54 protein-coding genes (1 of these 54 only partly in view) are annotated in these 56,040 nt (G+C 73.5%); 29 read left to right on the top strand and 25 right to left on the bottom strand.

What is annotated here, in order from left to right; all coding sequences use genetic code 11:
- From ACS04_RS04450 to ACS04_RS04435, 4 genes are all read left to right on the top strand, one after another.
- Positions 1-139, top strand: partial view of a class I SAM-dependent methyltransferase gene (locus ACS04_RS04450; RefSeq protein ID WP_048475233.1) — the 3' portion only. It extends 485 nt beyond the left edge of the window; 139 of the gene's 624 nt are visible here — the last part of the coding sequence; its start codon lies off the left edge, out of view; the stop codon is at positions 137-139.
- Positions 140-413: 274 nt separating this feature from the next.
- Entirely contained in the window at positions 414-1,907 is a 1,494-nt protein-coding gene (locus ACS04_RS04445; RefSeq protein WP_048475162.1) for an FUSC family protein, read from the top strand.
- Between the two features lie 228 nt (positions 1,908-2,135).
- Positions 2,136-3,272, top strand: coding sequence for a nitric oxide synthase oxygenase (locus ACS04_RS04440; protein ID WP_048475161.1), 1,137 nt, complete (start codon positions 2,136-2,138; stop codon positions 3,270-3,272).
- Positions 3,273-3,400: 128 nt separating this feature from the next.
- On the top strand, positions 3,401-4,432 hold the full coding sequence (locus ACS04_RS04435) for a lactonase family protein (RefSeq protein WP_245236278.1): 1,032 nt from the start codon (positions 3,401-3,403) through the stop codon (positions 4,430-4,432).
- A 96-nt stretch (positions 4,433-4,528) separates the two neighbouring features.
- On the opposite strand, the gene ACS04_RS04430 is transcribed toward ACS04_RS04435, so the two are convergent.
- The 3 genes from ACS04_RS04430 to ACS04_RS04420 form a co-directional block, all read right to left on the bottom strand.
- On the bottom strand, positions 4,529-5,449 hold the full coding sequence (locus tag ACS04_RS04430; protein ID WP_078864408.1) for a sirohydrochlorin chelatase: 921 nt from the start codon (positions 5,447-5,449) through the stop codon (positions 4,529-4,531).
- 109 nt (positions 5,450-5,558) lie between these two features.
- The gene (locus tag ACS04_RS04425) at positions 5,559-6,245 is read right to left on the bottom strand and encodes a uracil-DNA glycosylase (RefSeq protein WP_048475158.1); all 687 of its coding nucleotides are present in this window, start codon (positions 6,243-6,245) and stop codon (positions 5,559-5,561) included.
- Positions 6,246-6,268: 23 nt separating this feature from the next.
- A complete protein-coding gene (locus tag ACS04_RS04420) occupies positions 6,269-7,360 on the bottom strand; it encodes a WD40/YVTN/BNR-like repeat-containing protein (RefSeq protein WP_048475157.1) in 1,092 nt (363 codons plus the stop codon).
- A 215-nt stretch (positions 7,361-7,575) separates the two neighbouring features.
- On the opposite strand from ACS04_RS04420, the gene ACS04_RS04415 reads away from it, so the two are divergent.
- The 3 genes from ACS04_RS04415 to ACS04_RS04405 all read left to right on the top strand — a co-directional run bounded on the left by ACS04_RS04415 (position 7,576) and on the right by ACS04_RS04405 (position 10,665).
- Positions 7,576-8,949 (top strand): wax ester/triacylglycerol synthase family O-acyltransferase, encoded by a 1,374-nt coding sequence (locus ACS04_RS04415; RefSeq protein ID WP_048475156.1) that lies wholly within the window; start codon positions 7,576-7,578, stop codon positions 8,947-8,949.
- Positions 8,950-9,029: 80 nt separating this feature from the next.
- Positions 9,030-10,175: an NADH:flavin oxidoreductase/NADH oxidase gene (locus tag ACS04_RS04410; RefSeq protein ID WP_048475155.1), complete on the top strand. Its 1,146-nt coding sequence runs from the start codon at positions 9,030-9,032 to the stop codon at positions 10,173-10,175.
- A gap of 76 nt (positions 10,176-10,251) precedes the next feature.
- Positions 10,252-10,665 (top strand): ArsR/SmtB family transcription factor, encoded by a 414-nt coding sequence (locus ACS04_RS04405; protein ID WP_209441617.1) that lies wholly within the window; start codon positions 10,252-10,254, stop codon positions 10,663-10,665.
- Between the two features lie 79 nt (positions 10,666-10,744).
- Here the strand turns inward: ACS04_RS04405 and ACS04_RS04400 are convergent, their stop codons facing one another.
- Both ACS04_RS04400 and ACS04_RS04395 read right to left on the bottom strand, forming a co-directional pair.
- The gene (locus ACS04_RS04400) at positions 10,745-12,112 is read right to left on the bottom strand and encodes an FAD-dependent oxidoreductase (RefSeq protein WP_048475153.1); all 1,368 of its coding nucleotides are present in this window, start codon (positions 12,110-12,112) and stop codon (positions 10,745-10,747) included.
- Positions 12,113-12,164: 52 nt separating this feature from the next.
- A complete protein-coding gene (locus tag ACS04_RS04395; RefSeq protein ID WP_048475152.1) occupies positions 12,165-12,821 on the bottom strand; it encodes a DUF305 domain-containing protein in 657 nt (218 codons plus the stop codon).
- A gap of 64 nt (positions 12,822-12,885) precedes the next feature.
- On the opposite strand from ACS04_RS04395, the gene ACS04_RS04390 reads away from it, so the two are divergent.
- On the top strand, positions 12,886-14,382 hold the full coding sequence (locus ACS04_RS04390; protein WP_107438530.1) for an LVIVD repeat-containing protein: 1,497 nt from the start codon (positions 12,886-12,888) through the stop codon (positions 14,380-14,382).
- Between the two features lie 33 nt (positions 14,383-14,415).
- Here ACS04_RS04390 and ACS04_RS04385 read toward each other — a convergent pair whose 3' ends face one another.
- The 3 genes from ACS04_RS04385 to ACS04_RS04375 all read right to left on the bottom strand — a co-directional run bounded on the left by ACS04_RS04385 (position 14,416) and on the right by ACS04_RS04375 (position 16,777).
- A complete protein-coding gene (locus tag ACS04_RS04385; protein ID WP_048475150.1) occupies positions 14,416-15,030 on the bottom strand; it encodes a TetR/AcrR family transcriptional regulator in 615 nt (204 codons plus the stop codon).
- A 161-nt stretch (positions 15,031-15,191) separates the two neighbouring features.
- Positions 15,192-16,130, bottom strand: coding sequence for a M56 family metallopeptidase (locus ACS04_RS04380; protein WP_048475149.1), 939 nt, complete (start codon positions 16,128-16,130; stop codon positions 15,192-15,194).
- A gap of 113 nt (positions 16,131-16,243) precedes the next feature.
- Positions 16,244-16,777, bottom strand: a complete 534-nt coding sequence (locus ACS04_RS04375) for a DUF5134 domain-containing protein (RefSeq protein ID WP_048475232.1) — start codon at positions 16,775-16,777, stop codon at positions 16,244-16,246.
- Between the two features lie 146 nt (positions 16,778-16,923).
- On the opposite strand from ACS04_RS04375, the gene ACS04_RS04370 reads away from it, so the two are divergent.
- The gene (locus tag ACS04_RS04370) at positions 16,924-17,463 is read left to right on the top strand and encodes a GNAT family N-acetyltransferase (protein ID WP_048475148.1); all 540 of its coding nucleotides are present in this window, start codon (positions 16,924-16,926) and stop codon (positions 17,461-17,463) included.
- Positions 17,464-17,482: 19 nt separating this feature from the next.
- On the opposite strand, the gene ACS04_RS04365 is transcribed toward ACS04_RS04370, so the two are convergent.
- Together ACS04_RS04365 and ACS04_RS04360 are read right to left on the bottom strand one after the other, a co-directional pair.
- Complete coding sequence (locus ACS04_RS04365; protein ID WP_048475147.1) at positions 17,483-18,172, bottom strand: glycerophosphodiester phosphodiesterase; 690 nt, start codon at positions 18,170-18,172, stop codon at positions 17,483-17,485.
- 190 nt (positions 18,173-18,362) lie between these two features.
- On the bottom strand, positions 18,363-18,998 hold the full coding sequence (locus ACS04_RS04360; protein WP_048475146.1) for a PadR family transcriptional regulator: 636 nt from the start codon (positions 18,996-18,998) through the stop codon (positions 18,363-18,365).
- A gap of 49 nt (positions 18,999-19,047) precedes the next feature.
- On the opposite strand from ACS04_RS04360, the gene ACS04_RS04355 reads away from it, so the two are divergent.
- From ACS04_RS04355 to ACS04_RS04335, 5 genes are all read left to right on the top strand, one after another.
- Positions 19,048-20,169: an LLM class flavin-dependent oxidoreductase gene (locus tag ACS04_RS04355; RefSeq protein ID WP_048475145.1), complete on the top strand. Its 1,122-nt coding sequence runs from the start codon at positions 19,048-19,050 to the stop codon at positions 20,167-20,169.
- Positions 20,170-20,395: 226 nt separating this feature from the next.
- On the top strand, positions 20,396-21,802 hold the full coding sequence (locus tag ACS04_RS04350; RefSeq protein WP_048475144.1) for a DUF6421 family protein: 1,407 nt from the start codon (positions 20,396-20,398) through the stop codon (positions 21,800-21,802).
- A 26-nt stretch (positions 21,803-21,828) separates the two neighbouring features.
- The gene (locus ACS04_RS04345; RefSeq protein ID WP_048475143.1) at positions 21,829-22,593 is read left to right on the top strand and encodes an SDR family NAD(P)-dependent oxidoreductase; all 765 of its coding nucleotides are present in this window, start codon (positions 21,829-21,831) and stop codon (positions 22,591-22,593) included.
- Entirely contained in the window at positions 22,590-23,651 is a 1,062-nt protein-coding gene (locus ACS04_RS04340; protein ID WP_209441620.1) for a threonine aldolase family protein, read from the top strand. Before ACS04_RS04345 ends, ACS04_RS04340 begins: the two co-directional genes overlap by 4 nt.
- A gap of 72 nt (positions 23,652-23,723) precedes the next feature.
- The gene (locus ACS04_RS04335; protein WP_048475141.1) at positions 23,724-24,329 is read left to right on the top strand and encodes a transglutaminase-like domain-containing protein; all 606 of its coding nucleotides are present in this window, start codon (positions 23,724-23,726) and stop codon (positions 24,327-24,329) included.
- Between the two features lie 37 nt (positions 24,330-24,366).
- Here the strand turns inward: ACS04_RS04335 and ACS04_RS04330 are convergent, their stop codons facing one another.
- Positions 24,367-24,873 (bottom strand): suppressor of fused domain protein, encoded by a 507-nt coding sequence (locus ACS04_RS04330; RefSeq protein ID WP_245236274.1) that lies wholly within the window; start codon positions 24,871-24,873, stop codon positions 24,367-24,369.
- Positions 24,874-25,099: 226 nt separating this feature from the next.
- Between ACS04_RS04330 and ACS04_RS04325 the strand changes: the two genes are divergently transcribed.
- On the top strand, positions 25,100-26,320 hold the full coding sequence (locus tag ACS04_RS04325) for an alginate lyase family protein (RefSeq protein ID WP_048475140.1): 1,221 nt from the start codon (positions 25,100-25,102) through the stop codon (positions 26,318-26,320).
- Positions 26,321-26,395: 75 nt separating this feature from the next.
- On the opposite strand, the gene ACS04_RS04320 is transcribed toward ACS04_RS04325, so the two are convergent.
- Positions 26,396-27,118 carry a lysophospholipid acyltransferase family protein gene (locus tag ACS04_RS04320; RefSeq protein WP_048475139.1) on the bottom strand — a complete coding sequence of 241 codons (723 nt, stop codon included), beginning with the start codon at positions 27,116-27,118 and terminating at the stop codon, positions 26,396-26,398.
- Positions 27,119-27,354: 236 nt separating this feature from the next.
- On the opposite strand from ACS04_RS04320, the gene ACS04_RS04315 reads away from it, so the two are divergent.
- The 6 genes from ACS04_RS04315 (at position 27,355) to ACS04_RS04295 (ending at position 31,973) form a co-directional block, all read left to right on the top strand.
- The gene (locus ACS04_RS04315; RefSeq protein ID WP_048475138.1) at positions 27,355-27,696 is read left to right on the top strand and encodes a TlpA family protein disulfide reductase; all 342 of its coding nucleotides are present in this window, start codon (positions 27,355-27,357) and stop codon (positions 27,694-27,696) included.
- 134 nt (positions 27,697-27,830) lie between these two features.
- Positions 27,831-27,911, top strand: coding sequence for a putative leader peptide (locus ACS04_RS40365; RefSeq protein WP_359173546.1), 81 nt, complete (start codon positions 27,831-27,833; stop codon positions 27,909-27,911).
- A 71-nt stretch (positions 27,912-27,982) separates the two neighbouring features.
- On the top strand, positions 27,983-28,507 hold the full coding sequence (locus tag ACS04_RS04310; protein WP_048475137.1) for a flavin reductase family protein: 525 nt from the start codon (positions 27,983-27,985) through the stop codon (positions 28,505-28,507).
- Between the two features lie 203 nt (positions 28,508-28,710).
- A complete protein-coding gene (locus ACS04_RS04305) occupies positions 28,711-29,496 on the top strand; it encodes an electron transfer flavoprotein subunit beta/FixA family protein (protein WP_078864407.1) in 786 nt (261 codons plus the stop codon).
- Between the two features lie 62 nt (positions 29,497-29,558).
- Positions 29,559-30,521, top strand: coding sequence for an electron transfer flavoprotein subunit alpha/FixB family protein (locus ACS04_RS04300; protein WP_048475135.1), 963 nt, complete (start codon positions 29,559-29,561; stop codon positions 30,519-30,521).
- Positions 30,522-30,674: 153 nt separating this feature from the next.
- Positions 30,675-31,973, top strand: a complete 1,299-nt coding sequence (locus tag ACS04_RS04295; protein ID WP_048475134.1) for a DUF6986 family protein — start codon at positions 30,675-30,677, stop codon at positions 31,971-31,973.
- A 114-nt stretch (positions 31,974-32,087) separates the two neighbouring features.
- Here ACS04_RS04295 and ACS04_RS04290 read toward each other — a convergent pair whose 3' ends face one another.
- A complete protein-coding gene (locus ACS04_RS04290; RefSeq protein ID WP_048475133.1) occupies positions 32,088-33,137 on the bottom strand; it encodes a LacI family DNA-binding transcriptional regulator in 1,050 nt (349 codons plus the stop codon).
- 154 nt (positions 33,138-33,291) lie between these two features.
- On the opposite strand from ACS04_RS04290, the gene ACS04_RS39985 reads away from it, so the two are divergent.
- Entirely contained in the window at positions 33,292-34,332 is a 1,041-nt protein-coding gene (locus ACS04_RS39985) for an NUDIX hydrolase (protein WP_280920952.1), read from the top strand.
- Positions 34,333-34,391: 59 nt separating this feature from the next.
- Here the strand turns inward: ACS04_RS39985 and ACS04_RS04280 are convergent, their stop codons facing one another.
- Complete coding sequence (locus ACS04_RS04280) at positions 34,392-35,096, bottom strand: MBL fold metallo-hydrolase (protein ID WP_048475131.1); 705 nt, start codon at positions 35,094-35,096, stop codon at positions 34,392-34,394.
- Between the two features lie 110 nt (positions 35,097-35,206).
- Positions 35,207-36,571, bottom strand: a complete 1,365-nt coding sequence (locus tag ACS04_RS04275; protein ID WP_048475130.1) for a dipeptidase — start codon at positions 36,569-36,571, stop codon at positions 35,207-35,209.
- Positions 36,572-36,871: 300 nt separating this feature from the next.
- Here ACS04_RS04275 and ACS04_RS04270 point away from each other — a divergent pair, with 300 nt between their 5' ends.
- The gene (locus ACS04_RS04270) at positions 36,872-38,155 is read left to right on the top strand and encodes a geranylgeranyl reductase family protein (protein ID WP_048475129.1); all 1,284 of its coding nucleotides are present in this window, start codon (positions 36,872-36,874) and stop codon (positions 38,153-38,155) included.
- Between the two features lie 285 nt (positions 38,156-38,440).
- Here ACS04_RS04270 and ACS04_RS04265 read toward each other — a convergent pair whose 3' ends face one another.
- On the bottom strand, positions 38,441-38,899 hold the full coding sequence (locus ACS04_RS04265) for a nitroreductase/quinone reductase family protein (RefSeq protein ID WP_048475128.1): 459 nt from the start codon (positions 38,897-38,899) through the stop codon (positions 38,441-38,443).
- A gap of 145 nt (positions 38,900-39,044) precedes the next feature.
- On the opposite strand from ACS04_RS04265, the gene ACS04_RS04260 reads away from it, so the two are divergent.
- Both ACS04_RS04260 and ACS04_RS04255 read left to right on the top strand, forming a co-directional pair.
- Positions 39,045-39,743 carry a TetR/AcrR family transcriptional regulator gene (locus ACS04_RS04260; protein ID WP_048475127.1) on the top strand — a complete coding sequence of 233 codons (699 nt, stop codon included), beginning with the start codon at positions 39,045-39,047 and terminating at the stop codon, positions 39,741-39,743.
- Positions 39,744-40,002: 259 nt separating this feature from the next.
- Complete coding sequence (locus ACS04_RS04255; RefSeq protein ID WP_078864406.1) at positions 40,003-40,950, top strand: spherulation-specific family 4 protein; 948 nt, start codon at positions 40,003-40,005, stop codon at positions 40,948-40,950.
- Between the two features lie 115 nt (positions 40,951-41,065).
- Here the strand turns inward: ACS04_RS04255 and ACS04_RS04250 are convergent, their stop codons facing one another.
- Both ACS04_RS04250 and ACS04_RS04245 read right to left on the bottom strand, forming a co-directional pair.
- The gene (locus tag ACS04_RS04250; RefSeq protein ID WP_048475126.1) at positions 41,066-41,317 is read right to left on the bottom strand and encodes a DUF6332 family protein; all 252 of its coding nucleotides are present in this window, start codon (positions 41,315-41,317) and stop codon (positions 41,066-41,068) included.
- 150 nt (positions 41,318-41,467) lie between these two features.
- Entirely contained in the window at positions 41,468-42,214 is a 747-nt protein-coding gene (locus ACS04_RS04245) for a maleylpyruvate isomerase family mycothiol-dependent enzyme (RefSeq protein ID WP_048475125.1), read from the bottom strand.
- A 48-nt stretch (positions 42,215-42,262) separates the two neighbouring features.
- Here ACS04_RS04245 and ACS04_RS04240 point away from each other — a divergent pair, with 48 nt between their 5' ends.
- A complete protein-coding gene (locus tag ACS04_RS04240) occupies positions 42,263-42,970 on the top strand; it encodes an alpha-ketoglutarate-dependent dioxygenase AlkB family protein (protein WP_048475124.1) in 708 nt (235 codons plus the stop codon).
- A gap of 44 nt (positions 42,971-43,014) precedes the next feature.
- Positions 43,015-44,388, top strand: a complete 1,374-nt coding sequence (locus ACS04_RS04235; protein WP_245236273.1) for an ROK family protein — start codon at positions 43,015-43,017, stop codon at positions 44,386-44,388.
- A gap of 50 nt (positions 44,389-44,438) precedes the next feature.
- Here ACS04_RS04235 and ACS04_RS04230 read toward each other — a convergent pair whose 3' ends face one another.
- Positions 44,439-44,963 carry an ATP-binding protein gene (locus ACS04_RS04230; protein WP_048475123.1) on the bottom strand — a complete coding sequence of 175 codons (525 nt, stop codon included), beginning with the start codon at positions 44,961-44,963 and terminating at the stop codon, positions 44,439-44,441.
- A gap of 198 nt (positions 44,964-45,161) precedes the next feature.
- On the opposite strand from ACS04_RS04230, the gene cds1 reads away from it, so the two are divergent.
- On the top strand, positions 45,162-46,298 hold the full coding sequence (cds1, locus tag ACS04_RS04225) for an L-cysteine desulfhydrase Cds1 (protein WP_048475122.1): 1,137 nt from the start codon (positions 45,162-45,164) through the stop codon (positions 46,296-46,298).
- A 111-nt stretch (positions 46,299-46,409) separates the two neighbouring features.
- Here cds1 and ACS04_RS04220 read toward each other — a convergent pair whose 3' ends face one another.
- A complete protein-coding gene (locus tag ACS04_RS04220) occupies positions 46,410-46,904 on the bottom strand; it encodes an SRPBCC family protein (protein WP_048475121.1) in 495 nt (164 codons plus the stop codon).
- A 235-nt stretch (positions 46,905-47,139) separates the two neighbouring features.
- Here ACS04_RS04220 and ACS04_RS04215 point away from each other — a divergent pair, with 235 nt between their 5' ends.
- Positions 47,140-49,686 carry a hypothetical protein gene (locus tag ACS04_RS04215; protein ID WP_063839231.1) on the top strand — a complete coding sequence of 849 codons (2,547 nt, stop codon included), beginning with the start codon at positions 47,140-47,142 and terminating at the stop codon, positions 49,684-49,686.
- Here the strand turns inward: ACS04_RS04215 and ACS04_RS04210 are convergent.
- The 5 genes from ACS04_RS04210 to ACS04_RS04190 all read right to left on the bottom strand — a co-directional run bounded on the left by ACS04_RS04210 (position 49,628) and on the right by ACS04_RS04190 (position 55,983).
- Entirely contained in the window at positions 49,628-52,084 is a 2,457-nt protein-coding gene (locus tag ACS04_RS04210; RefSeq protein WP_048475120.1) for a right-handed parallel beta-helix repeat-containing protein, read from the bottom strand. The genes ACS04_RS04215 and ACS04_RS04210 overlap by 59 nt on opposite strands.
- A 132-nt stretch (positions 52,085-52,216) precedes the next feature.
- A complete protein-coding gene (locus tag ACS04_RS04205; RefSeq protein WP_425337807.1) occupies positions 52,217-52,822 on the bottom strand; it encodes an Rv1733c family protein in 606 nt (201 codons plus the stop codon).
- Positions 52,823-53,158: 336 nt separating this feature from the next.
- Positions 53,159-53,983, bottom strand: coding sequence for an MOSC domain-containing protein (locus tag ACS04_RS04200; RefSeq protein WP_048475118.1), 825 nt, complete (start codon positions 53,981-53,983; stop codon positions 53,159-53,161).
- 55 nt (positions 53,984-54,038) lie between these two features.
- Positions 54,039-54,554 carry a DUF6643 family protein gene (locus ACS04_RS04195; protein WP_048475117.1) on the bottom strand — a complete coding sequence of 172 codons (516 nt, stop codon included), beginning with the start codon at positions 54,552-54,554 and terminating at the stop codon, positions 54,039-54,041.
- A gap of 259 nt (positions 54,555-54,813) precedes the next feature.
- Positions 54,814-55,983, bottom strand: a complete 1,170-nt coding sequence (locus ACS04_RS04190; protein ID WP_048475116.1) for a glycosyltransferase — start codon at positions 55,981-55,983, stop codon at positions 54,814-54,816.
- Positions 55,984-56,040 lie beyond the last annotated feature (57 nt).

The raw sequence follows: 56,040 nt of genomic DNA, 5'->3' as shown, positions 1-56,040 counted from the left end.
CAGCCTCTCGCCGGCGGAGCACCTGCGGCTGCTCGGCGCGGCCGGCCTGGAGGTGCTGGAGCACCACACCGCGCTGTTCCACCCCGAGGGGGCCGAGCCCGAGGAGCACTTCTTCTGCCACGCCCGCCGGCCCGCCTGACCGCACGCTGGTCCGTTGGCCGCAGGTGGCCGACTTACGTCCATCGGGACTGGGCCAATGGTCCAGTGAACCGGAGGTGTGTTGAGCCAGTGGGCCTTCGGATGCTTATCTGTGTCGTATCCATGTACTTACGGCGCCGCGCAGCGCCGGGCGGCAACGAGGCCGGTCCGGAGCGCGGTGCCTTCGCCGTGCCCGCCTGCCTCCCACCACCCCCGGGCGGACGCCGGACCGGCGCGCACCACTGCAAGGGGGGCGGCACACCGCCGTGAAGAGGATGTTCGTGGCTCCGGATCCGGGGCGCCAGAGACTGAGGAACTCGCTGCGGGCCGTGGTCGGCATCGGGCTCGCCGTCGCCGTGTCCGAGCTCTGCGGCCTCTCTCTCACCGCCTCCATCACCGGGGGACTGGCGGCTCTGCTCACCCTCTTCACCGTGCTCGACCCGAGCGTGCGGGCCCAGCGCGTGACCAGTGCCCTGCTGCCCGTCGCCGGCTTTCCCGTCCTCGCGCTGGCCACGGCCCTGCACGGGACACCGCAGGCCCGGGACGCCGCCTTCCTCGCCGTCGTCTTCGCCGGGGTCTACGCCCGCCGCTGGGGGCCGCGCGGGCACGCCCTCGGGATCTTCGGCTTCATGATGTTCTTCGTCACGCAGTTCCTGCACGCCGTACCCGCCCAGCTGCCCGAGCTGTACGCCGCCGTCGGGCTGTCGCTGCTCGCCGCCGGAGCCGTGCGGTTCGTCCTGTGGCCCATCGAGCGCCGCACCCCGCCGCCCGCCGCGCCGCCCGGCCTGCCCGGTACCGGTCTGGCCCGGCCGACCACGCGCCAGGCCTTCCAGGCCACCGCCGCCTGCGCCTTCGCGCTCGGCATCGGCCAGGCGCTCTCCGAGGACCGCTGGTACTGGGCCGTCGGCACCGCCTGGTGGATCTTCGTCAACACCGCTTCCCGCGGCGAGACCCTCGTCCGCGGGTTCCGCCGGGTCCTCGGCACGGTCGTCGGCATCGCGGCCGGGCTGCTGATCGCCGTCCCGCTGCACGGCGCCCCCGCGCCCACGGCCGCCCTCGTCGCGGTATGCGTCTTCGGGATCTTCTACACCGCGGCGCCCTCGTACTCCTGGATGATGTTCTTCGTCACCGTCATGGCCGGACTGCTGTACGGGCTCCTCGGCGTCCTGCACCCCGGCCTGCTGCTCCTGCGCTTCGAGGAGACCGCAGTCGGCGCGCTCGGCGCGGCGCTCGCCGTCGCCCTCGTCCTCCCGGTGACCACGCACGCCGCCAACGACGCCTGGATCCAGCGCGCCCTGCACTGCGTACGGGCCTCCACGGCCGCCGCCCTCGACCGCCTCGCCGGGGACCCCGACGCCGATCCCGGCCCGCACGCCGCCGAACTCGAACTGCTGCTGGGCCGCGTACGGATGGCCCTCGCCCCCCTCGTCCACCCCCTGAGCCCGCTGCGCGCCCGCAAGGCCCGGGCCCGGCAGGTGCTCGGCTTGCTCGACGACTGCGCCCGCGAGGTGCGCGGACTGGTGGCCGTCGCCGCCGACCCGCAGGCCTCGCACGATGCCCGGCTGGCCGCCGCGTGCTGGCGGGTGGAGGCCGCGGTGGAGGCGCTGACCACCCCGCGGGCCATGGCCGGACATGCCGTCGCGGTCCACCCCGGGCCCACCGCCGCGGAACCGGCCCTCGTGCACCTGCACGGCCTGGAGCACGCGCTCGTGGCCCTCCACGGCCCCCTGCGCACCGACCCGCGCGCACCCCTGGCCATCACGGCCTGAGGCCGGGTCCGCGCCCCCGGTCCACCGGGCCGCAAGGACGACGTCGCGCATCGTACGCCGTGTCACGTCCGCTCCGCAGGGCAATGGCCCGAAGATCACTCGGTGGAGTTGTCGCGGGTGTGCATGCCCCTCGCCGCCGACCTGCGCCCGGTACAACGGGTGACCGTTGACCGCGCATCCATCCGGCACGCACGGGGTGGATCTGGCCGGACAGGGGAAACGCCCGGGATGGAAATACTTCAACAGCGCCCGACCACCGCCCAGGTGTGGGAAGCGGCCGAGGAGTTCATCCGGCTCTTCCACCGGGAGAATCCGCAGGCGGGTGATCCGCGGGCCCGGCTCGCCGCCGTGCGGGACGAGCTCGCGGACACCGGAAGCTACCGGCACACCCCGCAGGAGCTCGTCCACGGGGCCCGCGTCGCCTGGCGCAACAGCAACCGCTGCATCGGCAGGCTGTACTGGAACTCGCTGCGCGTGCGCGACCGCCGCGAGCTGACCGAAGCCGACGAGATAGCCGCCGAGTGCTTCGAGCACCTGCGCGACGCGACCAACGGCGGCCGGGTCAGGCCCACCATCACCGTCTTCGCCCCGGACACCCCGGACCGCCCCGGCCCGCTGATCTGGAGCGAGCAGCTCGTCCGGTACGCCGGCTACGGCGACCACCACTCCGTGACCGTGGGCGACGCCCGCAACGCCCCGCTCACCAGTGCGTTGCTCGGCCTCGGCTGGGCCGGGGGCCCAGGCACCCCCTTCGACCTCCTGCCGCTCGTGGTCCAGGGCGTGGACGACAAGCCCCGCTGGTTCGACACCCCCGCCGACGCCGTGCTGGAAGTCCCGATCGTGCACCCCGACGACCCGGGCTGGGCGCAGTGGGGGCTGCGCTGGCACGCCGTACCCGCCATCTCCAACATGTGCCTGGAGATCGGCGGCGTCCACTATCGCGCCGCGCCCTTCAACGGCTGGTACATGGGGACCGAGATCGGCGCCCGCAACCTCGCCGACACCGACCGGTACAACCTCCTCCCCGCCGTCGCCCGGCGTCTTGGCCTCGACACCGCCAGCGACCGCTCGCTGTGGAAGGACCGCGCCCTCGTCGAGCTCAACCGGGCCGTGCTGCACTCCTTCGACCGGGCCGGCGTCACCATCGCCGACCACCACACCGAGTCCCGGCGCTTCCTCAGCCACATGGAGCGCGAGGAGCGCAAGGGGCGTGCGGTGGGCGCCGACTGGTCCTGGATCGTGCCGCCGATCTCCGGCTCCGCCACCCCCGTCTTCCACCGCACGTACGACGACCGGCCGAGCTCGACGGCGTACGTGCACCACCCGGGCGCGCGGGAACGCGCCCAAGGGCGCAATCTGGTCTAGACCTCTGTTACCGTCGGCTCCCCACGGAACGATCCGGACGGTGGAGAGGGGACCTCGTGAACGGCACCGAAGGCACGGAGGGCACGCAGAGCGCCGAAGGCGCGGGCGGTACGGACCGGAGCGGCGGACTGCGGGCCCACATCGGCTCGTTCACCTCGGGAGGCGGCCGCGGCATCACCACCGCGGCCGTGGACCCGCAGACGGGTGCGCTGACCCTCCTTTCCGCCACCGACGCGGTCGCCGACCCCTCGTATCTCGCCCTGGCGCCGGGCGGCGGGGTGCTCTACGCCGTGAGCGAGACGGACCACGGCGCGGCCGCCGCCTTCCGCTCCACCCCCGAGGGCCTCACCCCGCTCGGCCCCGCCGTCCCCGTCGGCGGCTCCGGACCGACCCACCTCGCCGTGGCCGGGCACCGGCTGCTGACCGCCAACTACACCTCCGGCAGCGTCAGCTCCCTCCCGCTGGCCGCGGACGGCGGCCTCCGAGGGCCCGCGTCGGTCCTCGTCCACGAGGGCTCGGGCCCCGACGCGAGCCGGCAGGAACGGCCGCACGCCCACCAGGTGCTGCCCGATCCGGGCGGCCGCTGGGTGCTCAGCGTGGACCTCGGCACCGACTCCGTCCGGGTCTGCTCCCCGGACCCGGCCACCGGCGCGCTGCGCCTGCACGCCGAGACCGCGCTGCGCGCCGGGACGGGCCCGCGGCACCTCGCCTTCCATCCGGACGCCGACGTGGTCTACGTCCTGCACGAGCTGGATCCGCAGCTGACCGTCTGCCGCTGGAACGCGGACTCCGGGCAACTGGAACCGATCGGCGAGGTTCCGGTCGCCTCCGCGGCCGCTCCAGGAGCCGTACGGGCCTACCCCTCGGCCGTGGTGGTCTCGCCCGACGGCCGTTTCGTATGGGCGGCCGTGCGCGGCACCGACACCATCGCCACCCTCTCGCTCGCCGACGGGCCCGGGAAGCCGCGCCTGGTGGGCGGCGTGGACTGCGGTGGCAGCTGGCCGCGGGACCTCGCCGCCGACCCCTCGGGGCGACGGCTGTACGCGGCCAACGAGCGTTCCGGGGACGTCACCTGGTTCGACGTCGACCGGCTGACCGGGCAGCCGCGGCGGGCCGGATCGGTGGCGGTGCCGGCCGCGACCTGCGTGGTCTTCGCCTGACCGGCCGGCGCCCGCCCGCCGGTACGGGCGAGGGCCCGCGGCCGGGGGGTTCAACCCCCGGGCCGCGGGCCCTCGTACGAGCGGAGCCGTGCGGGGTCAGTGGGCGGCGGCGCCCTGGGTGAGGCCCAGCGCCGCGGAGTACTGGTTGACGACCAGCTTGCCGAGCGCGGAGTAGGCGCCGAGCACCTCGGCGGCCGCGCAGTCGGCCTCCTTGCAGGCCGTGTCCAGCAGCCCCTCGGCGGCCTCCGGGCCGATCAGGTACGGGGCCAGCGCGAGGAGCGTCGAGCCCTCGCTGCGCAGCTGCTCGGCGACGGCGGCCACCGAGCCCTCCTGGTCGAGCGCGGCGGCCTTGACCGGCACCGCGAGGCGGGCGGCCAGCAGCATGCCGGTGACCGCGGCGGCCTGGACGGCCTCCGGGCCGCCGGTGGTGGCCACGATGATGCCGTCGGCGGCGGTGGTCACGGTGAACAGCCGGGCGCGGTCGGCGCGGGCCAGCCCGGCCTCGGAGAGCCGCACGTGCAGGCCCTCGGCGAGCAGGGGGTGCGGGCCGAGCACCTCGGCCAGCTCGGCGGCGGCGGAGGAGTCCATGACGGCCTGGCGCATCCGGCGCAGCAGATCGGCGTCGGGGCCCGCCAGGAGCGGGACGACCACGGCGTCGGGGCCGGTCGGCGCGGGGACCTCGTGGCCGGCCACGCGGGCGAACTCGGCGCGGGCGATGCGCTCGCCGGCGACGGAGCTCAGCACGCGGGAGAGGGCCGGGAATTCGGAGCCCTCGGCGTCATCGCCCTCCAGGAATCCGATGCGGGCTTCCAGGCCCGGCAGCTCGGAGCGGCCGATGCTGACGATCTCTTCGGCGAGTCCCCGGGAGGCGGCCGAGGGGGCACCGGGCACGGCGAGCACCAGCGCGGGCGCGCCCTCGGGCGCCACCGCGGGCTCGGGTCGGCGGTGCCGTCCGGCAGGGCGGGGTCGCGGCATTCGTACGGGCAGGCCATTCGCGGGCCCAGTGGGGGAGCTCATGGCGCCGCATGCTACTGGCTTATCGGAACCGAGTGTTCGGGCAGGGCCTCAACGGGCGGCTTCTGTCCGTATTTATCCGTGGAATGTCGTATACCGTTCAACAGAATGATCACCCGGCGGCCGGGAGCCGCCAGTCCACCGGCTGGGCTCCCTGGCGAACCAGCAGGTCATTGGTCCTGCTGAACGGGCGCGAGCCGAAGAATCCGTTGGCGGCGGACATCGGGGAGGGGTGGACGGACTCCACGGCCGGCAACTCGCCGAGCAGCGGCCGCAGATTGCGGGCGTCCCGCCCCCACAGCACCGACACCAGCGGCTTCCCGCGCGCGGCCAGCGCCCGGATCGCCTGCTCGGTGACGGCCTCCCAGCCCTTCCCGCGGTGGCCGCCGGTCTTGCGCGGGGCGGTGGTCAGCGCGCGGTTCAGCAGCAGTACGCCCTGCCGGGTCCACGGGGTCAGGTCCCCGTTCGCCGGGCGGGGCACACCGAGGTCCGCGTGCAGCTCGCGGAAGATGTTGTCGAGACTGGGCGGCCAGGGGCTCACGTCGGGCGCCACCGAGAAGGACAGGCCCATCGCGTGCCCCGGGGTGGGGTAGGGATCCTGGCCGACGATGAGCACCCTCACCTCGTCGAAGGGCTGCTGGAAGGCGCGCAGTACGTTCGCCCCGGCGGGCAGGTAGGTCCTGCCCGCGGCGATCTCGGCGCGCAGGAAGTCGCCCATCGCGGCGATCTGCGCCGCCACCGGCTCCAGAGCCCGGGCCCAGCCCGGCTCGACGATCTCGTTCAACGGTCGTGCTGCCACAGCCAGTCACTCTACTGGCCCCTTCAGTGAGCGATGACCGCCGCCCGTACGCACAGCACGTCGGGCAGGTGCTCGGCCAGCGGCCGCCAGCTGTCCCCGTCGTCGTGGCTGGCGTACAACTCGCCGTTGCGGTTGCCGAAGTAGATCCCCGCCGGGTCCGCGTCGTCCGTGCACAGGGCGTCGCGCAGCACCGTCCCGTAGTGGTCCCCGGCCGGCAGTCCGCGGCTCAGCGGCTCCCAGCTCGCGCCCGCGTCCCGGGTGCGGAACACCCGGCAGCGGCGCTCTGCCGGGACCCGGTCGGAGTCGGCGTTGAGCGGGAAGACGTACGCCGTGTCCGGCCGGTGCGGGTGCGCGGCCACCGCGAAGCCGAAGTCGGAGGGCAGCCCGGCGCCGATGTCGGTCCACCGGGCCCCGGCGTCGTCACTGCGGTACACGCCCCAGTGGTTCTGCAGGTACAGCCGCTTCCGGTCCCCGGCGTCCTGGGCGATCTTGTGCACGCACTGGCCGAACTCCGGATGCGGGTCCGGCAGGAACACCGCCGAGACGCCGTCGTTGGACGGGCTCCAGTGGGCGCCGCCGTCCTGGGTCCGGAACACCCCCGCGGTGGAGACCGCCACCGTCACCTTGGCGGGGTCCGCCGGATCCGTCAGCACCGTGTGCAGGCCCTCACCCCCGCCGCCCGGCACCCAGCTCCCGCGGCTCGGGTGCTCCCAGAGCGCGCGGACCAGTTCGAACGACTCCCCGCGGTCCGTGGAGCGGAACAGGGCGGCCGGCTCCGTCCCCGCGTACACCACGCCGGGTGCCTCGGGGCCGGCCGGATGCAGTTGCCAGACCCGCTCCAGGGAAGCCCCGGTGTCCTTCGGGAACTTCACGGCGGGCGCCGCGGGCTCGTGCCAGCTCGCCCCGAGGTCGTCGGAGCTGAACACGGAGGGCCCCCAGTGCAGGCTGTCGGCGCCGACCAGCAGTGGGGGGGTGGGCCCCCGCCGGTCGACCGCGACGGCGTAGACGGCCTGGGCGTTGAAGTGCGGGCCGTCCAGCTCCCAGGGGCCGTCACCGCGCCTGCGGCCGATGAACAGGCCTTTGCGGGTCCCCGCGAGCAGGATCACCTCTGACATGGTCGACACCTCCGGACTTCGTCGTCCCGGCCGTCGTGCTGCGTACCGTTCCGCCAGTGTGCACCCGGCCACCGACAGGGGCCCGGCCGCCGCCCCGCTGCTCCGCCCAGACGGTCGCCATCGATCAACAGGCGTATCCAAAGGGTGGCTACTTGATCGTAGGAGGCCGGGAGGGGTTGACTTCCACCTCTGCCACCGCACGCGAGAGGCAATACGTGGCCACCGAGCACCTGTCCCCGCTCGACCTCGCCTTCTGGCGGATCGAATCCGCCGCCCACCCCATGCACCTCGGCGCCCTCGCGATCTTCGAGGCCGCCCCGCGGGCCGCCCCGGGCCCCGACTCCGCCCCTGTCCCCGACACCGCTCCCGACCCCGCCGTCCGCGCCGCCGCACTGCTCACCGCCCGCTGCTCCGCCGTGCCCGGTCTGCGCCGCCGCATCCACGACGTGCTGCTGCCGGTCGGCGCGGCCGCCTGGGCGTCCGACGCGGACTTCGACCCCGCCCGGCACGTCTTCCTCGTACGCACCCCCGATCCGGAAGCCGCCGCCGGACCGCTGATGGCGCGGCCCCTGGACCGGGACCTGCCGCCCTGGGAGGCGCACGTCCTTGCCGGGCCCGACCCGCACTCCTTCGCGGTGCTCTTCAAGTTCCACCACGCCCTCGCCGACGGCCTCGGGGCCCTCGCGCTGGCGGCGATGCTCTTCGACGAGGGGCCGCCCGCGCGGGGCCCCGCGCGCGGCCCGGCCCCGGTCCCGGCGGCGCGGCCGGCCGTCGCCCCCGCCCGGCGCAGCCTCCCCGGGATGCTGGCGGCCCGGGTCCAGGACGTCGGGCAGGCACTGGAGATCGGCGCCTCCGTGGCCCGCGCCGGACTGCCGCTCGGGGTCCCGGCGGCGCTGACCGCCACCCCGGCACGGACCGGGACCCGCGCGGTCGCCGGCCTCGCGCTCGACCTCGACGACGTCAACCGCATCCGCAAGGTCGCCGGAGGCACCGTCAACGACGTGCTGATCGCCCTCGTCGCCGGCGCCCTGCGGCGCTGGCTGCTGGGCCGCGGAGACCCCGCGCCGGAGGGGGCCGGTCCGCGCGCCCTGATACCGGTATCGCGCCGGCGGCCGGGCGGCGCGGCGAAGTACGGCAACCGGCTGTCGGGCTACCTGCTCCGCCTTCCGCTCGCCGAACCGGACCCGCTGCTGCGCCTGGACCGGGTGCGCCTCGGCATGGACCGCAACAAGGAGGCCGGACCGGCTCGCGGCGCCGGGGCCGTCGCCCTGCTCGCCGACCACGTCCACCCGCTCGGCCACCGGCTCGGCGGCCCCCTGGTCGCGCAGGCGGCCCGGATGCTCTTCGACATCCTGGTCACCAGCGTTCCGCTGCCCGGCTTCACCTTCTCCCTCGGCGGCAGCCGGGTCAGGGAGGTCTACCCGCTGGCGCCGCTCGCCCGCGGCCACTCCCTCGCGGTCGCGGTCTCCACGTACAAGGGCACGGTCCACTACGGCCTGGTGGCGGACGCGGCGGCCGTGCCCGACCTGGCGGCCCTGGCGCAAGCCCTGCGCGCGGAGCTCGACGAGCTTGTACGAGAGGTCTCGTAGTACGTAATTATTCGTAGTACGCTGACTCTCGTACAAGCCGCTGATCCGCGGCGTGCCCGGCCACCTCCGGAGAGTCCTTCATGAGTGCTGCCCCCATCGCCCCCGCCACGCCCGACACCCGCGCCGAGGCCCTCTTCGCCCCCCTCACCCTCCGCTCGGTCACCACGGCGAACCGGATCTGGATGGCGCCGATGTGCCAGTACGTCGCAGCGGCCTCGGGCCCGCAGGCAGGCGTGGCGCAGCCCTGGCACTTCGCGCACTACGCCGCCCGCGCGGTGGGCGGCACCGGACTGATCCTCCAGGAGGCCACCGCGGTCTCCCCGGAGGGCCGGATCTCCCCGTACGACCTCGGCATCTGGAACGACGCGCAGGCCGAGGCGCTGCGCCCGATCACCGCCTTCCTCAAGGCCCAGGGCACCGTCCCCGGGATCCAGATCGCGCACGCCGGGCGCAAGGCCTCGACCGGCCGCCCCTGGGAGGGCGGCGGCTACGTCGGCCCCGAGGCGGACGGCTGGCTGCCGAGCGCCCCGAGCCCGGTGCCGTTCGCCGAGGGCGACCCCGTGCCGCACGAGCTGACGACCGCCGAGATCCACGAGATCACCGGGCAGTTCGCGGCCGCCGCGCGGCGCGCGCTGACCGCCGGCTACGAGGTCGTCGAGATCCACGGCGCCCACGGCTACCTCATCGGCCAGTTCCTCTCCTCGCAGATCAACCGGCGCACCGACGAGTACGGCGGCCCGTTCGAGAACCGGGCCCGTTTCGCCCTCGAAGTCGTCGACACCGTACGGGCGGTGTGGCCCGAGGAGCTTCCGCTGTTCTTCCGGATCTCCGCCACCGACTGGCTGGAGGAGTCGGGCTGGACCGCGCAGGACACGGTCCGGCTGGCCGGCCTGCTCCAGAGCCGCGGGGTGGACCTCCTGGACGTGTCCACCGGCGGGATGGCCCCGAAGGCGAACATCCCGGCGGCGCCCGGGTTCCAGGTGCCGTTCGCGGCCGAGGTCAAGGCCCGCACCGGCCTCCCGGTGGCCGCCGTCGGGCTGATCACCGAGCCGGAGCAGGCGGGCGAGATCCTGGCCGACGGACGGGCGGACGCGGTCCTGCTCGGCCGCGAGCTGCTGCGCGACCCCTACTGGGCCCGCACCGCGGCCGCCGCCCTCGGCGCCGAGCGGACCGCCGAGCCGGCCACCGGGGTACGGGTGCCCGTCTCCTACCACCGGGCCTGGTAGGGGGCTTGCTGCCGGACCCGCCGGCGGCGGTCGATGTACTACGGTGGTTCTCGTACGAACAGGGGAGCCGGGTGAGATGAGGGCAGACGTGACGGATACGGCCACCACGCGCGCGCTCCCCCATCCCGGGCCCGCCGAGATCCGCCTCGAAGCCGTGCTGCACGCGCTGTCGGACCCGATCCGGCTGTCGATCGTGCGGGACCTCGCGGGCACGCCGGACGAGCTGGCGTGCTCGTACTTCGACCTGCCGGTCACCAAGTCGACGACCACGCACCACTTCCGCGTCCTGCGGGAGGCCGGCGTGGTCCGCCAGACCTACCGCGGCACGGCGAAGATGAACGGGCTGCGGGGCGAGGAGCTGGAGGGCCTGTTCCCGGGGCTGCTCGACAGCGTGCTCACCGCTGCCGCGGCGGAGGAGGCGCGCAGGGCGGGCTCCGGCCCGCCCGCGGACGGGGCGGCGGCCGGGCCGGACCGAGCCGAAGCGGTCTGAGCCGCGCCCGGGCCGCCCCGTTCCGGGTCGCGCCCGAGCCGCGGCCGGGGCCCGACCCGGTATGAGCCGGGGCCCGGACTCAGGTGCCCGCGCCCCTGTCCGCGGCGGCCAGCAAACCGCGCCAGTCGGGGATCTTCACCGAGCGGCGGCCCAGCGAGCGCCCGAGATCGGCCTCCGCCGTCTCGATCGCCAGCCAGCCGGGCCACTCCACCGGGTGCAGCCCCGCCGCCCGCAGCGCGTCCAGCGGGTCACCCGGCAGCTTCCGCCGCGCCAGCGCCGGCGCGTCCTGGAGCAGCGAGGACGCCGTCTCCTTGGCGCAGGGCCGGTTGGTGCCGATCACCCCGGTCGGGCCGCGCTTGATCCACCCCGCCACGTACTCGCCGACCGAGGCCCGGCCCTCGCGCAGCACCCGGCCCGCGGCGTGCGGGACCGTGGCCCTCGCCGGGTCGAACGGCAGCCCGGGCAGCGGAACCCCCTGGTACCCCACCGAGCGCAGCACCAGCTGTGCCTCGACCTCCTCGTACGCGCCGGTCCCGGTGACCCCGCCCCGACCGTCCGGGGCGGTCCGCTCGAAGCGCATCCCGGCGACCCGGCCGCCCGGTCCTGCCAGCACCTCCACCGGCCGCAGGTAGAACCGCAGGCCGATCCTGCGCCGCGCGCCGCCCGCGTCCTGCCCGGCCCAGCCGCGCAGCACCTCCAGGTTGCGCCGGAACACGGCAGGCAGCGCGGCCGCCGCCTCCGGGTCGGCGTACGCGGGGTCGAGCGCCAGTTCCGCGGGGTCGACGACGGCCGCCACACCGGGGAGCGTGCCCAGCTCCCGCAGCTCCTTGGTGGTGAACTTGCCCTGCGAGGGCCCGCGTCGGGCCACCATCGACACCGACTGCACCCCGCTCCGCGCGAGCGCGCCCAGGGCCGGCTGCGGCATGTCGGTCGGGGCCAGCTCCGGCTCGCACCGGGCCAGCATCCGGGTCACGTCGACGGCGACGTTGCCCGCCCCGACGACCACCGCCGCGCTCACCCCGGACAGGTCGAAGTCCTCGGCCACGGCGTCCGGATGCCCGCTGTACCAGGCGACGAAGGCCGTCGCGGAGTGCACCCCGGCCAGCTCCTCGCCGGGGATGCCGAGCAGCCGGTCGCGGGCGGCGCCGACGCAGTACACCACCGCGTGGTACAGCTCCAGCAGCCGTGCGGTGGACAGCTGCGGGCCGCCGACCTCGACATTGCCGAGGAAGCGGATCCGCTCGTCCTCCAGCACGGTGCGCAGGCTGCCCTGGAGCGATTTGATCTTCTCGTGGTCGGGGGCCACCCCGTAGCGCACCAGCCCGTACGGAGCGGGCAGCCGGTCCAGCACGTCGACGCGGACGCCCGGCACCTCACGCTGCTGCACGAGGGTCTGGGCGGCGTAGACCCCGCTGGGGCCCGAACCGACGACGGCGACACGAAGCACGGCGGAACTCCTCCCGCAGGTGATCCCAGCATGCCACCGGGCCCGTCGCCCGTCAGCCCATCGCGCGCATCCGGTGGATCTCGGCGGTCTGGGTGGCCACCACCTCGTTGGCCATCTCCTCCACCGCGCCGTTGTTCCCCCCGGCCAGCGCCTCGCCCGCCATCTTCACGGCGCCCTCGTGGTGGGCGGTCATCAGGGTGAGGAAGAGCTTGTCGAAGTCGGCGCCCCTCGCCTCCGCCAGCCGGTGCAGCTGCTCCTCGGTCGCCATGCCGGGCATCGCGCCGTGGTCGTGGCCGGCAGCCGGGGCGCCGGAGGGTGCCGGATGGCCGGCCAACCACTTCTCCATCGCGCCGATTTCGGGCCGCTGGGCGGCCGAGATCCGCTCGGCGAGCCGTTTGACCCCGTCCGCCGAGGCCCGCTCGGGGGCGAGCGCGGTCATGGTGAGGGCCTGCCGGTGGTGTTCCACCATGTGCTGTACGTAGGCCCGGTCTGCCGCGTTGGGGGAGTCGTCCGGCTGCCGCTTGGCGGCCTCCTCGGGGGAGAGGGTGCGGGCCTTCTCGCCCGGTCTGCCGGGGGCGATGACCGCCGCGCCGCCGTCTTGCGCCCGGTCGCCGCCGTCCGCGCCCCGGCAGCCGGCCAGGGCGACGAGGATCCCGGCGGCCACCGCCACGGCGGTCGTTCGACGGAGTGACCCTTTTGCCATGTCCATGAAAGGAACATACTGCGGGGGGCCCGGTTCCGTTCACGGCTCGGTCGGAATCGATCGGACTCCCATGGGAGGCACAGTGACCTCGAAGCACACCAGCAGAGTGCGGAACAGGAGTCTGGGGGCGGCCGTGGCCGCGGCCGGGCTGCTGACCGCGCTGTTCGCGGCCGGCCCCGCGGCCGCCACCCCCGACCCCGGGGAGTTATCGCCCGGGATCTCCCGTCCGGAAGGGGGCGCGGCGGCGGGCGGGCGCGTACTCGCCCCCGGCGAGATCCCCGGCCAGGACGAGATCGTGCACAGCGCCAACGTCCGGCACCTGACCAACATCCCGAGCACGTACCCGGGCGTCATCAACACCGACCTGGCCTTCCAGGGCAAGTACGCCTACGCCGGCAACTACAACGGCTTCACCATCTACGACATCGGCAACCCGAAGGCCCCGAAGACCGTCAGCCAGGTGCTCTGCCCCGGCGGCCAGAACGACGTCTCCGTCCAGGGCGACCTGCTCTTCCTCTCCACGGACTCCTCGCGCAGCGACGACTCCTGCAACAGCGTCTCGCAGCCCGCGACGGAGAAGTCCTCGTGGGAGGGCATCAAGATCTTCGACATCAAGGACAAGAAGAACCCGAAGTACATCAAGTCCGTCGAGACCAACTGCGGTTCCCACACCCACACGCTGGTGCCCGGCGATCGCGACCTCTACCTCTACGTCTCCTCGTACTCGCCGAGCGAGGCGTTCCCCGACTGCCAGCCGCCGCACGACGGCATCTCCGTGATCAAGGTCCCGAAGAAGAACCCGACGCAGGCGGCGGTCGTCGCCTTCCCCGTCCTCTTCCCGGACGGCGGCAACCCGGGCGGGCCCACCAACCCGGGCGTCAGCAAGACCACCGGGTGCCACGACATCACCGTGCTGCCGTCGAAGAAGCTGGCGGCCGGCGCCTGCATGGGCGACGGCATCCTCTTCGACATCAGCAAGCCCGAGCAGCCGCGGGTCATCGACCGGGTGCAGGACAACGTCAACTTCGCGTTCTGGCACTCGGCGACCTTCAACGAGAAGGCCGACAAGGTGGTGTTCACCGACGAGCTGGGCGGCGGTGGCGGGGCCACCTGCAACGAGGCGACCGGCCCCAACCGCGGCGCCGACGGGATCTACGACATCACCGGCCGCGGCGACCAGCGCAAGCTGGTCTTCCGCAGCTACTTCAAGATCCCGCGCCTCCAGGCCGACACCGAGAACTGCGTGGCCCACAACGGCTCGCTCGTCCCGGTCGGCGGCGGCCGCGACATCATGGTCCAGTCCTGGTATCAGGGCGGCGTCTCGGTATGGGACTTCACCGACTCCGCCCGGCCCCGGGAGATCGGCTACTTCGAGCGCGGCCCGCTCACCACGGACCAGCTCGGACTGGGCGGGTCCTGGTCGGCGTACTACTACAACGGGTACGTCTACTCGAACGACATCGCCAAGGGCCTCGACGTGCTGCGCATCGACGACTGGCGCACCGAGAGCGCGAAATGGGTGTGGATGGACCGGCTGAACGTCCAGTCGCAGCCCGAGTACCACTGACCGGAGCGGCCTGACGGGGGAAACGTTCCGCCGTCAGGCCGAGCCGGGCGGGCCGCCGTCCGGCGGGAAGCCGAGCCCCCAGTCCAGCCCGTACCGCTGGAACAGCTCCGCCCGCAGCCGCTCCTGCGGCATCGGGGCCCCCGGCAGCAGGACCGCGACCACCGCGCCCATCAGCAGCGCCCGCAGCAGCGGGTAGTCGGTGTCCACGTCCTGCGACCCGTACCGCGTGACCGTGTCCCGGAGCAGCTCCGCCAGCCGCTGCTGCTCCGGGCACTGCACGAACCCCTCGGCCTGGAGGATGCCCGCCATGTGCGTCCGCATCAGCAGCGGCTCGTCCCGGGCCAGCCCGAGGATCGCGTCGACGGCGCGGGCGAGCCGCTCGCGACCGTCGTCGGTGCGCGGCTCGCGCTCCAGGGCCGCCTCCAGCCTCAGGTGCATCAGCCGGTGCACCGCCGACTGGAGCAGCTGCCGTTTGCCCGGGAAGTAGTAGGACACCAGGCCGCGGGCCGCACCCGCCCGGTCGGCGATGGCGCCGAGCGTCGTCGCCTCGTAGCCGCGCTCGGCGACGAGTTCGACGGTGGCCTGGAGCAGCCGCTCCCGGGAGCGCCTGCGCAATTCTTCATTGACCGATGCGCTGCGCGGGGACATGCTTACTCCTGCGTTGACTGGCTCCCAGCCAATATACTCAGCGCGCGGGGTCGCCTGCTCTGGGTGACGCGGGGGATCACCCAGAGCAGGGACTTCCACACCTCGGGAGACCGACGGTTTCCGGCCCCTCCGTCCGAGCGGCCGCGATCAGGGGAGCATGCTCAGGCGAGCGCGCTCAGACCGGGCATCAGGGCCACCACGAGCGGGACCACCGGGACCAGTGTGGCCAGTGCCGTCAGGCGCAGCCTGCGGGCCGCCGACAGCCGTGGCGCCGCCGACAGCAGCCGCCGCACCCGCTCCGACACGTGCGGCTGCGGGCTCGGGTACGGGCCGAACACCCCCCGGTCCTCGTTCAGCCCGACCAGCGCCAGCGCGATCGTCAGCCGCCCGAACCGCCGCGAGGCCACGTCGTCGGCGGCCAGTTCGACGAGCCGGTGCATCTCCGCTTCGAACGCGGCGAAGACCGGCACCTGCGGGAATCCCCCCGCCAGCGCCCGCGAGCAGTGCAGCAGCCAGTCGTGCCGGGCCCGGGCGTGCCCCTGCTCGTGCGCCAGAACGGCGTCCAGCTGACTCCCCTTGAGCCGGCCGAGCGCGGCCGTCGTCACCACCAGCTGCGGGGCCGCGCCCGGCAGCCACCACGCTTCGGGCCGCGTCCCCTCCAGTACGACGAGCCGGGCCCCGGCCGGCTCCTCCCCGGGCATCAGCGGCGCCCGTACGAGCAGCTCGGCGCCCTGCGCCCGGCGCCGGGCCCGGGCCCGCAGCACCTCCCGGGTCAGCCGCGCGCCGGTCCACAGCCCGCCCCCGGCCAGCGCCAGCGCGGTCCCCACGGCCCACGGACCGCCGGTCGGGCCCAGCGCGTACGCGTCGACCACCCCGTGCGGAGCCGCGGCGAAGAGCCGGCCCCGCACCGCCAGCCATGCGGCGGCGGCGCTCAGCAGCATCGACAGGGCGAAGCACAGGAGCACCGCGCCCACCACGCACTGCCACACCCACAAGGCGACGACGGGCTCCCGCTCGGGCCATTCGGCCCGGGCGAGCAGGCGGGGAGCGAACATCGCGGTCAGGGCGCCGAGCAGCAGCAGTGCGGCGGGGACCATCATGTCCGCCAGCCTATGAGCGCGGGGCTACCTGCGGGTACGGCCTTTCGCGATTGGTGACGCAGGACACGTTTGCCCGCCGGGTGCTCGGGCGTCACAGACTGAGTGCTCGGGCGTCACAGACTCAGCAACATCGCCAACATGCCCATCCCCATGGCGAGTCGGCATGCTCGCGTCAGCTCTGCGCGCACCACGGGCGGCCCGCCGGCCACCGGCTGCCCCCCTCCCGCCGTCACCAGCCGGGCCCCGCCGAGCAGCACGTACCCGGCGAAGTAGAGGAGCAGCGCTCCGGTGACGAGCGGCGGCCCTCCGCCGTGCCCGTGGCCGCCGGCCGCGGTCAGCGCCGTGTACGACATGTACGCCATGGCCAGCGAGCCCACCAGGTGGTGCGCGTGGTGCACCCCGCTCCGCAGCAGCCACAGGGCGTGCAGCACCGCTGCGCCGAAGACCGCCAGCAGGATCCCGGGCCCCCACGGCCCGATGCCCGAGGGCACGGCCATCACCGCCATCCCGAACCCCATCACCGCCTCGCCCGCCGCTCCGCCGCGCGCCTCCCGCTCCGACCGGCGCACCCGGCGCAGGCAGTACCCGCCGCTCACGGCGCAGAGCAGGACGAGCAGCCAGGCGGAGAGGGAAGCGGGCAGGGACATCGCGGGACCGTGCACGGCGGAACCCCCCGGTTCGTCGGCGTCACGGAAGAGATGCCCCGGCCCGGACCCCCGCACGCCGCCCCGGGTTAGGCTCTCCTTGCCGCACCGGGCATGTCATATGCCGCCGAGCAGAACGGGAGCCCCCGATGTCGACCGCCCACTCCACCGCCCTGAACTTCCGCAGTGCCGTGGAGGCGGACGTACCGGAACTGGTGGCCCTCGTCGAGTCCGCCTACCGGGGCGACGCCAGCCGCGCCGGCTGGACCACCGAGGCGGACTACCTGGACGGTCAGCGCACCGACCCCGAGGGGGTCCGCGCGATCATCGGGGCGGCCGACGGCGTGCTGCTCGTCGTCGAGCGCGGCGGTGAGCTCGTCGCCTGCTGCCAGCTCGAACACCGGGGCGACCACGCCTACTTCGGGATGTTCGCGGTCCGCCCCGGTCTGCAGGGCGGCGGCCTCGGCAAGGAGATCCTCGCCGAGGCGGAGCGCCGCGCCCGCGAGACGTGGGGCGCCAAGGAGATGCGGATGACGGTGGTGAACGTACGGGAGGAGCTCATCGCCTACTACGTGCGCCGCGGCTACCGGCGCACCGGCGAGATGAGCCCCTTCCCCTACGGCGACGAGCGCTTCGGTGTCCCGCTCCGCGCCGACCTGGCCTTCGAGCTGCTGGTCAAGCCGCTGTAGTACGGAGCGGCCGGCGCCGTCAGGCGATGAACCGGCCCGAGCTGCGGATCTCCGGGAACCCGGTGGCCGCGCCGTCCAGTTCGAGCGCCCGGGCCAGCCGCAGCTGCTGCAGGGTGTCGACGGTCCAGCCGGTCACCCTCAGCCCGGCTCCGTGGAGCGACTCCACGGTGTCCAGGGTGACCTCGCGGATGTTGAGGGCGACCGTGGTCGCGCCGCAGGCCAGGGCCCGGGCGAGCACGGTCGCGGCCCCGCCGGCCAGGTCCGAGTGGAGCACCGTCCGCACGCCCGGCAGCAGCCGCGCCGTCCCGGCCAGCACCGCCTCCTCGAAGGAGGCCACCTCCACCCGCGCGCTCAGGTCGCGGCGCAGGACCAGCTCCGCCAGCGCCGCGGCGGCCGGCCCGTCCTGCACCGACACCTGGAGCGGGGTCCGGACCGCGTCCAGGACCTCCTCGAACACCGGTACGCGTTCACCCTGCCCGGCGTCCAGCTCGCGCAGCGCGGACAGGGTCAGGTCGGCCACGGCTCCGGAGCCGTCGGTGGTGCGGTCCACCTCGGCGTCGTGCAGGACGACGAGCACGCCGTCCTTGCTCAGCTGCAGATCCAGCGCGATGACGTCCATCCCGGAACGTTCCGCGCGGACGAAGGACCGCAGGGTGTTCTCCGGTTCGACACCCATGACCCCGCGGTGACCGATGGTGAGGAAAGTCAAGGTTCTCTCGCTTCCGTCGACGGCGGCTCCCCGCGCGGTCGCGGTGTCCCTACCGGCCGCGCGCGGTGAGGACGCATGCTAGTGCGCCGGGGATGCGATGAGACCGCCCGTGCAGCGCCCGGAACGCGCCGTTCGGCCGGTTCCCGCCAGGGCTGTACGCCGCCCGGCGGGCCGCACGGGCCCTGCCGCGTCACCCGGGCGTGGGCGCGTCCCCGCCGCCTTGACGAACCCCGGCCGGGGCCGGCGTACCGGCCGCGGCGAGCTCGGCGAGATCGGCCAGCAGGGCTTCCCCCAGCTCCAGTTCGGCCAGGTGCTGCCGCTCGCTCCAGCGCAGCGCGAGCGCGGGGAAGGCCCACTGCGGTACCTCCTGCGCCTGCGCCATGGCCTCGCGCACGGCGGCCAGTTCGCCCCGGGTGCGCTCCAGGTGCTCGCCGACCATCGCGCGCAGCAGCACGGGGTCGGCGAGGTGGCCGAGCCAGATCCGCAGCAGCAGCCCGTGCTTGAGCACCGGGGGCCCGGCCTCCGCGGTGTCCGAGGCCCAGCCGGCGAGGGCCGCCCGTCCGGCTGCGGTGATGGCGTAGCGGCGCTTGGCCCGCGCCTCCTGCGGTCCCGAGCGCGTGGAGGCCGCGTACCCGAGCTCCTCCAGGCGGCGCAGTTCGGCGTAGATCTGGCTGATGGCCGGGGACCAGTAGAAGAAGCGCAGGGAGGAATCCGCCCACTTCTTCAGCTCGTACCCGGTGCGCTCCCCGGGGAAGGACAGCAGCCCGAGCACGGCCCACGCGGTCGCCGGCAGCTCTTGCTTCTTCGACGTCTGACTACTAGTCATATTCCGAATTGAAGTAAGGCCGGGCACGGGACGCAACCCTGGAGGCATCGTGAAATTCTCCGTGATCTTCGAAGCTCAGCTCGCCGACCCGACCGTGGAGCGGGAGCACCAGGTCATCCACGACTGCGTGGAGCAGGCCGTACTCGCCGAGCAGATGGGATTCGACCGGATCTGGGCCGTCGAGCACCACTCGCTGAAGTGGTACGCACACATGTCCGCCCCCGAGGTCTTCCTCACCTGGGTCGCGGCCCGGACGCACACCATACGCATCGGCCACGGCGTGGTCTGCATGCCCTTCAACTTCAACCACCCGGTCCGCGTCGCCGAGCGGGCCGCCATGCTCGACCTGCTCTCCGGCGGCCGCCTGGACCTGGGCGCCGGACGCGGCGGCACCGAGCAGGAGACCTCGCTGTGCGGGGTCGACCGGGAGCGCACCGCCCAGGAGGTGGAGGAGGCGCTGCGGATCATCGGCAAGGCCTGGCAGGAGGAGGAACTGGAGTACCACGGCGAGCTCATCGACATCGGCCCGCACCCGATCCTGCCGAGGCCGCGGCAGACTCCGCACCCGCCGCTGTTCCTGGCGTGCAGCCGCGCCGAGACCCTCGTACAGGCCGCCGAACTGGGCGTCGGGGCACTGGTGATGGGCTTCGCCGGGCCGGAGTCCATCGCCGCGATGCGGGCCGTCTACGACGGGGCGGTGGCCGGCCGGGACGGCGCCCGCCTCGTCTCCACCGCCGTCAACGACCACTTCTCGGTGCTCTGCCCGACCATCGTGCTCGACGACCCGGACCGGGCGCGCCGGATCGGCATCCGCGGCCAGCGGTTCTTCGCCCAGTCCATCGGCCACTGGTACGGCGGGGCCGGCATCCCGGACGAGGCCGTGGTCGCGGACGCCGACGAGGCCGCGCAGATGCGCCGGGCGGCCGAGCAGGTGGTGGCCCGGCTGCACGAGCAGGCCATCCCGGTGCGGCCCACCGCGACAGCGACCTTCCACGCCGACCACGCGTACGGCGGCGCCGAGGACGCCATCGCGTACGTGCGGCGGCTCGAGGAGGCGGGGGCGGACGAGGTCATGTGCCTGATCCAGATGGGCACGGTGCCGCAGGAGGCCTGCCTGGAGACCCTCCGTCAATGGGGCGAAAAGGTTATTCCGTACTTTCGCAGTGCCTGAGTGACCGACGTCACCCGGTGGCCCCGCAGGTAGTCGCCGGAGGGGCTGCCGGGGGCGGAGGGCGGTGCGCGAAAGGGGCGAAGCGTGCGCTCGGGTGGTGGACGGCGGGAAGAATTGCGGTGTCCATAGGGGTCCCGCAGGATAATTTCCCGCACGGCCCCTTGAGCAGGACAGGCTCGCACCCATACGCTGTGTTGACGCGAGGTTCTCCTGTGGAGGAAGTGACATGACGGAAATTCTTGTGCCGGGTTCTGGCGGTGCGGTGATAACCGCCGGTGCGCGGGTGGTCGACCACCCTGCGTGGCCCGAGCTCAAGGCCGCCGTGGAGGAGATCCGCCCCTGGCAGGCCAAGGACGGCTCCATCGACTTCGACGCCGCGGACGCCCCGGCGCCGGCCGAGGTCGCCGCCGCCGTCGAGCGGGCGGTCGCCGCGGTCGAGACGCTGTCGCCGCTGCTGCCGCACGCCGCCGCGTACCACCGCGCGCTCGTCAGCGACCTGCGCAAGTGGGTCGCCGACGGCTTCAAGGTGCCGGACTTCCTCGACTCCCTGCTGGCCTTCCACCCGGCCGCCGAGCGTGCGGACGGGCTCCAGCACCTGGTCGTCTTCCCCATGTACACCCAGAACGGCAACCTCGACCGCAACTTCGAGGCCGTCGTCCTGAAGATGGTCTGGCCCGAGTGGCTCTCCGAGCTGGAGCGCACCCGGTACGACAACCCGCTCTTCCTCGGCATCACCTTCGAGGACTTCACCCCGGGCTACGACACGCACTCCGCCGTGCTCTTCCCGGAGACCATCGCCGTGCGCGAAGCCCCCGAGCGCTTCACCTGGGGCGGCATCTTCTGCGACCGCGAGGCGGCCCGCTACCGCAAGGTCACCGAGGCCGCCGTCGACATCCTGGGCATCGAGCTGCCCGAGGACATCGCCCGCATGGTCGAGGACCAGGAGCGCTGCGAGAAGGCCTTCGTCCTGTGGGACATGGTCCACGACCGCACCCACAGCCACGGCGACCTGCCGTTCGACCCCTTCATGATCAAGCAGCGCCAGCCGTTCTGGATGTACGGCCTCGAAGAGCTGCGCTGCGACCTCACCGCCTTCAAGGAGGCCGTGAAGCTGGAGTCCGAGGGCAACGAGCACGGCCGCGACGTCCAGTACGCCGTCCTCTTCGACCGGATGTTCCGCTTCCCGGTCTCGGGCGACCGCAACCGCAACTACGACGGCCTCGGCGGCCAGCTGCTCTTCGCGTACCTCCACAAGCACGACGTCGTGCGCTGGACGGACAACAAGCTGAAGATCGACTGGATGCGCGCCCCGCAGGTCACCAACGAGCTGTGTGCCGAGATCGAGGACCTCTACCGGGCCGGCATCGACCGCCCGAAGCTCGTCCACTGGTTCAAGGCGTACGAGCTCGTCTCCACCTACCTGGCTCCCCACCCGGGCTCCAAGTGGGCCAAGGGCCCCGACGCCCTCGACCTCACGCAGCCGCCGCGCAAGCTCGTCGACGACGTGCTTCCCGACGAGTTTCCGCTGAGCATGTTCTATGAGGCGCTCGCCAAGAAGCTCAAGGGAGTGATCGCCTCCACGAAGGGCATCACTGCGATGAACGCCGATTCGGCCGAGCGGGTCGCCGCGTGAGCGCTCGCCCACAGGAGGCTGCACAGATGAACAGCGCTGGTAAGTCCGCGAACGGCAAGCTCCACGGTGCCGTGGTGGCGGTCGCCGGGGCCGGCGGGCCCGCCGGCCGCGCCGCCCTGCTCCGCCTCGCCGAGGCCGGTGCGGTCGTCGTCGCCGCCGACGCCGACCCGGCGCGCCTCGCCGAATCCGTGGACGCGGCCCGCTACGCCCACGGCGGCGCCACCGTCACCGGTGACACCGTGGACCTGCTCGACCTGGAGGCCACCAAGGCCTGGGCCGAGCGCACGGAGAAGGAGTTCGGCCGGGTCGACGGGCTCGTCCACCTCGTCGGCGGCTGGCGCGGCAGCAAGACGTTCACCGATGTGGACCTCGCGGACTGGGACTTCCTGGAGAAGCTCCTCATCCGCACCGTCCAGCACACCTCGCTCGCCTTCCACGACGGGCTGCTGCGCAGCGACCGCGGACGCTACGTCCTGGTCAGCCAGTCCGGCGCGCACAAGCCGGTCGCCAACAACGCCGCGTACAACGCGGGCAAGGCGGCGGCCGAGGCGTGGACCCTCTCCCTCGCCGACTCCTTCCGCAAGGCGGGGGGCGAGGACGGTCCGGGCGCCGCGGCTGCGATCCTGGTGATCAAGGCACTGGTGCACGACGCGATGCGCGCCGAGCGCCCCAATGCGAAGTTCGCGGGCTTCACCGACGTCAAGGAGCTGGCCGAGGCCATCGCCGGCGTCTGGGAGCGGCCCGCCATCGATGTGAACGGACAGCGTCTGTGGCTCACTCCGCAACCGTGAAGACCGACGCCCACCGCCACCACGATCCGGCGGTGCGCGGATTCGCGAGCGACAACTACGCGGGGGTCCATCCGGAGATCCTGGAGGCCCTCGCCCTGGCCAACGGCGGCCACCAGGTCGCCTACGGCGAGGACGACTACACCGAGCACCTGCAGAAGATCATCCGCAGCCACTTCGGCCCGTACGCGGAGGCCTTCCCGGTCTTCAACGGCACCGGCGCGAACGTCACGGCCCTCCAGGCCCTGACGGACCGCTGGGGTGCGGTGATCTGCGCCGAGTCGGCGCACATCAACGTCGACGAGGGCGGCGCCCCGGAGCGGATGGCCGGGCTCAAGCTGCTCACCGTCCCCACCCCGGACGGCAAGCTGACCCCCGATCTCATCGACCGGCAGGCCTGGGGCTGGGAGGACGAGCACCGGGCGATGCCGCAGGTCGTCTCGATCACCCAGAACACCGAGCTCGGCACGGTCTACACGCCGGACGAGATCAGGGCGATCTGCGAGCACGCGCACGCGCACGGCATGAAGGTCCACCTCGACGGGGCCCGCATAGCCAACGCCGCGGCCTCGCTCGACGTGCCGATGCGCACGTTCACCAACACGGTGGGCGTGGACGTGCTGTCGTACGGCGGCACCAAGAACGGCATGATGTTCGGCGAGGCCGTGGTGGTCGTCAACCCGGACGCGGTCCGGCAGATGAAGCACATCCGCAAGATGTCGATGCAGCTGGCGTCCAAGATGCGGTTCGTGTCGGTGCAGCTGGAGGCGCTGCTCGCCAAGGACCTGTGGCTGCGCAACGCCCGGCACGCCAACGCGATGGCGCAGCGGCTCGCGGCGGGCGTGCGCGAGACCGACGGCGTGGAGATCCTCTACCCGGTGCAGGCCAACGCGGTGTTCGCGAAGCTGCCGCAGGAGGTCACGCGCCGGCTCCAGCAGCGCTACCGCTTCTACTTCTGGGACGAGGCCGCCGGCCACGTCCGCTGGATGTGCGGCTTCGACACGCAGCCGGAGGACGTGGACGGCTTCCTCCAGGCGCTGAAGGAAGAGCTGTCCCGCTGACGTTCTGAATAGACATACCCCCGACCGTAAATCCATTGATTCGCGGTCGGGGGTATTCCTATGCTCCGAACCATGCAGCCGATTCCGTATGACCCCCATGTTCACCCGTACCTGGCGGCGGATGAGGTGGTCGACCACGGCCACCCGCTCGTACGGGAGACTGCCGACGCCCTCTGGGGCGCCACCGGCGATGCATATCCATACGCCGAAGCCGCCTTCGAGTTCGTCCGCGACACCATCCCGCACTCCGCCGACTCCGGGGACCCGCGCGTCTCCTGGCGCGCCTCCGACGTGCTGCGCACCCGCAACGGCATCTGCCACGCCAAGTCCCACGCGCTCGTGGCCCTGTTGCGGGCCCGCGGGATCCCGGCCGGCTTCTGCTACCAGCGGCTCACCGACGACGACGGCTCGAACCCCGCAGTGCACGGGCTGATCGCCCTCCGGCTGCCGGGGGCCGCCCACTGGGCCCGTCAGGACCCCCGGGGCAACAGGCCGGGCGTGGACGCGCGGTTCGCCCTGGACGCCGAGCGACTCGCCTTCCCCGTACGCCCCGAGCTCGGCGAGGTGGACCACCCCGAGCTGTACGCCACCCCGCACCCGGCCGTACTGGCAGCGCTCCGGAACTCCGCCGACCGCCAGGAGCTGTGGCGCAACCTCCCCACGGAGCTGCCGGGTTGAGGAAACGCCGGAACGAAACCGCGGGCTGGCCGACGCCTCACACCACGGACGCCCGGAAAGGGTCCGTGGGAATGATCTCCGCATTGTCGAAGAGCCGCTCCAACGCCTCGTGACCCTCACGTCTGCGGAACTCGATCTCGGCGGCCGTCACAGGCAGGGTCCACAGGATGCGGGCGTGCCCCCCGGGCAGCGGACAGCGTTCGAGATCGGGCCCGTGGAGATAGGGCAGGCTGATCAGCAGGTGGTCGCAGGCCGAGCCCGGCACCCACGGTCCACCGATCGGCATGCTGTGCTCCAGATCCAGCTGATGTCCTGCGCAGTGGTAGTGGGCGGTCATGGCCATGAGGTCGATGAACCGCTGGTCGCGGACAGGGGCGGTCATGACGAACTCAAGCCCGTGGCCGTCCTTCTCCATCGCGGCCCAGCATCCTGCGGTCACATAGGCCCAGCTGTCGCTGCGCGGCCCGGGGTCCACAACGAGAACCTTCAGGTCGGGCACGGTCTCGCGCTGCCGCTGCCCGAGGTCGCAGGCGACGACCTCCACGGAATGCCCCTCGAAGAACGTCCGGACATGTGACTACGGCCTCCGCGGCCGGCAGCCTCGCATCACTCACGCGCGCGATCATGCCAGACCGCAGCGAACCCGCCTGAGCGACCCGGTGGGGATAGTAAAGTTTCCTGTCGGATAATGTTGTCAACTTGGCATGCCCATGGGTACTTTCGGCGGCAGCGAATCCCCGTTCCCCCCACCTCCGAACGGAAGGTGCTCCATGCGCCACGGAGTTCCCGCGGGACTGGCCGCCCTCGCGCTCGGCCTGGCCGCCGCCCTGACCCTCACCCCCACCGCCCAGGCCGGGCCGCCGCCGGCCCCCGCCGCCCGGGCCGCGGGAGCCGCGGCCCCCGCGCAGTTCGCCCACCCCGGGGTCCTCAACAGCCGCGCCCAACTGGACTTCGTCCGCACGAAGGTGCAGGCGGGGGAGCAGCCGTGGAAGGGCGCCTTCGACGCGATGCTCGCCAGCGACTACGGCTCGCTCTCGCGCACCCCCACACCGCGCGCCGTCGTCGAATGCGGCTCGTACTCGAACCCCGACATCGGGTGCAGCGACGAGCGCGAGGACGCCATCGCCGCCTACACCGACGCCCTCGCCTGGTACATCACCCGCGACGCCAGGTACGCCAGGAAGTCGATCGAGCTGATGGACGCCTGGTCCGCGAAGATCAAGGACCACACCAACTCCAACGCCCCGCTGCAGAGCGGCTGGGCGGGCTCCACCTGGCCGCGCGCCGCCGAGATCATCAAGCACGCCTACCCGGGCGGCTGGGCCGGTCAGGGGCGCTTCGCCACCATGCTGCGCGACGTCTACCTGCCCGAGGTGATCAACGGGAAGCCGAACAGCAACGGCAACTGGGAACTGATCATGATGGACGCCGCCATCGGCATCTCGGTCCACCTCGACGACCGCGCGAGCTACGACAAGGCGATGGCGATCTACCTCGGCCGGGTCCCCGCCTACTTCTACCTGGCCTCCGACGGGCCGCAGCCCGCGTACCCTCCCCGCTCGACCATCGACACCAAGAGCGAGCTCGTCGACTACTGGCACGGCCAGAGCACCTTCGTGGACGGCCTGGCCCAGGAGACCTGCCGGGACTTCGGCCACACCGGCATGGCGATCGCCGCGACCATGCACGTCGCCGAGACCTCGCGGATCCAGGGGCGCGACCTCTACCCGCAGTTCAAGGACCGCTTCCGGTACGCGCTCGGCTTCCACGCCCAGTACGAGCTCGGCGCGAAGGTGCCGTCCTGGCTGTGCGGCGGGAGCCTGGCGAAGGGCATCGGCCCGGCCACCGAGGTCGGTTACAACGCACTGCACACCCGGCTGGGCATCGGCATGGAGAACACCCGCAAGCTGACCGAGGGGCGGCGCCCGGCCGGCACCGAGAACCACTTCGAGGCGTGGGAGACGCTGACCCACGCCGACAACCCCAACTGACGGCCGGTCGTACGACAGTGCGGCCCCGCCGTGAACGGCGCGGCCGCACGCATCACCCGGTCCGGTGGCGGCGGATCAGCCCGCTTCCTTGACCTGGGCGGCCGTCGGGGCGGTCCCGCCCAGGTGCGCCGGCAGCCACCACGAGTCCTCGGGGCCCTTGGGCTTGGCCGGGTAGGCGCTCTGCGCGGCGTCCAGCAGCTCCTGCACCCGCTCGCGCAGGCGCCGGGTGATGGCCCCGGCGTACTGGTCGGAGGGCGCCTCGATGGGCTCGCCGACCCGCATCGTCACCGGGATGTGGCTGCGCTTGAGGTTCTTCGGGCGGCCCTTGGTCCACAGCCGCTGGGTGCCCCACAGCGCCACCGGGATCAACGGGACGCCCGCCTCCTGGGCCATGCGCGCGGCGCCCGACTTGAAGCTCTTGAGGGTGAACGACTGGGAGATCGTCGCCTCCGGGAACACTCCGATGATCTCGCCGGAGCGCAGCGAGTCGAGGGCGTGCTCGTAGGCCGTCTCACCCTGCTTGCGGTCCACCGGGATGTGCTTCATGGCGCGCATCAGCGGACCGGACACCTTGTGGCGGAAGACCGACTCCTTCGCCATGAAGCGGACCAGGCGCTTCTGCGGCCGCGCGGTCAGGCCGGCGAAGATGAAGTCGAGGTAGCCGATGTGGTTCGACACGAGGACGGCCCCGCCCTTGCGCGGGATGTTCTCGGTGCCCTTCATGTCGATGCGGATGTCCAGCGCCTTGAAGAGGGTGTGGGCGGCGCCGATCACCGGAGGGTAGACGAGCTCTGCCATGAGGGGGAGACCCCGCTTTCTGCCTGGGGAGGTGCTCCCGGCCGGAAGTTACGGCTGCGTAGGTACGCTGCCCTTGGGGATCGTGCCCCATGCGCGCGCTGCTGGCCAGCCCAGACGACCGCGCCCGAGGAGATTCTCGTCACGCCGGGAATGCGGCGCGCGGCCGGAGCGCTCGGATCACCGTACGAACGCAATTCAATGATGCGGCAAGCAGGTCCGCGGCGACGGGAGCAGGGGTGCACGGCGAAGAGGACGCGCAGGCCACGGGCCTGACGCGGCTGGGCGCGGCCGAACTGGGGGCGGAACCCGGACGGCGCGCCAGCCTGGTGCAGTTCTCCAGCGCGTTCTGCCAGCCCTGCCGGGCCACCCGGCGGATCCTCGCGGACGTGGCCGCTCTGGTGGAGGGCGTCGAGCACATCGAGATCGACGCTGAAGCCCGCCTCGAGCTCGTACGCGCCCTGGGGATCGACAAGACACCGACCGTGCTCGTCCTCGACGCGCGGGGGCGGATCGTGCGGCGCGCGGCGGGGATGCCGCGCAAGGCGGACGTGATCGCCGCGCTGGGCGCCGCGATCTGAGAGGCGCGAGGACCCGCGGGACGGCCCTCGCCGCGCCCGGCACGCCGGTGCACGCGCCCGCACGCAGCGTGACGCGCCTCCCATCTGCCCGGAGCGGCTTGACTGTGTACACGAGAGATCGCCAGGCTGGCGGCATGCGGTACGAACTCCTGCTTTACGGGCGGGTCCACGTGGACCTCGTCCGCTACGCGAGCGCGCGTTGTCGGAACGACTGAACGAACCCGGTCCCCGACCCGATCCCCCCGCGCCCGTGCACGCCGCCTCCGCGGCAGAAGGAAGCACCTCCATGACGGCCCCGACCGCCTCCATCGCCCCCACGGCCGCCTCCGGCCTGCCCGGCTCGCCCGACCTGCTGCGCTCCGTCTTCCGCCGACACGCCGCGGGCGTGGCCGTGATCACGGCCGAGGAGGGCGGCCGCCCGGTCGGATTCACCGCGACCTCGCTCAACTCGGTCTCCGCCGATCCTCCCCTGCTGTCCTTCACCATCGCCACGGGGGCCTCCAGCTGGCCCGCGATACGCGACGCCGAACACCTCGGCGTCCACATACTCGGCGAGCACCAGCAGGACCTGGCGGGCCTGTTCGCCCGCAGCGGAGCCGACCGGTTCGGGTCCGGCACGGGCTGGGCCGAGGGCCCGTACGGCGTCCCGGTGCTGGACGGCGTACTGGCCTGGCTGGTGTGCCGGGTGGTGGCCCGGGTGCCCGCGGGGGCGCACCGGGTGATCATCGCGGAGGCGGTGGCGGGCGACCCGGCCGGGGAAGGCCGCCCGCTCCTTTACCACCAGGGTCGCTTCAACGCGCTGCGCGACTGAATCGTCCCTGCTGGGGCGGGTTCGTGCGGCGTTGGACAGATCACAGTTCACCGGCCTTGCCACCGTGGAGCCCCCAGGGTGTACTGACGAGTAACATTCCCTTCGGAGCGCGGGCCGCCCCGACCGGGATCCGCCCGACAAGGCGCCTATGCTGCCTGCACAAGGCGGTATCAGAAAAAAGACGATGCGGTAGGAGAGCCGGCGTGAGCCTGAGGATCGTTGTCTGTGTGAAGTACGTGCCCGACGCCACCGGCGACCGGCACTTCGCCGATGACCTGACGGTCGACCGCGACGACGTCGACGGTCTGCTGTCGGAGCTCGACGAGTACGCCGTCGAGCAGGCGCTGCAGATCGCCGAAGACGCCGACGACGCCGAGATCACCGTCCTGACGGTCGGCCCCGAGGACGCCAAGGACGCGCTGCGCAAGGCGCTGTCCATGGGTGCCGACAAGGCCATCCACGTCGAGGACGACGACCTGCACGGCAGCGACGTCATGGGCACCTCGCTGGTGCTCGCCAAGGCCATCGAGAGGGCCGGCTACGACCTGGTCATCACCGGTATGGCCTCGACCGACGGCACCATGGGCGTCCTCCCGGCGATCCTGGCCGAGCGCCTGGGCGTCCCGCAGGTCACCCTGCTCTCCGAGGTCAAGGTCGAGGACGGCACCGTGACGGGCCGCCGCGACGGCGACTCCGCGAGCGAGCAGCTGGAGGCCTCCCTCCCGGCGCTCGTCTCCGTGACGGACCAGTCGGGCGAGGCCCGCTACCCCTCCTTCAAGGGCATCATGGCCGCCAAGAAGAAGCCGGTGGAGTCCTGGGACCTGGAGGAGCTGGAGATCGAGTCGGACGAGGTCGGCCTCGAAGGCTCCTGGACCGCGGTCGACTCCGCGACCCAGCGCCCGGCCCGCACCGCCGGCACGATCGTCAAGGACGAGGGCGAGGGCGGCAAGGCGCTGGCCGAGTTCCTGGCCGGCCAGAAGTTCATCTAGGAACTTCGGCCGAAACCCTCCCGACCGCCCCCTGACTACTTCGCATTCGCAGGAGCATTCCCATGGCTGAAGTCCTCGTCTACGTCGACCACGCGGACGGCGCCGTCCGCAAGCCCACCCTTGAGCTGCTGACCCTGGCCCGCCGCATCGGCGAGCCCGTCGCCGTCGCCCTCGGCGCCGGTGCGGCCGACACCGCCGCCGTGCTCGCCGAGCACGGTGCGGTCAAGGTCCTGACCGCCGACGCCCCCGAGTTCACCGAGTACCTCGTCGTACCGAAGGTGGACGCGCTCCAGGCCGCGTACGAGGCCGTCTCCCCGGCCGCCGTGCTCGTCCCGTCCTCCGCCGAGGGCAAGGAGATCGCCGCCCGCCTCGCCGTCCGCATCGGCTCCGGCATCATCACCGACGCCGTGGACCTGGAGGCCGGTGACGAGGGCCCGGTCGCGACGCAGGCCGCGTTCGCCGCGTCCTTCACCACCAAGTCCCGCGTCTCCAAGGGCACCCCGGTCATCACCGTCAAGCCGAACTCGGCTCCGGTCGAGGCCGCCCCGGCCGCTCGCGCCGTCGAGGCCCTGGCCGTCACCTTCGGCGCCCTGGCCACCGGCACCAAGGTCGTCTCCCGCACCCCGCGTGAGTCGACCGGCCGTCCGGAGCTGACCGAGGCCGCGATCGTGGTCTCCGGCGGCCGCGGCGTCAACGGTGCCGAGAACTTCGGCATCATCGAGGCCCTCGCGGACTCCCTCGGTGCCGCCGTCGGCGCCTCGCGCGCCGCCGTCGACGCCGGCTGGTACCCGCACTCCAACCAGGTCGGCCAGACCGGCAAGTCGGTCTCCCCGCAGCTGTACATCGCCTCCGGCATCTCGGGCGCGATCCAGCACCGGGCCGGCATGCAGACCTCGAAGACCATCGTGGCCATCAACAAGGACGCCGAGGCCCCGATCTTCGACCTGGTCGACTACGGCGTGGTCGGCGACCTCTTCTCGGTCGTCCCGCAGTTGACCGACGAGATCAAGGCCCGCAAGGGCTGACCTGCTTCGATGCTGTGACTCGGGGCCGCGTGGTGACACTCACCACGCGGCCCCGAGGTGTTTCCTGCAACCATTGACTAGACAAGAACCCCTCATTAAATTCTGCTATGCGGATCTAAGCTTCCGTGAAGCGGAAAAAGAGGAGAGTGGACGATGGGTCAGCAGGAGAAGGTGGCGACGAGCCTCGCCGGCGCGGTCAGCGAGGGCATCAGCGCCTCCCTCGCGCCGGTGGACGCGGAGCTCGCGCGCCACTACCCGGGCGACCCCGGCACCCGCCAGCCCATCCACACGGTCTACGTCCCCGGTGACCTCTTCGCCGCCGACACCATCCGCTCCTGGGGCGACCAGGCCCTGGCCGCCCTCGACCAGCACGCCCCGGACGCCGCCACCTTCGCCAAGGTCCTCGGCATCTCCGACGAGCTCGCCGTACCCGTCTACGACCGGGTCCGCGCCAAGCTGCAGCGCGAGCCCGTCGAGGACCTCCGCGTCGACTTCGAGGACGGCTTCGGCGTCCGCTCCGACGAGGAGGAGGACCAGGCCGCGGCCCGCGCCGCCCGCCTCGTCTCCGAGGCCTTCGCCAACGGCACGAACGCCCCGTACATGGGCATCCGCATGAAGTGCATGGAGTCCAACGTCCGCGACCGCGGCATCCGCACCACCGACATCTTCCTCTCCGGCCTGCTGGAGCACGGCGGCCTGCCCGAGGGGCTCGTCCTGACCCTCCCGAAGGTCACGTACGCCGAGCAGGTCACCGCCTTCGTCAAGCTGCTGGAAGCCTTCGAGACCGCCCGCGGCCTGCGCCCGGGCCGCATCGGCTTCGAGATCCAGATCGAGACCAGCCAGTCGATCCTCGCCTCCGACGGCACCGCCACCGTCGCCCGGATGATCGAGGCCGCCAAGGGCCGCGCCACCGGCCTGCACTACGGCACCTTCGACTACAGCGCCTGCGTCGGCGTCTCCGCCGCCTACCAGTCGAGCGACCACCCCGCCGCCGACCACGCCAAGGCGATCATGCAAGTCGCGGCCGCCGGCACCGGCGTACGGGTCTCCGACGGCTCGACCAACGTCAAGCCGGTCGGCACCACCAAGCAGGTCCACGAGGCCTGGAAGCTGCACTACGGCCTCACCCGGCGGGCGCTGGCCCGCGCCTACTACCAGGGCTGGGACATGCACCCGGCCCACCTGCCGACCCGCTACGCGGCGGTGTTCACCTTCTACCGCCAGGGCCTCGAAGCCGCTGCCGCGCGGCTGAAGGCGTACGTCGCGAAGATCGAGGGCGACGTGATGGACGAGCCGGCCACGGCCAAGGCCCTGGCCGGCTACCTGGTGCGCGGCCTGGACTGCGGCGCGGTGGGAGCCGAGGAGGTCACCGCCCTGACCGGTCTGACCCGCGCCGAGCTGGACGCGTTCGCGATCCCGCGCCGCTCGGCGACGCTGACGGCGTCCGCCTGACCGCCCCGGCGGCACCGGCCGCCCGGGCCGCCTTCGCGCCGGTGAAGCCCGGCCGGGAACGCCCCGGCCGGGCCGCACCCGTCTCGCGCGGGCTGGTCCCCTGAAGCCCGGCCCCTATGCGGCCGGGGGGATTTCCGGGGGGATTTCGCCCGAGCCGCGCGGGATCAGCCGCGTCGGGAGCTCGATGCGGGCCGGGGGGAGGGCGGCGCCCGCGAGGCGCTGGAACAGCCGGTCCGTGGCCACCCGGCCCAGGGCCGCCGCGTCCTGGGCCACCACCGTCACCCCGGGCCGCAGCAGGTCGGCCAGCTCGAAGTCGTCGAAGCCGACCAGGGCCACCGGCCGCGGGAGCCGCGCCAGCACCCGTACGAGCGTCACCGTCACCCGGTTGTTCCCCGCGAAGACCGCGGTGACGGGGTCGGGGCCCGTCAGCATCGCCCGGGCCGCCTCCCCGACGCGGTCCGGAGCGGTCGTCCCGAGGGAGACCCAGGGCTCCGCCACCGCCAGCCCCGCGTCCGCCATCGCCGCCCGGTAGCCGCGCAGGCGCTCCGTCGCCGTGTGGATGTGCGGCTGGTCCCCGATGAAGCCGATCCTGCGGTGGCCGCCGCCGACGAGGTGCGCCACGCCCGCGCGGGCGCCGCCGAAGCTGTCCGACAGCACCACGTCCGCGTCGATCCGGCCCGCAGGACGGTCCACGAACACCGTCGCCACGCCCGCCCGGATCTCCGGCTCCAGGTAGCGGTGGTCGTCCCCGGCCGGGATCACGATCAGTCCGTCGACCCGGCGCGCGCACAGCGCCAGCGCCAACTCGCGCTCGCGGTCGGGGTCCTCGGCGCTGGACCCGTTGATGAGCAGCGCCCCGTGGGCCCGGGCCACCTCCTCCACGGCGCGGTTCAGCGGCCCGTAGAAGGGGTCTGCGAGGTCCTCCAGGACCAGCCCGACCGTGGCGGTACGCCCCTTGCGCAGCACGCGGGCGCTGTCGTTGCGGCGGAACCCCAGCGCCTCGATGGCCTCCTGGACCCGCCGGACGGTGTCGGGGGTGACCCCTGCCTCGCCGTTGACCACCCGCGACACCGTCTTGAGGCCCACGCCCGCGCGGGCCGCGACGTCCTTCATCGTCGGCCGGTTGCCGTAGCGGGGATCGGACGGGCGGCGGGTCTGCGGCACGGGACGAAAACCTCCGGAGGTGGTGGTGGGGCGGGGCTCGGCCGACCTTTACGACCTTGAGGATAAGCACTGGGCCGGGGAGTGGGTTTCCGTGGCAGGGTGATGCGGGCAAGCCACTGGGGGCTCCGGACGAGCCATGGGGAGAGGGGTAGACGTGATTGTCTGGATCAACGGCGCATTCGGCGCCGGGAAGACCAGCACGGCCCGCGAACTGACCGGGATCCTGCCGGACAGCACCCTGTACGACCCGGAGCTCGTGGGCGACTCACTACGCCAACTGCTGCCGCGCAAACGCCTCGCGGAGGTATCCGACTACCAGGACCTGCCCAGCTGGCGGCGCCTGGTCGTGGACACGGCCGCCGCGATGCTCGCGGAGCTGGGCGGGGTGCTGGTGGTGCCGATGACGCTGTTGCGGCAGGAGTACCGGGACGAGATGTTCGGCGGGCTGGCGGCCCGCCGGATTCCGGTGCGGCACGTGCTGCTCGCTCCTGAGGAAACGATCCTGCGCGAGCGGATCGCGACGCGGGAGGAGCCGGGGGACCCGGCCGACGCGGACGAGCGGGTGCGGCAGTGGTCGTACGACCACCTCCCCGCCTACCGGCAGGCCCTGGGCGGCTGGCTCGCGGCGGACGCGCACGTCATCGACAACGGCGCCCTGACGGTGGGGGAGACGGCGCAGCGGATCGCCGAAGCCGTACGCACGGACGCGGCCCGCGTGTGCGACATCGTGCAGACGCCGGAGCCGACGCGGGAGACGGTCGCGGCCGGGGTGCTGCTCTTCGACGACGCGGACCGGGTGCTGCTCGTCGATCCGACGTACAAGCCGGGCTGGGAGTTCCCGGGCGGGGTCGTGGAGGCGGGCGAGGCGCCGGGGGCCGCCGGGGTGCGGGAGGTCGCCGAGGAACTGGGCCTGGAACTGGAGGCCCCACCGGGGCTGCTCGTCGTGGACTGGGAGCCGCCGCTGCCTCCGGCGTACGGGGGGCTGCGGCTGCTGTTCGACGGGGGCCGGCTCTCGCCCGCCGCGGAGGCGGGGCTGCGGCTGCCCGGTCCCGAGCTGCGGGCGTGGCGGTTCGTCACGGAGGAGGAGGCGGCGGACCTCCTGCCGCCGGTCCGCTCCGCACGCCTGCGCTGGGCCCTCCGGGCCCGCGAACGAGGCCGCCCCCTCTACCTGGAGGCGGGGCGCCCGACGCCGTAACGGGACGGGGCACGGCGGGGCCGGGCGGGCCAGGCCGGGCGGTGCCTGCCCGGCCACGGCTACGGAAGGAGGTCCGGGTCCGGCCGCGCGGCCGCGAGGAGGGCGGCCGCCGTGTCCTGCGTCAGGGGGTCGCCGTGGCCCAGGCAGGCCACCGACGGGGACAGGGCCGCCAGGCGCCGGAACGAGGCCTGCGCCTGCGCCCGGTCCACGTTGAACACGCCCAGCATCACCTGCCCCACCCCTGCAATGCAGTCGCCCGCGAACAGCACGCCGTGCCGCGGCAGATGGACACCGATGCTGCCCGGCGTGTGGCCCGGGGCGTGGACCACCACCGCCCCGTCGCCGAAGGGGAGCACCTCCCCGTCCTCGACCTCCAGGTCGACCCGCGTCGGCGGCGCCTGCGGCACCGTCAGCCCGTGCGCGTACAGCGGGCGTTCCCAGTCCAGCAGGACCGGCTCCGGCACCGGGAGCTCCCCCCTGATCACCGGGGCCTCCAGCCGGTGCGCCACCACCTGCGCACCCCAGCGCCCGGCGAGTTCCTCCGCCGCGCCGACGTGGTCGCGGTGGCAGTGGGTCAGGACGATCCGCTCCAGCCGCTCCGGGCCCAGCCCGAGCGAGCGTACGGCCTGCTCGATCGCCGCCCCGGCGCCGACGTGACCCGCGTCGATCAGGGTCAGGGCCTCGCCGTCGCGCCACAGGTACGCCTGGCCGATCGGGAAGCGGAGCATGTGGAGCTGCTGCGGGAGCACTTCGACGAGATCCATGCCCCGAACGTACGTCCCCCGGCTCCGCTCCCGGCCGGTCTTTCACCGGGAGCGGAGTTCGCCCACGGCGCAGGCGGACCGGCCCCGCCCCTTCGGGGCCGGCGGGCGGGTCAGCCGCGCTTGGACTCCGCGTAGTTGACGAGGAACAGGGCCTCCGCGACCGACAGCCGCTCCAGCTCCTGCGGAGAGACGCTCTCGTTCACCGCGTGGATCTGCGCCTCGGGCTCGCTCAGCCCGATGAGCAGCATCTCCGCCTCCGGGTACAGCGAGTTCAGCGTGTTGCACAGCGGAATCGATCCGCCCATGCCACTGATCTGCATCTCCTCGCCCGGGTACGCCGCCTGCAGTGCCGCCGCCATCGACGCGTACGCCGGGCTGTCCGTGTCCGCCCGGAACGGCTGGCCCTGGCCCACGACCTCCAGGCCGAGACGTGCCTGCCACGGGGTGTGCGCCACCAGGTGCGCCTCCAGCAGCTTGACGGCCTCGGCCGTGTCCACGCCCGGCGGCACGCGCAGGCTGATCAGCGCGCCGGCGCTCGCGTGCACCGAAGGGGTGGCGCCGACCACCGGCGGGCAGTCGATGCCGAGCACCGTGACGGCCGGGCGGGCCCACAACCGGTCCGCGACCGTGCCCTCGCCGATCAGCTCGACCCCGTCCAGGACCCTGGCGTCGGCGCGGAAGTCCGCCTCCGGGTACTGCAGGCCCTCCCACACCGCGTCCGAGGCGAGGCCGTCGACGGTCGTCGAACCGTCCGCCGCCCGCAGCGAGTCCAGCAGCCGGATCAGCGCGGCCAGCGCGTCGGGGGCGGCGCCGCCGAACATGCCGGAGTGCAGGTTGCCGCCCAGGGTGTCGATCTTCACCTTGATCAGGCACATGCCGCGCAGGGTCGCCGTCACGGTCGGCAGGCCGAGCCGGAAGTTGCCCGTGTCGCCGATGACGATCGTGTCGGCGGTCAGCAGCTCCGGATGGGCCTCGGCGTACTGCTGGAGACCGCCGGTGCCCTGCTCCTCCGAGCCCTCGACGATCACCTTCACCCCCACCGGCACGCCGCCGTTGGCCTTCAGCGCGCGCAGCGCCAGCAGGTGCATGATGAACCCGCCCTTGCAGTCCGCGGCCCCGCGCCCGTACCAGCGTCCGTCGCGCTCGGTCAGCTCGAAGGCGGGGGAGATCCAGGCCGCCTCGTCCAGCGGCGGCTGCACGTCGTAGTGCGCGTACAGGAGGACGGTCGGCGCACCCCCGGGCCCCGGCAGGAAGCCGTACACCGACTGCGTGCCGTCGGGGGTGTCGAGGAGCGCCACGTCCTGGAAGCCCTCGGCGCGCAGCGCGTCGGCCACCCAGTTCGCCGCGCCCTGGCTCTCGCTCTGCGGGAACTGCGCCCAGTCCGCCACCGACTGGAAGGCCACCAGCTCGGTCAGCTCCTGCTTGGCGCGGGGCATCAGCGAGGCGATGGTCTCGGCGATCGGATTCTGGGACATGGGCACGCTCCTCGTGGGTGCGACGTTGTGTAGGTGTACGCCGTGTGCGCGTACGCCGTGTAGGTGTACTCGGCGGTACGTGCGCGCCGCCCGCATCCGCGGGGTGGGCGTATGCCGGGTACGGCGAAAGACAGTCCCGATCCTCGCACAGCAGGACGGGCCGGACTCGCGCCGTAGGATTTGCCTGCATCGGAGCAACCGCATGATCAGGAGCAGCAGCACATCGTGAGCAGCGACGACAGCACCGTCGGGGGACCCGACTCAGCAGCAGGGCAGCCCGCTCAGGGAGCGGAGGACGGGATGGCCGAGGTGCCCGGGGGCACCGATGACGTATGGGACGTGGTGGTGGTCGGGGCCGGACCGGCCGGCGCCTCGGCCGCGTTCGCGGCGGCGACGGCGGGGCGGCGCGTACTGCTGCTGGAGAAGGCCGAGCTGCCCCGGTACAAGACGTGTGGCGGCGGGATCATCGGGCCCTCGCGTGACGCCCTCCCGCCCGGGTTCGTCCTGCCCCTCCAGGACCGCGTCCACGCGGTCACCTTCACGCTGGGCGGGAAGCTGACCCGGACCCGCCGTTCGCGGCAGATGCTGTTCGGGCTCGTCAACCGGCCCGACTTCGACGCCGGGCTGGTCGCCGAGGCCGAGAAGGCCGGAGCCACCGTCCGTACGGGTACGGCCGTCTCGCGGGTGGAGCAGCACGGGGCGGCGGTGCCCGACCGGCGCACGGTCGCCGTGGTGCTCGCCGACGGCGAGACCGTCCTGGCGCGTGCCGTGGTCGGCGCGGACGGCAGCGCGAGCCGGATCGGGGCGCACGTCGGCGTCGAGATGGACCAGGTGGACCTCGGCCTGGAGGCGGAGATCCCGGTCCCGCAGACGGTCGCGGAGGACTGGAAGGGGCGGGTACTGCTCGACTGGGGCCCGCTGCCCGGCAGTTACGGCTGGGTCTTCCCCAAGGGCGACACCCTGACCGTCGGGGTCATCTCGGCGAAGGGCGACGGCGCCGCCACCAAGCGGTACCTGGAGGACTTCATCGCCCGGCTCGGCCTGGCCGGCTTCGAGCCCGCCATCTCGTCCGGGCACCTGACCCGCTGCCGCAAGCCCGAGTCGCCGCTCTCGCGGGGCCGGGTCCTGGTCGCGGGTGACGCGGCCGGACTCCTGGAGCCGTGGACCCGGGAGGGCATCTCCTTCGCACTGCGCTCGGGCCGGCTGGCCGGGGAGTGGGCCGTGAAGATCTCCGAGGCGCAGGACGCGGTGGACGCGCGCCGCCAGGCCCTGAACTACGCGTTCGCGGTCAAGGCCGGCCTGGGCGTGGAGATGAGCGTCGGCAAGCGGATGCTGACCGCCTTCGAGGCCCGGCCGGGGCTGCTGCACGCGGCGATCACCGGCTTCGGCCCGGCGTGGCGGGCGTTCGCCCGCATCACGCGGGGTGCGACCACGCTGCCCGACCTGATCCGGACGTACCCGCTCGCCCGCAAGGCGCTGCACATCCTGGACGGGAAGCAGGCGCGGAACCGGGCCGAGGGGCAGGGCTCGGGGCGGGGCCGGGAGCGAGGGCAGGGGCAGGAGCAGGTGACGGACAAGGGGTAGCGGGGTCCGGGTCCGGGGTTTCGATTTCCAGGGTCCGTGAGTTCCTGACCCGGGCGCCGGCCGGGCCCGGGTAGCGGGGTGCGGGGTGCGGCGGCGGGGTTCTCCCCGGCCGCCGTACGGCTGAGGGTGGCGGTCTTGCCGGGCGTGCGGGCAAGGCCGCCGCTGCTTTTGCGGGTGGGGCGGGTTGGTCGGGCGGGCCGGGGGGCGGCCGGGGCGCGCCGGCGGGTGCGCGAGCGGCCGCGCGCCGCCCTTGGATGCGGCGTGCGCCGGGTGCGGCCGCGTGGGTCAGTTCGACACCGTGAGGCGGAAGACCGGGTGGTCGCCGGCGGCGGCCTGGAGCTCGGCATCGGAGGACTGGGCGGTAAGGCCCTGGAAGAACCGGTTGACCTCCCAGCCCCACTTCTCCAGGTAAGTGCGCAGGAGGGCGGCCTTCAGTACGGGGTCGGTGATCTCGGTGACCGTGAAGGTGCGTACCCTGCGGCCCACGCGCAGCTCGCCGCCACCCGCCACCCGCATGTTGCGGACCCACTGGGAGTGGCCGCGCGCCGACACCAGGTACTGCTCGCCCTCGTAGGTGTGCGGGTTGACCGGGATCCGCTGCATCTGGCCGGACTTGCGACCGCGCACCGACAGCTCGGCCGAACCGGCAAGGCTGATGCCGAGGCGGGCCAGCTTCCCGAGGAGCGAGTTGAAGCGGGTGGCGAGGGGGCTGGCCTGCACGTAGTACGGGGTGGGCGCGTTCATGGCGGGCTCCGGAGTGACGGGAGAGCGGTGCTCTCGCTTGAGATCAGTGTGCACGGATCGGCGGCCCAAAACAAGAGCGGTGCTCTCGAAGTAATGCGGCGCTCTGTTTTTTGGGCAGTGATCTGACTTCTGGCACACTGCTCGTATGAGTACCGTGCGCGGGGCCCGGGAGCGGGCCCGTATCGAGGTCACCGCCGCCATCAAGGACGAGGCGCGCCGCATGCTCGCCGCCGAGGGCGCGGCCAAGCTCTCGCTGCGCGCCGTGGCCCGCGAGCTGGGCATGGTCTCCTCCGCCCTCTACCGGTACTTCCCGAGCCGCGACGAGCTCCTGACCGCCCTCATCATCGACGCCTACGACAGCATCGGCGCCGCGGCCGAACAGGCCGACGCCCGCGCGCTCGACGCCGGCGCCGCCCCCCGCGAGCGCTGGGGGGCGGTCTGCGAGGCCGTCCGCGCATGGGCCCTGGACCACCCGCACGAGTACGCCCTCATCTACGGTTCCCCGGTCCCCGGCTACAGCGCTCCCATGGACACCGTCGGCCCGGCCTCCCGCGTCGGCAACACGTTCATCAACATCGTGCGCGCCGCCCACGCCGGTCGTGGCCTCGCGCTGCCGCCGCTGCCCGCGGTCCTGCGTCCCGAAGCCGTCCGGATGACCGCGGACTTCGCCGAGGGGCTGCCCGCCGAGGTCACCGCCGCTCTGGTCGCCGCCTGGGCGCAGCTGATCGGCCTCATCTCCTTCGAGCTGTTCGGCCAGTTCAACCGGGTGGTAGAGGACCGGGCCGCCTTCTTCACGCACGCCGCGGACCAGCTGGCCCACGGGGTCGGGCTGCCCGCCGTATGACGGCCGGCGCCGCCGCGCGTATGACGGCCCGCTGAGTGCCCGCTCGCTGACAGGCCCGCAGGCGCTTGGCGGCCCGCCCGGCTGCCCTGCCGCCCGGCTGGGCACACGGCCGCGCGCTGCGCGCGATCACATGATGAGGTGACGGATCGCTTGTCTGTTCCTCGCATCAATCCTAGTGGTTCGGCTTTCACCGAACGGGCGCCCGTCTAGTGTTCGTCGGGTCGTGCTCCCGCCCCGCCCCCTCGCCGGAGGAACAGCCGTGGCCCGCGCCGTGAAGGCCCTGTACGCCGTCCTGGTCACCTCCTTGCTGGCCGCCCCGGCGCCCGCCGTGACCGCTTCGGCCGGCACCGCCTCCTCCGCCGGCACCGCCGAGGAGGCGGCCCCGGCCCCGAGACCCCGGGCAACCGGCGTACGGGGCCTGGAGATCGCCGTCCCCGCCTACGCCTGGGCCGGTGACGGCATGCTCGGGGATCTCGTCGCCACCACGCCCGCCGCCTCCGTGGTCGTCCTCAATCCGGGGAACGGCGACGCCCCCTTCGACGGCCGCTGGCAGGCCCGCGCCGACGCGCTGCGCGCCGCGACCACCGCCACCGGTGAGAAGACCAAGGTCCTGGGCTACGTCCACACCGACCACGGCAACCGCGACTTCGACGCCGTCAAGGCCTCCGTCGACAACTACCTCAAGACCCGAGACGGCCGCCTGCACGTGGACGGCATCTTCTTCGACGTCGTGAGCCGCGACTGCGGCCCCGGCAACGCCACCCGCGACCACTACGCCCGGCTGCGCGAATACGTGCAGGACACCATGGACGGCGTCGACCCCACCGCCGCCGACCTCGTGGTCGACAACCCCGGCACCGCCATCGCCGACTGCTACCTGGAGCCCGGCCACCGCACCGCTGACGTCTTCGTCACCTTCGAGGACACGTACGCGGCGTACACGGGAGGCGGCTGGCTCGGAGGGAACGTTTTCGCAGACTCGGGCGGCTACCGCACCGGCACCGAACTCGACCCGACCGGCACCGCGTTCTGGCACCTCGTCCACGCCGTCCCGGACGCGACGGCCATGCGTGCCACGCTGCGTACGGCGTTCGACCGCGGTGCGGGGTACGCGTACGCGACCGGCACGCGCATGCCCAACCCGTGGGACGAATCGCCGAGTTGGAAGTACCGCAGCCAGACGCTGTACGCCGCCACGCTGGGCTGAGGGCCAAGGTGGCCGGGAGGGGGGTTGCGACGGCGGCCGGTGCAGGCCGGTGGCCGCGGTCGGACCCGCACCCGCACCCGCACCGGGAGCCCAGTCGGAGCCGGGGTCGCGGGCGTCAGGCGCCGTCGTTCTCCGGGCGGCGGGCGAAGCGCCACAGGACGTGCGTGATCCGGAGCAGGAACACGGCCCCCGCCAGTACCCCTGCCGCGAGTTTCAGCGCCGCGTCGACGGTGGGCGTGACGTCGAAGACCAGAGCGGGGCCGTACACCGCTCCGAAGACGAGCGCGGCCGCGAAGCATCCGCTGAGGAACGCGTAGCCGATCTCCGTGGTGATCGCGTCCCGGTCCGCCTGCGTACGTCTGCCCATGTACGCATTGTCACAGCCCGTACCGCACTGTCACAAGAGCGCCCCGAGCCCCGCCCCGACCGCCGCACGGTCCCTCGGCGGCCGGGCGCGCAACCCGCCGACCGATCCCGTCCGGACGACCGATCCCATCCGCACGACCGATCCCGCCCGTCAGCCGATCCCGGCCGTCTCCGCCCACCGGCGCGCCAGCGACTCGTCGCCGCTCACCCCCGGGCCCATCAGCGGAAGCCGGTTCCACAGCGTCTCGTACAGCCAGGAGGCAGTCCCGATCACCTCGCAGTCCGCCGGTTCGCCCGTATCGCCCGACACCGTGCGCGGCGGCTCCGCCGACAGGTGTACGGTCCACACCGCCCCCGTGTCGGCCGCGCGGACCCGCAGCACCCGCGGCTCCTCGGTCCGCATCCGGCTGCGCGGCCGCGCGTGGAAGCCGGTCAGCAGCTCGTCCACCCCGTCCTCGGCGAACTCCGGTGTCACCGGCGAGTAGAGCGCCCCGAGAGCCGCCTCCGCGTCCATCCGGTGCACGGCCGTCTCGTGGGCCTGCCGGCGCGCCCAGAAGGCCAGGGGCGACGGCGCGGCCGTCGGCAGGAAGGTCCAGCACTGCACGTCGGCCGGCGCCTCGGCCAGTGCCCGGACGAGGGCCTCGTGCCCCTCGCGGTACCAGGCCAGCAGCTCGGCGCCGGCCAGCTCCGGGGCGTCCGGGAACGGGCCCGGCTCCAGAACGCCGTCGGTGACGTACCCGGCGGCCCAGCGGTGCACCGCCCCCGTGTGCCGCAGCAGGTCGGTGACCCGCCACCCCGGACAGGTGGGAACGGGGGCCTCCGTACCCGCCCGCTCGGCCGTCTCGGCGAGCAACTCGCCCTCCCGCGCAAGGGTCTCCACGTACTCCGAGATCTTCATGCGGGCAGTCTCGCACCGGCCGCCGACAATGCCGGTGAGAATGGAGTCATGGACGGGGAACTCTTCCCGCGCGAGCGGACCGAGATCGCCCCCGGCGCCGTGCACGTGCCCGACTGGCTCGGGCCCGGGCGCCAGCGGGAGCTGCTCGATGCCTGCCGTGACTGGGCGCGCCCGCCCGCGGGCCTGCGCACCGTACGGACACCGGGCGGCGGGACGATGACCGCCCGCCAGGTGTGCCTCGGGCTGCACTGGTACCCCTACGGGTACGCCCGCACCGCCGTGGACGGCGACGGGGCACCCGTCAAACCCATGCCCGACTGGCTCGCGGAGCTGGGGCGGGAGGCGGTGGTGGCGGCGTACGGGCACCCGGGCGCGGACGCGGGCGGGCACCTTGACACGGACCTGGCCGCGGACCCGGCCGCGTACGCGTACGACATCGCGCTGATCAACTTCTACGACGGCGACTCCCGCATGGGCATGCACCGGGACGCCGAGGAGAAGTCCGGGGCTCCGGTGGTCTCCCTCAGCCTCGGCGATACGTGTGTCTTCCGCTTCGGCAACACCGCCTCGCGCGGCCGTCCGTACCAGGACGTCCGGCTGCGCAGCGGGGATCTGTTCGTCTTCGGCGGCCCGGCGCGGCTGGCCTACCACGGGGTGCCGAAGGTGCTGCCCGGCACCGCCCCGCCCGGGCTGGGGCTGACCGGGCGGCTGAACGTCACCCTGCGGGTCGGCGGCCTCGGCGGCGCCCCCGACTGACCGGCGGCGCCGCGCACCCCGCCGATCATGCGAGGATCGCTGTCATGAACGGCAACGGGGCCCCGCCGCGGGCGGGGGATGCGTCCACGGTGTCCGCGGCGTCCGCCGCTTCGGCCGCGACTTCCGGCTCGGCCGTGTCTCCGGGCCCGGTGGCGTCCTCCGGCTCGGCCGCGACCTCCGGCTCGGCCGCGACTCCCGGCTCGGCCGCGTCCTCGGCGCGGGCCCGGCTGGAACGGGGCCGCGGCGCCCTCGGCCCGGCGCTGGAGCTCGTCCACACCGGCCGGGCCCCGACCCGCGCCGTCCTGACCGCCGAGCTCGGCGTCACCCGCGCCACCGCCGGGGCGGTCGCCGCCGAGCTGGAGGCGCTCGGCCTGATCCGCGTCGACTCCCGCCCGGGCGGCGCGGGCGGCACCCAGGGCCGCCCCTCGCACCGGCTCTCCATCGACGAGAACGGCCCCGTGGCGCTGGCCGCGCAGGTGCACTCCGACGGGTTCCGGGCCGCGCTGGTCGGCCTCGGCGGCCGGATCGTGGCCACCGCCCCCGGCAAGGTCACCGTCTCCGCCGACCCGGCGCAGGTGCTCGGCGCCGTCGTCGGGGCGGGCGCGGCGCTCCTCGCCGAGACCGGCCGCCGCTGCGTCGGCGCGGGGCTCGCGGTGCCCTCGGCGGTCGCGGAGCCGGACGGCACGGCGCTGAACCCGCTGCACCTGGCCTGGCCGGCCGGGGCTCCCGTACGGGACATCTTCACGGAGTGCGTGAAGGCGGCCGGCATCGACGGCCCGGCCCTGACCGGGAACGACGTCAACCTGGCCGCGCTCGCCGAGCACCGGCACGGCGCGGGGCGCAGCGCCCAGCACCTGCTGTGCGTGGCCACCGGCCACCGCGGGGTGGGCGGCGCGCTCGTACTGGACGGCCGCCTGCACAGCGGGAGTTCGGGGCTGGCCCTGGAGGTCGGCCACCTCACGGTGAACCCGGAAGGGCGGCCCTGCCACTGCGGCAGCCGCGGCTGCCTGGACGTGGAGGCCGACCCGCTGGCCTTCCTGACCGCGGCGGGCCGCACCCCCGGGCCCGAGGTGTCGCTGCTCCAGCAGGCGCGTGACCTGCTGCGCGAGGAGTACGCGGAGCCGGCGGTGCGGGCGGCCGCCGAGGAGCTCATCGACAGGCTCGGGCTGGGCCTCGCCGGGCTGGTCAACATCCTGAACCCGGACCGGATCATCCTCGGCGGGCTCCACCGCGAGCTGCTCTCCGCGGACCCGGAGCGACTGCGCGCCGTGGTCGCGGACCGCAGCCTGTGGGGCCGCAGCGGGGGAGTCCCGATCCTGCCCTGCACCCTGGACCACAACAGTCTGGTGGGCGCCGCGGAACTGGCCTGGCAACCGGTCCTGGACGACCCGCTGGGCGCCCTGGGGGCGGCGGCGTAGTCCCGGCCGCCCCGTGCCCGACACCGGGCCGGAGGTGCGGCGGCCGGAGCCTACCCGGGCCTGGCGCCGACCGAGGCCGCTACCGGCATGACGGTCGGGAGGGCCGTCGGGTCGACGGCGACCACCACCGCGGGCGCGGGCTCCCGTACGGGCTTGGACGCGGTGGCCACCGGGGCGGCGCGCAGCGAGAACCACACCACCTTCCCGGGACCGTCGGCCTGGTTCCGCGCGCCCCACGCCTCGCTGACCGCGGCGACGAGCGCGAGACCGCGCCCGCAGGTCTCCAGCGTGTCCGCGGCCGGCTCCCGCAGGACGGGAAGGCGCGGATCGCTGTCGTACACCGAGACCGTGAGGCGCCCGAGCCGAAGCTCGATCTCCACCGTGCACGTCTTGTCCGGCTGCGCGTGGCGGTGGACGTTGCTGAGCAGCTCCGTCACGCCGAGCGCAGCCCGATCTATGAGCGGATCGAGCTGCCAATGGCGCAACTGTGCTGAAACGATCCTCCGGATCTGTCCGATCCGGGACGGCAAGGCCTGCAGTTCCACGACGCAGTGCCTGCGTGAATGACTGATCACGGCTGCGACTCCCCGACATGAGTGTTACGGGTGCTGCACCCTCGGTAATGCTCCACCAGGGTCACCCACGGTGCCCGTGTATGCAACCGAACGCGATCGAAAGCGATCCGCATGGATACCCAAAGTGACTGTTTGTGCAGGTGAGGGAGGTACATTGCGAAAGCAGGGGGCGAAGGAACGCACGAAGGAGCCAGTCGCATGAGCACCACCCGTACCTCCGGTACGACGGCTACGACAATCGACGTCGACCGTAGCGACGCGGACTACCGCGCCTGGCTGAAGGAAGCCGTCCGCAAGGTCCAGGCCGATGCCAACCGATCCGCCGACACCCACCTGCTGCGCTTCCCGCTGCCCGAGGAATGGGGCATCGACCTCTACCTCAAGGACGAGTCCACGCATCCGACCGGCTCCCTCAAGCACCGCCTGGCGCGCTCGCTCTTCCTCTACGCGCTGTGCAACGGCTGGATCCGCCCCGGGCGCCCTGTCATCGAGGCCTCGTCCGGGTCCACAGCCGTGTCGGAGGCGTACTTCGCGAAGCTGATCGGCGTTCCGTTCATCGCCGTCATGCCGCGCACGACCAGCCCGGAGAAGTGCCGGCTCATCGAATTCCACGGCGGCGAATGCCACTTCGTGGACGACTCGATGAAGATGTACGAGGAATCCGCGGATCTCGCAGCCCGTACGGGCGGGCACTACATGGACCAGTTCACGTACGCGGAGCGGGCGACCGACTGGCGCGGCAACAACAACATCGCCGAATCGATGTACCAGCAGATGCGGTTGGAGCGCTACCCCGAGCCCGCGTGGATCGTCGCGACCGCCGGCACGGGCGGTACGTCCGCGACGATCGCGCGCTACGTGCACTACATGCAGCACGACACCCGGGTGTGCGTCCCGGACCCGGAGAACTCCTGCTTCTTCGACGGCTGGACCAACAACGACCCGCACGCGAGCAGCGATTGCGGCTCGCGCATCGAGGGCATCGGGCGGCCGCGGATGGAGCCCAGCTTCGTGCCGGGGGCCATCGACCGGATGATGAAGGTGCCGGACGCGGCGAGCGTCGCCGCGTGCCGGGCGCTGGAGCAGGCGATCGGCCGCAAGGCCGGCGGCTCCACGGGCACGGGAGTGTGGAGCGCGCTGAAGATCATCTCGGAGATGGTGGCCGAGGGCCGCAAGGGCAGCGTGGTCACGCTGCTGTGCGACCCGGGCGACCGCTACCTGGACAAGTACTACTCGGACGCATGGCTGACCGCACAGGGGCTGGACATCGCCCCGTACACGCGGACCCTCGAAACCCTGCTGGCGACCGGCGTCTGGCGCGAACCGGCGGCCTGACGGGCCCCCTGACCGGCGGTCCGACGGGCGAGCCGCCTGACGGGCTGACCGGCCGTCCGACGGGCAGGCCCCCTGACCGGCCCCCTGACCGGCCGCCCGCTTCGACCCCTGTCACCGGCCGGCCGGGCGGCGCGCCGTCAGGCGGGCGTCCAGCGCCCGGACCGCCGACCGGAACGACCGCCCCAGGAGCGGGCCGGCCGCGGTGAGGACGACCCGGAGCGGGGCCGGGGCGTCCACCGCGAAGGTCCAGCGCACGAGCGTCCCGGAGCAGGGGTCGGCGGGGGTGAGCAGCCACTCCTCCAACAGCGCCCGGATCCCCGGGGCGTTGGTCACGTCGACCCGGTACGCGTAGCGCCGCGCCGGTTCCGCCGCCATGATCGTCTCCTCGAAACGGGTCCCGCCGACCAGCCGCACCTCCCGGCCCGCACCCCCGTGCGTCGGCCGGGCCAGGGTCACCGCCCCGAACCACCGGGGCCACCCCGCCACGTCCTCGGCCAGGGCCCGGTACACGGCCTCGGGGCCGGCCGTCGTCCGGGCGGTGAAGACCAGGCGGATCGGGGCGTTCTCGATGAAGTCCAGCCCCACCGGGCGGAGTCGGCGAGCCATGGCGGTCCCTCCTGGGGGTGTGCGGTGGAGCGTACGTCCGCGTTCCGCGTACCTTAACTATCGCCCCGTCAGATGTCTGTCGTTCCGGCCGCCTTCGCACTGCGCCGGCGTGCGCTCCCGGTGGAAGAGCCCGACGTGGGGGCCCCCAAGCGTCGCCCGGACAGGCCTAGGCAGGGGGTTCGGGGCGCGGGATGCTGGAGTGCCGCTGATCCCGCCCCCGTGAGCGGAGGCCGATGTGCCGGATCCCTCCCAGCCCCCGCAGCCCCTCCACCCCCTGGCCCTCGAACTCCGCGTGCACGGGGTCCACGGCGCACCCCCCGACGAGCTGCTCGGCGACCCGCGCACCGTCCGGATCACCGGGGACTCCACCGCCGCCGTCTTCCGTCGCGCCGCGGACGTCGACGCCGAGGCCCACCCCGAGCGGTACGCCGGCCGGCCCGTCGTCGAGGCCTACTGCTGGTCCCGGCTCACCTCGGGCAACGGTGCCCGAGCCCTCTGGCTGCTGCTCCTGCCCTTCATGGTGGTCAACCTCGCCCACTGGGCCCGGCCGGCCGCGCCCGCCACCGGTCCGGCGCCGCGCGCGGTGCGCGCGTACGGGGTGCTCGTACGGGTCCTCGCGCTCAGCCTGACCCTGCTGCTGATCGCGGCCGCCTGCGAGGTCGCCCTCGACCTGCTCGCCTGGCAGTGCGCCGGTTCCGGAGCCTGCACCGGCTCCGGAGCCGGGTCCTGGCTCGGGTTCATGGAGCCTGGCCGGTGGTGGGGCCAGCCCGGCCGCCGGCTGGCGCTCGGCGCGCTGGTCCCGGCCGCTCTGACGGGGCTGCTGTGGTACCTGTCGAACCGCACGTGGAGCGCGTACGAGTCGCAGCCCCCGCCGGCGGGCGCCGCCGTGCCCGCGGTCCGCCCGGCCGGTGCGCCCGCCCTCGGCCGGCCCGGATTCTGGTACGGGCGGCGCATCGTGGCCCGGCTGCGCGCCGCGCACACCGCCGCCGGACTGCTGATCGTCGCGGCCGCCGTCGCCGTGCCCACCGCCCACCACGACCGCCTCGCCGGCGGCGCCGTACTCGAAGCCCTCGGCCGGGCGGTGGAGGTGCTGCTGGCCGCCGGGGCCGTGGCCGTCGCCTGGGTCGTCTGCCGGCGCGGCCGCACCGAGGAGCGGGCCGACCACCGCCTCGACCGGGCCGCCGTCACCCTGCTGCCGGGCTGCGCCCTCGCGCTGCTCGCCGCCGTCCTGCTCTACGCGGGCTGGTCGCGCCCCGGCTGGACCTCCGCCGGCCGGCTGCCCGGCGACTTCGCGTTCGGGGCGCTCATGCTCGGCCAGGGCTGCTGCGTGCTGCTGCTCGCCGCCGTCGCCGTCCGGCTGTACCGGCTAGCCCCCGACCCTGCGACCGCGCTGTACGGGCTCGGCGGTCCCGCCATCGCCATGCTCGGCTGCGCCCTCGGCGGGGTGATGTCCGGCGGGGTCGCCCAGCGGATAGCGGACTGGCTGGGCGGGTCGGCCGGGGCGGCTGGGGTGACCGGGGCGGGCGGATCGGCGGCTCCCGGGTCCACGGTGCCGGCCCCGCCCGTACTGCTGTCCTGGCAGGCCGCCGTGCTGCCGCCGCTGCTCCTCGTCCTGGCCCTGCTCGCCGCCTGCTTCGCCGTACGCGGGGTCCTCGCCCGGCGCCGGCTCGCCGCGGGAGTGGCCGCCGAGTACCCGGGGGAGCCGCCGGACGCGGACCGCAGCCGCCGGATCGCCGGGGCCCGGGCCGCCGCCGCGCTCACCGACTCCGCGCCCTGGTTCGTGGCCGCCGTCTCCGGCGTCACCCTGCTGCTCGGTGCGGGAGCCCTGGCCGGAGCCTGGATCAGCGGGCAGGTCCCGGGCGAGGCGGTCCGCGGCGGCCACCCGCTGCTGGAGACCGCCGCGCGGGCGGCGCAGGACGCCGGCTCCTGGCTGATAGGGGTCGCCATCGCCGCGTTCATCGCCTGGGGCCGCCGCGCGTACCGGGATCCCGCGGCCCGCCGCACGATCGGCGTGCTGTGGGACGTCGGCACCTTCTGGCCGCGGGCCGCCCATCCGTTCGCTCCGCCCTGCTACGCCGAGCGCGCCGTCCCCGACCTGACCTGGCGGATGAGCGGCTGGACCGGCCGCACCGGCGGCCGCCTGGTCATCTCCGGCCACTCCCAGGGCAGCGTCCTCGCGGCCGCCGCCGTCTGGCAGCTGCCGCCGCACGTCCGCCGCCGGGTCGCCCTGCTCACGTACGGCTCCCCGCTCCGGCGTCTGTACGGGCGCTGGTTCCCGGCGTACTTCGGTCCGGGCCCCCTCGCCGCCCTGCACGCCGACGTCGACTGCTGGCGCAACCTCTGGCGCGCCACGGACCCCATCGGAGGCCCGGTCCTCCCGGGGCATCCGGCGGCTCAGCCCCCTGAAGCGGCTCCGGCCGCGGCCGATCGCGCCCCTGGCCCTGCACCCGCCCCTGCCCCCGTCGCCGATCCCGTCGCCGACCCCGTCGACCGGGGACCGCTCGCCGATCCGCTCGCCTACGGGCGCAGCGCCCGGTACCCCCTGCCCGCGCCGATCCTCGGGCACTTCGACTACCAGGCCGACCCGGCCTTCGCCGCCGAACGCGACGCCCTCCTGGCCCGGCTGGCCGGCCCCGCCCGGTCCGCCCGCCGCGCCCGGTCCACCGCCGGCGCACCACCCGCAGCGGCCGCGCCCGCCCTGCCCGCCCTGCCCGCCCCCAGGGTCAGCAAGGAGCCGGCAGCGCCGGAAGGGCCGGGAGATCCTCCGGGAACAGGAGGGTGAGTTCGTCCGTGCCCGGGTCCGTGAGCTGGGCCACCCGGCCCGCGTGGCGCTCGACCATCGACTCGAAGGTCTGCCGCGCCGTGCGGCCGTTGCCGAACGCCGGGCCCTTCGGGAGCTCGGTGAAGTACGTCAGCAGCGCCTTCGCCGTGCCCTCCCCGAGCCGGTACTCGTGCTCCTCCGCCTGCTGCTCCACGATGCGCAGCAGCTCCTGGGGCCCGTAGTCCCCGAACGTGATCGTCCGGGAGAACCGCGAGGCCACACCCGGGTTGACGGTCAGGAAGCGCTCCATCTCCGCCGTGTACCCGGCGACGATCACCACCACCGCGTCCCGGTGGTCCTCCATCAGCTTCACCAGCGTGTCGATGGCCTCGCGCCCGAAGTCGCGCCCCGAATCCTCCGGGGCCAGCGCGTACGCCTCGTCGATGAACAGCACCCCGCCGCGCGCCCGGTCGAACGCCTCCTGGGTCCGGATCGCCGTGGACCCGATGTGCTCGCCGACCAGGTCCACCCGCGAGACCTCGACCAGGTGACCGCGCTCCAGCACCCCGAGGGAGGCCAGGATCTCCCCGTAGAGCCGGGCCACCGTCGTCTTGCCCGTACCGGGGCTGCCCGTGAACACCAGGTGGCGGCGGACCGAAGCGGCTTTGAGGCCCGCCTGCTGCCTGCGCCGGCCCACCTCGATCATGTCGGTGAGCGCCCGCACCTCGCGCTTGACGCTGTCCAGGCCCACCAGCGCGTCGAGCTGCCCCAGCACCTCGCCGGAGCCGCGCGCCGCACCCGCCGGCTGCCGGTCCGCCTCCTCAGCGCCCCGCGGATCCGGCACCGGGGCCGCCGCGGGCGCGGGAGCGGGGCCCGCGCCGACCGTACGCATTCCCGCGCGTTCGGCGGCGAGGACCCCGGCCCCGGCCGACTGGGCGGCGGACCGCGAGCCCGACTCGTCGCCGGTGCAGTCCTCGGCGACCGGGCCGTCCTCGGCGAACTCGTACCCGCCGCGCGCACAGCGCTCGGTGTGGCAGCGGGTCAGCGTGGTGCGGCAGCCGTCGATCACGTGGAAGCCGAAGCCCGAACTGCCCGTCACGCGGCAGGAGCGGAAGCTGCCGCGGCCGCCCGCCGACACGTAGAACCCCGCCTCGGACGGGGAACTGACCGTGCACCGCTCCAGCGCGGGATCGGCCCCCTTGGTGACGATCACTCCCGTCTGGACCGCGTCGATCGTGCAGTTGGCGAGGGTGCCGCCGCTGCCGTGGTCGCGGAACCAGGCCCCGGTCGCCGCCTCCCGGATCCGGCAGTCGTCGACCTGCGCGGTGGCTCCGTCGCTCACCGACACGGCCGTGTTGCGCACCTGGGACAGATCGCTGTCGACGACATCCGCGCGCGAGCCCCGGTCCAGGACGAACACCGCGTCCGGTACGTCGTGCACCCGGCAGGAGCTCAGCGAGGCGGTGGCCCCGTCACTGATCCACACCGCCGGATAGTCGCCCGTACTGTCGTGGATCTCGCAGGAGTCGGCGTCCACCCGGGTCCCCGGATCCCACACCGACAGGCCGTTGCGGCCGAAGCGGCGGACGGTGGTCCGGCTGAGCGTGAGCACCGAACGGGAGCGCAGGTCCACCGCGTTCTCCGGGATGTCGTGGATGTCGCAGCCGGCGAGCGTGAGCACCGCGTCGGTGTCCAGGGTGACCCCGTCCGCGGACGTGCGGTGCACGGCGCAGTCGGTGAGGCGGGCCGCGGCCCGCGCGGCGATCTGCACGCCCGTGCCCTTGATCTCGTACACCTCGCAGCCCAGCGCCTCCAGGCCCGAACCCTCGCCGGTGACCGCGATGCCGGCGCCGGACGCATGGTGGATCCGGCAGCGCTCCAGCCGCGGCCGCCCGCCGCCGCGCACGGAGACCCCGGTCTGGCCGGCGGCCACCACCTCGCACTCCTCGAACACCCCGCCGCCGCCGTCCAGTACGGCGATCCCGACTCCCGCCGGGTTCTCCACCGTGCACCGCCGCACCAGGGGCCGGGCGGCCGCGCCGCGCACCTCGATGCCCGCCGCCGACCGGGTGCTGACCCGCAGATCGGTGAGCTCCGGCGAACCCTCCTCGACCAGCAGCGCGGGCGCCGCCCGGTCCTGCCCCTCCAGGTGCAGGTCCTGGACCACCGCGGAGGCGCGCAGCGTGAGCGCGACGCCGTCCGGCGGGGCGATCCGCACCGAACCCACCGAGCCCTCCGGCCCGCGCAGGGTCACGGCATGGTTCAGCACCAGGTTCTCCCGGTAGGTGCCGGGAGCGATGGAGAGCACATCCCCGTCGCCCGCGACGGCGAGCGCGGCGGCCAGCGTCGGATACTCACCGGAGCGGCGCCGCCACCGCGAAGATCCGCCGTGCGTCACCTGGACCGCGCCCTCTGCCATGGTGCTGTCGTGCCCCCGCCCTCGTACTCGTGCCGCCGAAGCGGCCGAAACCACCGCCGCCGCCCACCGCTTTGGCGGCGACCGGCTCCGGCCGCTCCACCGTAGCGCGCGCGGGGCCGGTGGGATGCCAGGTCAGCTGCCCGCGCCCGCCCGGCCCCAGTCCGGCCCCGTGGCCGCCCACGCCCGGTCCAGCAGTATGTACCGACGATGCATGAGCCTGCGTACGACCAGGCGCCGGACCGTCTCCACCAGAGCGGCCGCGGCGAGGGCGGCGGCCAGGCCCACCACCGCCGCGTGGGCGCTCGCCGAGGAGGCGTCGAGAGGCCGCCCCACCAGCCGGCCCTGCGTATCGGTCCATATCCGGAACCGGTCGCCCGTCCGCGGCGGTTCCTCCGCGGCCGGCACCGTGCCCTGGTGGCTGCTCCCGTCGGGCGCCGTCCAGGACGCGACGATCTGCGTGCGCTGCGGGGCCTGCCGCTGCGCCGACGGATCGGCCTCCGTCCCCGTGGTCGTCCCCGTGGGCGGGACGGCCGCCGGGCGCACCACCACCGCCGGTACGAGGTACCGCTCCTGCCGCTGTTCGCGCGCGGCCCGCTGCAGCGTGCCGTCCACCTCCATGCCCGCGACCGTGCCGATGGCCGGAGCCACCAGCAGGACGCAGATCAGTGCGGCGAACGCCACCCACGCCTCGAAGAGATCAGTCGGCCGGCGCAGTGGATTGCGCCGCCAACGCCACACACCCGTTGCTGTCCACACGGTCCGGCACCCCCTTTGCCTCCGTCTGCCTGCCGTCCAAGCCTCCCGCACGCCCCGATAACGCGCATTCCGGGACGCGCGGCAGCCGTGTCACCCGATCCGGTGCATGAAGTCCTGAAAGCGAGACCGTCGCCTTGGTCCCGGCTCCGGTCCCGGCCCCGGTCCTGGCCTGGTCCCGGCCCCGGCCGAAGCCGAGCTCGCTCCCGCACCTTCCCGTCACAGCCCGTCGCATGCTCCAACGGCCCGCTCACGGTGCTTGGTTCCACCCTTCCCCCACAGCCCCTCGAAGGTGTCATTCCAAGGGGCCGGTCCCGCCCGCTACTCCAGGACGCGGACCTCGTCGCCCACCCGGACCGTGCCCGTCCGCACCGGCACCAGCTGCCGCCCGAAGGCCAGCGACTTGCCGATCCGCCGGTGCCGGGCCAGGGACTTGAGGGGTTCCTTGCCGCGCTCCGCCGTCGCCTGGTCGGTAGTCGTCACGATGCACCGCCCGCACTCGCGGACCCCGCGGAAGACGGCGTCGCCGATCGCGATGCGCCGCCAGCCGTCCTCCGCCCACGCCTCGGCGCCGGCGACCACGACATTGGGGCGGAAACGATTCATCGGAAGCGGACCCTCCTCGGGATGGTCCCCCTGCGCGATGAGCGAGTTGAGCGCGTCGAGGGACGCGAGGGTCACGAGCAGCACCGGATAGGCGTCGGCGAGACTCACCGTCTCGCCCGGCAGTGCGTACGCCGGATCGACGGGCCGCCGTACGGCGGGGTCGTCCAGGTGCACCAGCCGCGCCGGCACCCCCAGGTAGGCGCTGAACCAGTCGGCCGCGGCGCTCGCCGCGACCACGGTCTCGACCTTCTTCCCGAACAGGGTGACCGGCTCCAGCGGACCCGGCTCCGGCACCTGCACGGCCAGCTCGGCCATGCCCGGCGCCGACAGGGCGACCGCGCCGCCCCCCAGCGGACGCGCCGCGGCCAACGCCAGCCGGGGCTGCTGGCGTTGGGTGATGACCGTGCCCTCGGTGTCCACCACCGCCCACCGCCGGTCCCCGGACATGCCCCAGGGCTCCACGGCCATCTCGTCGGGAGCTGTCCCCGCTACTGACTTGACGGGATGGACGTGGAGCGCCTGGACACGCAAGTTCGACATGGGAGCATCCTGCCAGGACCCCCCGCGCCCGCCCTAGTGGGCGTTCCTGGATCTGTCAGTAGCCGCGCCCCTGGTACGGGCGGCCGTACGGGTCCTCGTACGAGGCGGCCGGAACCGGAGCCGGAACCTGCATCGGACGCGGGGCGGCCGGACGCATCGCCTCGTACCCCGTACCCGCGGCCACCGGCCGGGGCTGCTGCTGGGCCTGCTGCATGTAGCCCGCACGGGCCACGGCCGGCTGCTGCTGCGGGATGTAGGGAGCGGGAGCTTGCTGCAGCGGCATCGGCGCGGGCGCCTGCTGCTGGTACGGGTACCCGTACGCCGGAGCTTGCTGCTGCTGCGGCATGGCCGGGGGCAGCGCGGCCGGCAGGGCGGGCAGGGAGGAGGCGAGGGCCGGGAGGTATCCACCGCTCGAATAGCCCGAGCTGGGGGAGTCGTAGGCGGCCGGAACGCGGATCGGAGCGATCTGCGGGGTACCCCGTTCGGCGACGAGCGAGTCGTAGATGGGGGTGTCCGGGAAAGAGGGCGCGGAGTAGTAACCGCCGCCATAAGTGGAGCGGGGGGAGGTCATGGGACCTAAGTTAAGCCCACGGCTTCACCGGGTCCATAGCGAGGTGTGACGAACACCGCGCTGACCTGCATATTCGCAGGTCAGAGCCACACCCTTCACTTCCCGTTCACGTGCACGTTTTCGTCGCTTCCGCACCGGGTTGTTCCTACTCGTACTCACCGGTTGGCTGTTGCACCGACTTTGCGCTGACGTAGCGTCACAAGGCGGTGACCTGGGATGACATCGGGGGGCGGGGGTGGTCTGGGGGTGATTGTTCGTTTCAGGCGTCACTCGGGCGGGCATAGGTGCGGCCCTTCCATGCCGCACCGCGACCGCGGTAGTGCTGAACGGCGGAGTCCACGGTCATCAGGAGGTACAGGAGGGCCGTGAGCGGAAGGAGTGGCGCGAGTGCCGCGGGCTGGCGGTAGTAGCGCAGCATGGGCAGATATGTGCCCGCCATCAGCAGCCACGCGAGCCCGCCCGCCCACGCGGTCGCGGCATGCCCGGTCGCGAGCCCGGAGAGCAGCGCGGCCGGGGGGACGAGGTAGACGAGCGCGAGCCCGGCCGCCGTCCCGGCCAGCAGCAGCGGCTGGTGGCGCAGTTGCGCGTACGCGCTGCGCGAGACCATCCGCCACAGGTCCCCGAGCGCGGGGTACGGGCGCACGCTGTCCACCCGCTCCGCCAGCCCGAGCCAGATCCGGCCGCCCGAGCGGCGGACGGCGCGGGCGAGGGACACGTCGTCGATGACGGCCTGCCGGATGGAGTCGGGGATGCCCGCGCGGACGGCGACCTCGGTGCGCAGCAGGACGCAGCCGCCGGCCGCGGCCGCGGTCCGGCCGGTGGGGCGGTTGACGCGGCGGAAGGGGTAGAGCTGTGCGAAGAAGTACACGAAGGCCGGTACGACGAGCCGCTCCCAGACGCTGACGGCGCGCAGGCGGGCCATCTGCGAGACGAGGTCGAGTTCGGAGCCGGTCGCGGCCGCGACCAGCTCGCGCAGGCTGTCGGGCTCGTGCGCGATGTCGGCGTCGGTGAGGAGCAGGTACTCGGGCTCGTCGGCGTGGGCGGTCCGGGCGAGCGCGATGCCGTGGCGCAGGGCCCACAGCTTCCCGGTCCAGCCGGGGCCCGGCTCGCCGGGGGAAGTGAGGGTGAGGGGCAGCCCGGGATGCTCCCGGGCCAGCCGCAGCGCGAGCTCGCCGGTGCCGTCGGTACTGCCGTCGTCGACCAGGATGACCTCGGCTTCGCCGGGATAGTCCTGGGCGATGAGCGAGGGCAGGCTGCGCGGCAGCACCTCGGCCTCGTCCCGGGCCGGGACCACGATGGCGACGGACGGCCACCGCCCGGGGGCGCTGCGCGGCGGGAGCCGCACGTCGGTCCGCCAGAACATGCCCTGGGCGAACGTGAGCCAGATCCAGGCGAGGAGGGAAGCGCAGGCGGCGCAGAGAAGGCCCATGCGGGCAGTGTGCCGAAGATGGCGGGGGGTGTGGTGGATTTGGGGGGGTGCGGGGCG

The organism is Streptomyces roseus, from assembly GCF_001044425.1.
Lineage (GTDB): Bacteria > Actinomycetota > Actinomycetes > Streptomycetales > Streptomycetaceae > Streptomyces > Streptomyces roseus.
The sequence above is the reverse complement of the archived record's forward strand: the minus strand, read 5'-3'. Positions and strand labels throughout refer to the sequence as shown.

Bases quoted from the DNA above. Each gene is read 5' to 3' on its own strand.
- ACS04_RS04250 (WP_048475126.1), bottom strand. From the start codon at position 41,317: ATGGGCAGACGTACGCAGGCGGACCGGGACGCGATCACCACGGAGATC.
- ACS04_RS04395 (WP_048475152.1), bottom strand. From the start codon at position 12,821: ATGGACATGGCAAAAGGGTCACTCCGTCGAACGACCGCCGTGGCGGTG.
- ACS04_RS04270 (WP_048475129.1), top strand. From the start codon at position 36,872: ATGGCCGAGGTGCCCGGGGGCACCGATGACGTATGGGACGTGGTGGTG.
- ACS04_RS04385 (WP_048475150.1), bottom strand. From the start codon at position 15,030: ATGTCCCCGCGCAGCGCATCGGTCAATGAAGAATTGCGCAGGCGCTCC.
- ACS04_RS04380 (WP_048475149.1), bottom strand. From the start codon at position 16,130: ATGATGGTCCCCGCCGCACTGCTGCTGCTCGGCGCCCTGACCGCGATG.
- ACS04_RS04410 (WP_048475155.1), top strand. From the start codon at position 9,030: ATGAGTGCTGCCCCCATCGCCCCCGCCACGCCCGACACCCGCGCCGAG.
- ACS04_RS04360 (WP_048475146.1), bottom strand. From the start codon at position 18,998: ATGACTAGTAGTCAGACGTCGAAGAAGCAAGAGCTGCCGGCGACCGCG.
- ACS04_RS04390 (WP_107438530.1), top strand. From the start codon at position 12,886: ATGGGAGGCACAGTGACCTCGAAGCACACCAGCAGAGTGCGGAACAGG.
- ACS04_RS04240 (WP_048475124.1), top strand. From the start codon at position 42,263: ATGGACGGGGAACTCTTCCCGCGCGAGCGGACCGAGATCGCCCCCGGC.
- ACS04_RS04440 (WP_048475161.1), top strand. From the start codon at position 2,136: ATGGAAATACTTCAACAGCGCCCGACCACCGCCCAGGTGTGGGAAGCG.
- ACS04_RS04430 (WP_078864408.1), bottom strand. From the start codon at position 5,449: ATGAGCTCCCCCACTGGGCCCGCGAATGGCCTGCCCGTACGAATGCCG.
- ACS04_RS04200 (WP_048475118.1), bottom strand. From the start codon at position 53,983: ATGTCGAACTTGCGTGTCCAGGCGCTCCACGTCCATCCCGTCAAGTCA.
- ACS04_RS04295 (WP_048475134.1), top strand. From the start codon at position 30,675: ATGGGTCAGCAGGAGAAGGTGGCGACGAGCCTCGCCGGCGCGGTCAGC.
- ACS04_RS40365 (WP_359173546.1), top strand. From the start codon at position 27,831: ATGCGGTACGAACTCCTGCTTTACGGGCGGGTCCACGTGGACCTCGTC.
- ACS04_RS04445 (WP_048475162.1), top strand. From the start codon at position 414: ATGTTCGTGGCTCCGGATCCGGGGCGCCAGAGACTGAGGAACTCGCTG.
- ACS04_RS04350 (WP_048475144.1), top strand. From the start codon at position 20,396: ATGACGGAAATTCTTGTGCCGGGTTCTGGCGGTGCGGTGATAACCGCC.
- ACS04_RS04190 (WP_048475116.1), bottom strand. From the start codon at position 55,983: ATGGGCCTTCTCTGCGCCGCCTGCGCTTCCCTCCTCGCCTGGATCTGG.
- ACS04_RS04235 (WP_245236273.1), top strand. From the start codon at position 43,015: ATGAACGGCAACGGGGCCCCGCCGCGGGCGGGGGATGCGTCCACGGTG.
- ACS04_RS04275 (WP_048475130.1), bottom strand. From the start codon at position 36,571: ATGTCCCAGAATCCGATCGCCGAGACCATCGCCTCGCTGATGCCCCGC.
- ACS04_RS04405 (WP_209441617.1), top strand. From the start codon at position 10,252: ATGAGGGCAGACGTGACGGATACGGCCACCACGCGCGCGCTCCCCCAT.
- ACS04_RS04260 (WP_048475127.1), top strand. From the start codon at position 39,045: ATGAGTACCGTGCGCGGGGCCCGGGAGCGGGCCCGTATCGAGGTCACC.
- ACS04_RS04310 (WP_048475137.1), top strand. From the start codon at position 27,983: ATGACGGCCCCGACCGCCTCCATCGCCCCCACGGCCGCCTCCGGCCTG.
- ACS04_RS04335 (WP_048475141.1), top strand. From the start codon at position 23,724: ATGCAGCCGATTCCGTATGACCCCCATGTTCACCCGTACCTGGCGGCG.
- ACS04_RS04300 (WP_048475135.1), top strand. From the start codon at position 29,559: ATGGCTGAAGTCCTCGTCTACGTCGACCACGCGGACGGCGCCGTCCGC.
- cds1 (WP_048475122.1), top strand. From the start codon at position 45,162: ATGAGCACCACCCGTACCTCCGGTACGACGGCTACGACAATCGACGTC.
- ACS04_RS04325 (WP_048475140.1), top strand. From the start codon at position 25,100: ATGCGCCACGGAGTTCCCGCGGGACTGGCCGCCCTCGCGCTCGGCCTG.
- ACS04_RS04345 (WP_048475143.1), top strand. From the start codon at position 21,829: ATGAACAGCGCTGGTAAGTCCGCGAACGGCAAGCTCCACGGTGCCGTG.
- ACS04_RS04245 (WP_048475125.1), bottom strand. From the start codon at position 42,214: ATGAAGATCTCGGAGTACGTGGAGACCCTTGCGCGGGAGGGCGAGTTG.
- ACS04_RS04420 (WP_048475157.1), bottom strand. From the start codon at position 7,360: ATGTCAGAGGTGATCCTGCTCGCGGGGACCCGCAAAGGCCTGTTCATC.
- ACS04_RS04320 (WP_048475139.1), bottom strand. From the start codon at position 27,118: ATGGCAGAGCTCGTCTACCCTCCGGTGATCGGCGCCGCCCACACCCTC.
- ACS04_RS04375 (WP_048475232.1), bottom strand. From the start codon at position 16,777: ATGTCCCTGCCCGCTTCCCTCTCCGCCTGGCTGCTCGTCCTGCTCTGC.
- ACS04_RS04265 (WP_048475128.1), bottom strand. From the start codon at position 38,899: ATGAACGCGCCCACCCCGTACTACGTGCAGGCCAGCCCCCTCGCCACC.
- ACS04_RS04280 (WP_048475131.1), bottom strand. From the start codon at position 35,096: ATGGATCTCGTCGAAGTGCTCCCGCAGCAGCTCCACATGCTCCGCTTC.
- ACS04_RS04195 (WP_048475117.1), bottom strand. From the start codon at position 54,554: ATGACCTCCCCCCGCTCCACTTATGGCGGCGGTTACTACTCCGCGCCC.
- ACS04_RS04210 (WP_048475120.1), bottom strand. From the start codon at position 52,084: ATGGCAGAGGGCGCGGTCCAGGTGACGCACGGCGGATCTTCGCGGTGG.
- ACS04_RS04220 (WP_048475121.1), bottom strand. From the start codon at position 46,904: ATGGCTCGCCGACTCCGCCCGGTGGGGCTGGACTTCATCGAGAACGCC.
- ACS04_RS04370 (WP_048475148.1), top strand. From the start codon at position 16,924: ATGTCGACCGCCCACTCCACCGCCCTGAACTTCCGCAGTGCCGTGGAG.